Here is a 53,592-nt window from a genome sequence, read left to right as displayed (position 1 = left end):
CCGATGTCGCCGGCATCGACGAAGCGCGCGAGGAACTGGAAGAGATCGTCGAATTCCTGCGCGACCCGGGCCGGTTCTCCAAGCTCGGCGGGCAGATCCCCAAGGGCGCGCTGCTGGTCGGCTCGCCCGGCACCGGCAAGACCCTGCTCGCCCGCGCGATCGCGGGTGAGGCGGGCGTGCCCTTCTTCACCATCTCCGGCTCCGATTTCGTCGAGATGTTCGTCGGCGTCGGCGCCAGCCGCGTGCGCGACATGTTCGAGCAGGCGAAGAAGAACGCGCCGTGCATCGTATTCATCGATGAGATCGACGCCGTCGGCCGTCATCGCGGACACGGCCTCGGCAACTCGAACGATGAGCGCGAACAGACTCTGAACCAGCTCCTGGTCGAGATGGACGGGTTCGAGGCTAACGAAGGCATCATCATCATCGCGGCGACCAACCGCCCGGACGTGCTCGACCCCGCGCTGCTGCGCCCGGGCCGGTTCGACCGCCAGGTGGTGGTGCCCGTGCCCGATATCGAAGGCCGCGAGAAGATTCTCGCCGTCCACATGAAGAAGGTGCCGCTGGCGCCCGACGTCAACCCGCGCACCATCGCGCGCGGCACGCCCGGGTTTTCGGGCGCCGATCTCGCCAACCTGGTGAACGAGGCGGCGCTGCTCGCCGCCCGGCGCAACAAGCGCCTGGTCGCGATGCAGGAATTCGAGGACGCCAAGGACAAGGTCATGATGGGCTCCGAGCGCCGGAGCATGGTGATGACCGAAGACGAGAAGAAGATGACCGCGTATCACGAGGCCGGCCACGCGCTCGTCTCGATGCACGAGCCCGCATCCGATCCGATCCACAAGGCGACTATCATCCCGCGTGGCCGGGCGCTGGGCATGGTGATGCGCCTGCCCGAACGCGACAATTATTCGTACCACCGCGACAAGATGCATGCCGACTTGGCGGTCAGCATGGGCGGCCGCGTCGCCGAAGAGATCATCTTCGGGCACGATAAGGTGTCGTCGGGGGCCAGCTCTGACATCCAGTACGCAACCTCGCTGGCGCGCAACATGGTCACCAAGTGGGGCATGAGCGATAAGCTGGGCCCGCTGCAGTACGAGCAGACGCAGGAAGGCTACCTTGGCATGGGCGGCAGCCAGCGGACGATGGGCTCCGACGAGACCAACAAGCTGATCGACGCGGAGATCAAGGCGCTGGTCGAGGGCGCGCACGTGCGGGCGACCGAGATCCTCAAGGGCGAGGAGGACAAGCTCCATCTGCTGGCCCAGGCGATGCTGGAATACGAAACGCTGACCGGCGACGAGATCCGCGACCTGCTGGACAAGGGAACGATCGACCGGCCCGACAAGCCTGCGGCTCCGACGACCAGGCCGGTTCGCGGCTCGGCGATCCCCAAGTCAGGGCGGCGGTTCGGCGGCGAGGCTCCGCAGGGCGCGTAACCTAGCGCCGGAATTTGGGGGGGCGGCTGCCAGCTTGTCTTCCCGGCTCGCGGCCAGTCCTTCATCCTTCCGCCCGGAGGAATGCCGCCAGCGTCGTCAGGCTATTCGGGCGCAGGTCCCGGAATGGCGCCGGATGCCGGTTGCGCAGCGCGGGCGGTTGGACGCCTGGCTAGGGCGTCAGCGATGCGCGGAGTCACCGCGATGCCGTTGATCTTGCCGACCTGCTCGATCGTCCGCCTGAGATCGGCCTCCCACGGCGCGCCCGGCGGCGTTTCCGCCAGCAGCACCAGCCAGTCGTCGATCGCGCCCTGGTGGTCGCCGCGGACATCGCGGTTCACCGCCAGGAAGTACCGCGCCCGCGCGTCCTTTGGATCGAGCTCCGCCGCCTTGCGGAACGCGGACAGCGCGCGCGGCGGCATGGGGCTGTTGGCGCTCGCCATCACCAGAGCTTCGCCCAGGCTCGACCACAGCGCTGCGTTGCGCGGGGCCGCCCCTGTCGCGCTGGCATAGGCTCTGGCCGCATCGGGGAAGCGGCCGGCGTCGAAATAGGCCAACCCCAGCCGTTGCCAGCCCGCCGCATCGCCGGGATTGGCGCGGGCGGCCGCCTCCAGCGCGGCCAGCGGGTCGTTCGCACCGGGTGTGGCAGATTGGCTCGCGCTGCGATCGGACACGAGCCGCCAGCCGATCGTCCCTGTCGCCAGTACCACCGCGGCGAGCGCCACCCATGCCCCTTTGCCGACCGGTCTGCGCACGCTGTTCCCCTTTGTTCAATGCAGCTGCGAGTAGCAGCGCCGCACATTCCCGGCAAACGCGCCCGCCGGGGTGATATGCGGCGATACCTGAGCGGGTAGGGCAGTGGCCGGCGCGGTTCCGACCAGGCCGGGAGGCGGCGGGGCCTAGCTCCCCATCGCCATCCAGGTGATGATGCCGGCGAACAGCCCGATCGCCACCCACGCGAACAGGCTCAGCGCCAGCATCCGCCAGATGCCGCCCGCCCGGCTGACCCCATAGGTGCCGCGCAGCTGGCGGTACATGTGATACGGCGCATAGAACAGCAGCAGGCCTCCGGCCGCGCCGGCGTTGACGTAGAACAGCAGGCTGGCGACGGCCACCAGCGCGATCATGAAGCTGATCGAATAGGTCACGAACACCGTGTGGTCGTACCCCCTGAAGCGACGGTTGAAGGGAAACAGCAGCCACACGAACGGCACGCTCAGCGGGATCAGCATCCAGCTGTATTTGTAGGCGCTGGTCTGCGCCTTGTAGATGGCGAGCTGCGGGTTTTCGCGGACGTGATCGATCGTCCGCGCCAGCTTGCTGTCCTTGGGGATGGGCGATTCGGTAAAGCCGTCTTCGAAGTCGCTCTGTACCGTCCCGACGACCGCCGTCATGGCCTGCTGATCCTCCTTGACCGACCGCAGACGTTCCTCAAGTGCCGCGCGCTCGGCACCCGTGGCCGAGGAGAGCTGCGCCTCGATCTCGTCGATCTGCCGGGCGTTTTCGGCCTGCACGGCCTTGGCCTCTCCCAGGTTCGACACAGCGGGATCGAACCCGCCCAGCATCGAAAACAGCGCGAAGCTGAGGAACACGACGAACAGGAACAGCGCAATCGGGCTGACGTAGCGGGCGCGCCGGCCGTCGATGTACTCGCGCGTCAGCTTGCCGGGCTGCCAGGCGAGCATGGGGATGGTGCGCCAGGTCTTGCCTTCGAAATGCAGGACTCCGTGGAGCAGGTCGTGGAAGAACGCGCCCAGCGTGCGGTGAACGTGTGCCCGCTGGCCGCAGGCGTGGCAATGCGATCCCACGAGCGGCGTTGCGCAGTTGAGGCAGGCACCTTCGTGCGTATGGCCGTCGGGCGCATCCCCCCGTTCGCGCTCGACCGCGCCGGCGACCGCCGCGCCGGTACCGATGTCGGCGAGGCCGCCGGCGATCCCTTCGATGTCCCCCGTCATGCGCGCATCTTGCCCCACGCAAACCGCCGCGGCTAGCGGGAACAAACATAGAACTTCGAAGGTTTTGTGCCGGTATCAGGAGACAAACCGATGACTGCCCAACACCCCAGCGAACACCCGAAGAGCGAACCCGTTTCGAACGCGGAAAAGGACCCGGCGGACTGGGTCACCGGCGGCGAACCGATGACCGGAGCGCAAGCGAGCTACCTCAAGACATTGACGGAGGAGGCGCACAATCCCGATGCCTACGACACCGACCTGACCAAGGCCGAGGCGTCGGAGCGGATCGATGCGCTGCAGGAAGAAACCGGGCGCGGCAGATAACGGATGCCCGCGTAGCGGATATGAAAAGGGCCGCCCTCGCGGGCGGCCCTGTTTCATCTGGCCTAAAGTCGGCGATCAGCCGTCGTAATCGCCGCCGACGCTGGTCGAACGCACCGGAGCCGCAGCGGTGATCCGCAGCGCTTCGGCCGACTGGCTGAGGCTGCCAATCTCGTCCGCTTCATCCTCGTCATCGGGCAGGATCTTCTGCAGGCCGACGACGACCGATTCGTGCAGTTCTTTCGGACGCACGGTCTGGTCGGCGATTTCGCGCAGGGCGACGACCGGGTTCTTGTCACGGTCGCGGTCGACGGTCAGTTCGGCGCCGCCGGAAATCTCGCGGGCGCGCTGAGCGGCCAGCAGGACGAGATCGAAGCGGTTGGGAATCTTGTCGACGCAATCTTCGACGGTAACGCGCGCCATCGGGCACTCCGAATAAACAGGTGTCTGCAGGAAAGCGCGCCAACTACCCGCCAGGCGTCGCCAAGTCAAGAAAATGCCTCTAGGCGCATCGCCGATGGAGTATGTCGACCCGCCCCCGTTCGAGATCGCAGCGCAGGGTCAGAAACTGGTGTTCTACCCGGGCGGCAAGGATCGCCTGGCCGCGCTGCTGGCGTTGATCGAAGGCGCGTGCACTACGATCCGGATGTGCTTCTACATCTTCGCCGAGGATGCGAGCGGGATCGCCGTGCGCGATGCCCTGGCGGCCGCCGCCAGGCGAGGGGTCAAGGTCAACCTGATACTCGACGGGTTCGGGGCAGATGCGCGGAAAGAGTTCCTCGCACCCATGTGCGACGCGGGGGGCAGCTTCTGCTGCTTCTCCCCCCGCATCTCGCAACGCTATCTGATCCGCAATCATCAGAAGATCGTCATCGTCGACGGCAGGACCGCGATGATCGGCGGCTTCAACGTGGAAGACAGCTATTTCGCGCCTCCGGACGCCAACGGCTGGAACGATCTCGGCATCGTGGTCGAAGGCTCCGCGGTCAGCGACCTGTCGCGCTGGTTCGATCAGCTCGACGCGTGGACGGCGAACCCGCGTGCCAGCTGGCGCGCGATCCGGCGCATGGTGCGCGCCTGGCAGCCGGGCCATGGCCCGGTGCAGGTGCTGATCGGGGGGCCGACGCGCGGGCTGTCGAGCTGGGCGAAATGCGTGCGCAGCGACCTGCACAACGCCGACCGGCTGGACATGCTGATGGCCTATTTTTCGCCTTCCAACCGCGCCCTTCGAGCGATCGGCCGGGTCGCGCGGCGCGGCCACGCCAGGCTGGTGATGGCCGCGAAAAGCGACAACGGCGCGACCATCGGCGCGACCCGCTCGCTGTACGATTTCCTGCTGAAGCGCCGGGCCGAAATCTGGGAGTTCGAAGCGACCAAGCTGCACACCAAGTTGATCGTGATCGACGACAAGAGCTTCATCGGCAGCGCCAATTTCGACATGCGCAGCCTCTACCTCAACCTGGAGGTCATGCTGCGGATCGAGGATCGCGCGATGGCGGATCGATTGTCGGAATTCATCGACCACCTGATCCCCGCGTCGACCGCGATCACCCCCAGCCTGCACAAATCACGGGCGGGATTGCTCAACCGCGTGCGGTGGAATGTCTCGTGGTTCCTGGTGGCGGTGGTCGATTACACCGTCAGCCGCCGGCTGAACCTGGGGCTGTGAGGCGCCCGCTCAGTCGTAGCCATAGCTGTTTGCGCCCTCGGCCAGGTCGCTGAAACGGGTGATCTTGGCTTCGAACTTCATCCGCACCTTGCCGGTCGAGCCGTGACGCTGCTTGGCGATGACGAGCTCGGCGAGGCCGAACACCGGGTCCATCTTGCGGGCCCATGCCTCGTGGGCGTCGTGCACTTCCTGCGGATCGTCCGCGGCGGGCCGCTTGGGTTCGGATGCGGCGATGTAATAGTCTTCGCGGAAGATGAACCACACCATGTCGGCGTCCTGCTCGATGGAGCCGGACTCGCGCAGGTCGGACAGGATGGGGCGCTTGTCCTCGCGGCTTTCCACCGCACGGCTGAGCTGGGACAGCGCGATCACCGGCACGTCGAGTTCCTTGGCGAGCGTCTTGAGACCCCGGCTGATCTCGGAAATCTCGTTGACCCGGTTGTCGTTCGCCCGCCCGGTCCCCTGCAGCAGTTGCAGGTAGTCGACGATGATCAGGCCAATGTCGTGCTTGCGCTTCAGCCGGCGCGCACGGGTACGCAGCGCCGCGATGGTCAGCGCGGGCGTGTCGTCGATATAAAGTGGCAACTCGGACAGGCGCTGGCTGGCGAACGACAGCTTCTGGAATTCGTCGCGGCTGAGCTTGCCCATGCGCAGCGCCTCGCTCGAGATTTCCGCCTGCTCGGCCAGGATACGCGTGGCGAGCTGGTCGGCGCTCATTTCCAGGCTGAACAGCGCGACCCCGGCGCCGACCGAATCCTTTTCGGCGATCCCGTCGCGCCGGTCGCGCAGCAGCCGCTCGGCACAATTGAACGCGATGTTGGTCGCCAGCGACGACTTGCCCATGCCGGGGCGCCCGGCAAGGATGATGAGGTCGGAATTGTGCAGTCCGCCAACCTTGTCGTTGATCGAGGTGAGGCCGGTGGTCTTGCCCGAGACATGGCCGCCGGAATTGATCGCCTTCTCGATCATCCCCAGCGCTTTGCGCGTGGCGGAACCGAAGCTGGCGGCCTCGGTCGCGGTGGCGGCGCCCTCGGCGACTTCGAACAGCGCCGCCTCGGCTGCTTCGATCTGCGCCATCGGGGCGACGCTGTCGCTGGTATCGAGCGCGCCTTCGACCAGGTTGCGTCCCACGCTGACCAGTTCGCGCAGCAGCGCCAGGTCATAGATCTGCTCGGCCAGTTCGCGCGGGGCGAGCAGTCCTTGCCCGTCCGCGGTCAGGCGGGCGAGGTAGGTGATGCCGCCCAGTTCCTTCAGCGCCTCGTCAGCCTCGAAATACGGTTTCAGGGTCACCGGGGTGACCACCGCATTGCGGTCGAGCAGCGTCAGGATCCGGTCGTAGACCCGCTGGTGGACCGGTTCGAAGAAGTGCTGCGGACGCAGCGGGGTGGGCAGTTCCTCCAGCACGCGGTTGTCGATCAGCACGGCGCCCAGGAACGCGGCCTCCGCCTCGATATTGGCGGGCAGCGCGCGAACGGAGGACGAATCATTTGCCGGCGCCGCGGGGCGCATCAGGAGGTCGGTCTGGGCCATGCGCCCCTCTTGATGCATCGCGGCGCCTGCGCAAAGCGCCTTTGCGATCACCACGGCGCACAGCCCTGTGGAAACGCTTGCCGCCAGGGGCGCGGTTCTGCGAAAGCGGGCCACAATGGCCGCGCACGAAGAGACCTGGCGGATCGCCAAGATCACGCTCGACGAGGATACAATCCTCTGGCGCAACGCGGACGTTGAACAGGAACGGCGGGTCGCGATCTATGACCTGATCGAGGAAAACACTTTCAAACCGCTGCGCGCGGTGGCGGCGGGGCACCATGGCCCCTACGCCTTGAAGCTGGCGGTTCAGGACGGGCGACTGGCGCTGACGATTGGCGACGAATCCGGCGAGCCGCTGGAAACGCTGATCCTGGGACTGGCGCGGTTTCGCCGTCCGATCCGCGATTATTTCGCGATCTGCGACAGCTATTACCAGGCGATCCGCAAGGCGACCGCGGCCGAGATCGAGACGATCGACATGGCCCGCCGCGCGATCCACAACGATGCCGCCGACCTGTTGCTCGACCGGCTCGCCGGGAAGGTGGAAACCGATCACCTCACCGCACGCCGCTTGTTCACCCTTATCTGCGTGCTCCATATCCGCGGCTGAGAAGTAGGGTTTCGGGGCAGGGGCGCGATTCGTGGCAGGCAGGAAGAAGAGCATCGGCTGGCGCGCGCGCGTGCTCGGTGCTTTGCTGCTGGGCCTGTTGGCGGCAGGAGCGTGGGCTTGGTGGAGCCTGCAGCACTGGACGCCCGACCCGCGTGAGTACCCCGATCAGGGCGCCCAGATCGGCGCCGCCGACGGCGATGTGCGATTCGGCACCTTGAAGGCGCTCGGCGGGGGGTTCGTCTATCTTGATGCCAGCAACGGCGCGCGGGGCAGCGATCCGCGCTTCGCCGCCAATCTGGCTGCCGCGCGCGAGGCGGGGCTGAAAATCGGCGCGGTGCACCGGTTCGATCCCTGCGCCATGGCCGATGGACAGTCGGCCAACTTCGTCGTGCTGGTGCCGCGCGGGCGTGACCTGCTGCCCCCGGCGATCGCGCTCGATGCACTGGGTGACGAGTGCGGGGTGCGCGAAGCGGCGGTCGAAAGCGAACTGATGACGCTGATCAACCAGATCGAGGCGCACGCCGGACGTCCCGCCATTCTGCAGGTGTCGAAGGCATTCGAGGACCGTTATGGCCTTGCCGGGCGGCTCGAGCGGAACCTGTGGGTGGTCGGCACGTGGGCACGCCCCAGCTACGCGGGGCGTCCGTGGCTGATGTGGACCGCGAACACCGCGCTATCCATCGAGGCGGCCGACGAGGCACTGCGCTGGGTGGTGGTGCGCCCGTGAGATTTGCCGGCTAAGGGCAGGGCATGACCGAATCCGAACTCATCGCCGCTGCCCGCACGGCCGCCGCGCAATCTTACTCACCCTATTCCAGTTTCCCCGTCGGGGCGGCGCTGCTGTTCGACGACGGCAGCGTGGTGACCGGCACCAATATCGAGAACGCGAGCTACGGCCTTGGCCTGTGTGCCGAGACCGTGGCGGTGGGCAGGGCGATGGCGGACGGCAAACGCGGCGGGTTGGTGCAGGTCGCGGTGACCGGCCCGGGCGCCGAGCCGATCACCCCCTGCGGGCGCTGCCGGCAGGTGCTCAACGAACTCGCGCAGCTGGGCGGGACCGATCCCGAAGTGCTGTGCGTGGGGCCTGACGCGGTGAACCGGGTCAAGCTCAGCGCCCTGCTGCCCCACGCGTTCGGGCCGGCCAGCCTGGTCTAGGCCGTCTCCAGCCACTCCAGCAGGCTGGCGAGGCAGTCGCGCGCCAGCAGTTTGGTGCGTTCCGGGCTCCACCCCTGCGCCGGATCGGGCAGGTCGTCATTGTCCTTGAACGGCATTTCCAGCGTCATCGCGCAGGCGCCGAAGCGCTCGGCAAGCTGGTTGGTGCTCATCGACAGGTTGGCCGTGCCGGGCTTGGACTTGGCGTAACCCTTGGCGCTCTGGAAATCGGGCGTCCGCCGTTCCAGGATGCTCTGGTAGCGGTAGTACTGGTTGCCCAGTTCGTCGGTCCACGACGGAATCCCCTCGAACCCCGCCAGGAACACCGCGGCGATCGCCTCGTCCCCGTGGACATCCATCGCGAAGTCGACCCCGGTTTCGTCCATTGCATTGCGGATCGCGAGCACCTCTGGCGACTTTTCCGGCGTCGGCTCGTGCCACTCGCGGTTGAGGTTGGTGCCCGCCGCGTTGGTCCGCAGGTGACCACGGCGGCTGCCGTCGGGATTGCAATTGGGCACCACGTGGAACGCGCACAACTGACGCAACCTGCGTGCCACCGGGTCGGCGGGATCGGTCAGGCACTCCAGAGCGCCTTCCATCCACCATTCGGCCATCGATTCGCCCGGATGCTGGCGCGCATAGAGCCACACCTGAGTGGAGCCATCGCCCATTTCGAGGCAATCGAGCGGCTGGCCATCAAGCGTGGTGCCGAGGTGGCGGTGGCTCACGCCTTCCGCCGCAGCGCATTCGGCGACGAGGTTGTGATGCCGTTCCATCGAATAGGGCGCGAAATAGGCGAACCAGGCGATGTCGCTTGCCGGGGTGTAGGTGATCGTCAGCGTGCCGCCGTCGGCGTCCTTGTCATAAGTGGTGTCGGCGCGGCCCCAGAAGTCGCGATCTTCTGACACGCAGGCGCGGTAGCCGGGCCAGCCTTCGGGGTAGGCGGAACTGGCGAGATCGACGATCCGCAAGGTCAGCTGGCGGCCCTTCGCGCCGGACACGCGGAAGTGGAACCACTGGCGGAATTCCGACTGGTGATCGGCCGGAATCGACAGGCGCGCAGTGGCGCCCTCGATGCCGAGAACTTCGATGTTGCCGCTGTCGAACCGGGCGTCGATGCGGATGGGGGAGTCTGTCTGGGGAGCGTTCATCGCGCCCCGATAGTCGCTCCCGATTCGCCTGGGAAGCCGGAGAACAGCTTCGCCGCCATTTCAGCCGACAGCCGGCGCGGTTCGGCGTCCTTCGACCGCTCGCCCGGACGGGCCTGGGCGCGGCCTTCCCACAAGTGGGTGCCCGCCGTATCCACAATCGTCACGGCCAGCGTGCTGTCCAGCGTGTCGCGCGACTTGTTGCCGCCGAGCAGGAAGCCGAGCCCCAGCCCCAGGTTGACCCCGCTGCGCCGGCCATACCAGCCGCCGCCCGAACCGACCCCCACGCCCACGCTGACGCCCGAGCCGGACTGCGCGCGCTGGTTTTCCAGCACGACCTGATCGAGGGTCACTTCGGCCACCCGGGGCGCATCGGCCACGACGGTGAACCCCTGACGGGACAGCGCGGCAGCGACCGCATCGAGCCAGATCTGCGTTTCGAACGTGCCGGGGGTAAGCCCCGCGCCGGCACGCACCGCGATCGGACCCGGCATCGCCGCGCCAACGGTTTGCGCGGTGTGAAAGCGGGTGACCTCGACCGGCGTGGCCGCCGCCGCGGGAGCGGCGAGCGACAGCAACGCGAGCGCAGGCAGGATAGCCTTCTTCATGATGCGAAACCCCTTGGGATGGAGCAAGACGTGGATGTATGCCCCGAATATTGCAGCGTATTTACGCGATCGGGCATGGCCGCGCGATGAACGCCTTGCCGTTTGCGCGCGTTCGCTTACCGCACGCCGCATGACTCACGCGCACGACCCGCAGACCACTCCCGTCCTCGTCACCGGCGGGGCCGGCTACATCGGCAGCCACGCCGTGCTCGCGCTGCGCGACGCCGGTTATCCGGTGGCGGTGATCGACAACCTGACCACGGGTTTCCGCTTCGCCATTCCCGATGACGTGGCGTTCTACGAAGGGGATATCGAGGATGCCGATCTGCTCGCCCGCATCTTCGCCGAACGGAACACGCGCGCCATCATGCACTTTGCCGGATCGATCGTGGTGCCGGAATCGGTCGAGAACCCGCTGAAGTATTATCACAACAACACGGTCAAGAGCCGGGCACTGATCGAAGCGGCCGTGACCGCGGGGGTACCGCACTTCATCTTTTCCAGCACCGCGGCGACGTATGGCATCCCGGACACCGACCGGGTGTCCGAAAGCAGTCCGCAGGTGCCGATCAACCCGTATGGCTGGTCGAAGCTGATGACCGAGCGGATGCTGGCGGACACCGCCTTTGCTCATCCGCTGAATTACTGCGCCCTGCGTTATTTCAACGTGGCCGGCGCCGACCCTCAGGGGCGCAGCGGGCAATCGACCGCGGGCGCCACGCACCTGATCAAGGTCGCGGTCGAAGCGGTGCTGGGCAAGCGCGGCCACGTCAGCGTGTTCGGGACCGACTATGACACCCCCGATGGAACCGGGGTGCGCGATTACATCCACGTGTCCGATCTGGCGGCGGCGCACGTTCATGCGCTGGAGGCGCTGATCACGCAGCCCGGTCGGTCGCTGCAGATGAACTGCGGCTATGGCCGGGGGTTTTCGGTCACGCAGGTGCTCGACGCGGTGGACCGGCTGACCAACCGCCCGATCGAACGGCGGATCGAGCCGCGCCGCGCGGGCGATCCCGCCAGCCTGGTGTCGGACAACGCGCGCATCCTGGAAACCCTGCCGTGGCGGCCGCAGTACGACGACCTGCCGACCATCATCGGCCATGCGCTGGCGTGGGAAGAACGGCTGGGCGCACTGCGCGGAAGCTAGGCTTTACCCGGCCGAGCGGCCCGCGAGCCACTCGTCCCGGCGCACGAACGACCCGTCAGGCTTGCGAAAGAACGCGGCCTGCTTGCCGGCCGTTTCAGACAGTTCGGGCCAATGCTCCATCCGGTCGGTACCGAACGTCAGCGACAGGAACACCGATCGTTCGGGCAGGGTGCCGACTGCGGTCGAATGCAGGAAACGCGTGCCGAACACGATGCCGCGGCCCATCCGGTAGTCGTAGGTCCGCTGCCGCCCGCGGGCATCTTCGTAGGTCAGGCCCATTGCCTCTGCATTCGGCGTGAGCGGCGCCATCAGCGTAAAGGCGTGATTGCCCGCGGTCGCCCAGTCATAGTGCATCCCCAGCGCGTCACACCGGCTGCGGGTGACGAAGAACCCCGCATAGAGCCGGATTGCCGCGTCATGCGGAATGAACGGGGCAACCAGGCTGGCAAGGCCGAGGCGGTGATACAAAGCCTCGAACCAGCGGTACGAGGGCTCGTCGGCATGGCTCAGCCAGCGGATGTCGCTGCCCCAGGTGGCGGACGGGCTTTCGGTGTACAGCCGCACGCCGCTGGTCAGCGCATAGGTCTCGCCGACGCATGTCATCGCCGGCGTCTCGGTCGCCGGTTCCGCTAGCTCGGCCAGGATGGCGGCGTCGATATCGATCTCGAGCGCATTGGCCGCCATCAGCCGGGTGTTAAGGAACACCTCTTGCCCCGGCTGGCGCAGCACGTCGCGGTAACGCGGGTCAGGCAAGGTCGTGGGCGCGGCCATCGCCGGGTGCCGTGCAGCGGGCGGAACGCGAACGCAAGCGGCGCCTCCTTCGCAGGGTTGACTCGGCGCGGGACCGCCCCTAACCGCCGCGCTTCATTTTTCGAGTGATCCCGGCGTGCCGGGGCAATGGAACCAGCCATGAAAATCCGCAACAGCCTCAAGTCCCTCAAGGACCGTCACCGCGATTGCCGCGTGATCCGCCGCCGCGGCCGCACGTACGTGATCAACAAGACCAATCGCCGCTTCAAGGCCCGCCAGGGCTGATACGCGGCCAAGCGCGCCGTTCGCGGCCGCTGGCGATCTTGAAAGCCCCCGCCGCCGCGGGGGCTTTTTGCGTGTCTTGCCGGCAGACAAAAAAAGGGGTCCCCAGCCAAGGCTGGAGACCCGTCAAAGTGCACCCGAAAGTCGGAGAGGGGACCGGGTGATCGAAAGGATTACCTGGCGTTGCAGCGCGCGAGGTCTTCGGCATCGAGCGCCTTGCCGCCGGCGGTGAAGGTGTTCACCGGGCCGACCGCCTTCACCAGGCGGGCGCAGACGATGGCGGGGCGGCTGGTGCCCTTGCCGGCGGCGCATTCGGTCTCGGCACACTTCCACGCCACCCCGCCTGAGATGGCGCTGGCCTTGGCGGCGGGTGCGGCCAGTTCGGCGCGGTAATACGCGCTTTCGGCAGCATAGGCGGGAGCCGGCGTCACAGCGGCACCAATGGAAAGAGCCGTCCAGGCGAACGCGGCAATCGCGGCGAGGGGCTTGGCGGAACGGGGAAGAACAAAGGTCATGGGTCGCATCCTGAGCTGAGCTTCAATTGCTAAACGAGTTTCAATTTGATACCCGTTGCGAATCGCTACCTAGTCCAAGGCAAATTAAGTTGCAACCGAAAACTTACTTTTCCCTACAAGCTGCGGGTAATGGCGCTACAACAGGGGCAACGAGAGGATCATCATGGACAAGATACGCGAACCCTTGCGCGACCTGAATGCCTGCGGCCTGCCCGAGGCGCTCGAGGTGATGGGGGAGCGCTGGTCGTTCATGATCCTGCGGGCGAGCTTCAATGGGCTGCACCATTTCGAGGAATTCCTGACCGAGCTGGGAATTGCCCGCAACATCCTGTCGAACCGGCTCGCCAAGCTGGTCGAGCACGGCATCCTCGATCGCCAGCCATGCGCCGACGATCGCCGCCGGATCGAATACCGTTTGACCGAGAAGGGCTTTCACCTCCTGCCCGCGATGGTCGCGCTGCGTGAGTGGGGCCAGCGCTATGGCGGCGGATTGGCCGAAGACCCGGTGCTGGTTGACGAGCAGGACCGCCTGCCGATCGGGCCGGTGTCGATCCTCGCGCACGACGGGCGGGTGCTTTCGGGCAAGGATCTGCGGTTCGTTCAGCGGGCCGATCTCGGCAAGCGGGCCGATGGAACCCAGGCTCGGCCGGCGGCCGGGTTCGACCGGGCGCAGTCCGACGACGCCGCCGCGCGTCAACCCCGCGTCGCCGCCGCCCGCTGACCGCTCCGCGCACACCTGACGGGCGCTACATCGTGGTGCGCGGCCGCTTGTGGCGCGCGAGCAACCCCGGCCTTCCGGAAGATGAGCGCGAGCAACTGGTACAGGCGCTGATGGCCGCGCGCCGCGCGGTTCGGGACGCCGCCGGTGACGAGACCGCGCGCAAGGCCGCCCGCGCGCAGGTTCACGAGGCCAAGGTCGCGCTGGGTGAGCGAGGCCCGGTCTGGTGGAGCGACGGCGCCCCCGATTTCAACCGCAAGCTGGCGAAGAACACGACCTATGCCGAGTGGGCCGAGCGGGTCGCCTCCGACAGCTGAGTGCCGCCCCTGTCGCGTCCTTCCTTTTCCCCCGCGCGCGACCGCGGCTAGGTTGTGCCCGCGTGATTGGGCGAGGGGGTGCTCCGATGAAGAAAGTGCGCTGGGCGGTTGCCGCCGCGGCGATGATGCTGGGCGGGGCGTGGGCTTCCGCCGGGCAGGCGGACCAGACGCCTGGCGCTCGCACCACGATCGCGGCGCTCGACCTGCCGGGCGTCGTCGCAGCGCTCAACGAAGACCGGGCGGCGCTGACCTATTACCTGGCGGAGCTGCATCGGCGCTATCCGGACAAGGTGGAAGCGCCGGACATGGCCGGGCTGCCAGCGCTTGGAGCAGCGTCGGTTGCTGCGCTCCGCGCGATGAGCGACGATCAGGTCGCGAGCGAGATCGAGCGCGTGTCGGCAGAGGTGGACCGGCTGGTGGCCCGGGGGGAAGCGCTCAGCACCCCGGCCGCCGCGCCGCCTCCGGCCCCGGTCTCCCGCCCCGCGGTGGCTGCCGCCAGCGAAGCCGGCAGCGACAATCCGTATTGTTACAAGATGTACGGCAAGGCCTATTCGCTGTGCGCATCCGACGATCGCGGCTGCAAGATGATCGCGGCGAACGACTGGGGCATCTGCAAGAAAACCGGCCGCTGGCCCTGACCGGCAGCCGCCGGGCAGGTTCACCCGCGCCGCTGTTCGTAGCTAATGCGGATCCGCACCCACTCGCCCACCAGCACCCGGCCGCCGACCTGCGGAGGGCGGACCTTGAACTGCCATGCCGCGGCCAGCACCGCCCGGCCGATCTGCGACCCCGAGGGATATTCGTCTTCCAGCTCGCAATCCTCGACGCGGTAACCGGGCGCGGTCTTGCAGGTGATGAGCGCCCAGCCGGGGCCGCTCGCGGTGGAGAGATACCCACGCAGCTCGCTGTCGGTCGGTTCGCGGTACCAGCGTGCGCCATAGACCGGCTCCCCGCCCGGCCGGCTGCCGACCCGCTGCGAATCTCCGCTCGACGGGCGATTAGGTGGGCCGATCGGGCCTTGCATGTCGTCGCGCACCACCGCGCGGGCCTTTGCCGTCGAGGGCGCGGGCGCCGCCTCCTGGCGGGGTGATACCGGGATGATCGCGGCGGGCGGCGGCAATGGGATCGGCTCGCTGGTCGGCCGCGGCTGAACCTCCACTGGCACGACCTCGGGCTGGGGCGCGGGCACGGCCCTGGGCAAAGCGGTGGGCGGTGCCTCCTGCTCGGGCTGCGGGGGCTGGTCCGGAGCCACTGGTTCGGGCGCGAAATCGATCGTCGTCAGCGCCGCGGGAGCCTCTCGCTTGCCCGCCCCCGGGCCCAGCGTGAGCAACGCCAGGAACAGGCCCAGCTCGATCCCCAGCGACAGCGCCAGTCCGCCCGCGCGTCGGCGCAGCCCGGGCCAGCGCGCGTCCACCCGCGCCAGCCACGCGGAGCCGTTCGCCGGGGTTTCAGCGGGATCGGCTGATGTATGCTCGGCGACAATCATGCGAACTCAGGCCATGCGACCGATTGACGGCGCGGTCTAGGCGCGCGGAGCGACCCGGCGGTAACTCAGCGCCTCGGCCACGTGGATGCGGCCGATCTGCTCAGCCCCGGCAAGGTCCGCGATCGTGCGTGCGACGCGCAGCATCCGGGTATAGCCACGCGCCGACAGCCGCATCGCCTGCGCCGCCTGCATCAGCAGCCCGGCGCCCGCCTCGTCGGGAGTGGCGAAGCGGTCGAGCGATTCACCATTCAGCTCGGCATTGGTGCGCGCGCCTGTCTCGCCCGCGCGGGCGGTCTGGATCGCGCGTGCCGCCGCGACGCGCGCGGCCACTTCCGCGCTGCCTTCGGCGGGCGGCGGCAGCGCGAGGTCGGCGGCGCTGACCGGGTCCACCTCGACATGCAGGTCGATCCGGTCGAGCATCGGGCCCGACACCTTGCTCTGGTAATCCGCCGCGCACCGCGGCGCTCTGGAGCAGGCGAGTGCCGGATCGCCGAGGTGCCCGCAGCGGCACGGGTTCATCGCCGCGATCAGTTGCACCCGCGCCGGAAAGCTGACGTGCGCGTTGGCGCGCGCGACATCCACCTTGCCGGTCTCGATCGGCTGGCGCAGCGAATCGAGCACCGCGCGCTGGAATTCAGGCAGTTCGTCGAGGAACAGAATGCCGAGGTGCGCCAGGCTCACCTCGCCCGGCTTGACCCGCAGGCCGCCGCCGGTGAGCGCAGCCATGCTGGCTGAATGATGCGGCGCGCGAAACGGGCGCTGGCGGCTGATCTTGCCGCCTTCCAGGATGCCCGCGACCGAGGCGACCATGCTGGTTTCCAGCGCCTCGCCCGGGGTCAGCGGCGGCAGGATGCCGGGCAGGCAGCTCGCCATCAGCGACTTGCCCGCGCCGGGAGGGCCGATCATCAACAGGTTGTGCCCGCCCGCCGCGGCGATCTCCAGCGCGCGCTTGGCGGTTTCCTGGCCTTTCACCTGTTTGAGGTCGGGGCCGTAGCCCGGCTCCGCGACCTCTCCCGCCGGCGGATCGGGCAGCCGCTGAGTGCCCTTCAGATGGTTCAACAGGCTGACGAGATCGGGCGCGGCGAGGACCGGGACGCCGCTCGCCCAGCGCGCCTCGCTCCCTTGCGCGGCGGGACAGATCAGGCCGGCTTCCTGTTCGCTGGCGTGGATCGCCGCCAGCAGCACGCCGGGCGAGGGGGCGATACGGCCATCCAGCGCCAGTTCGCCAACCGCGATCCAGTCACCCAGCTGCTCGGCGTCGGTCACGCCCATCGCTGCCAGCACCGCGAGCGCGATCGGCAGGTCGTAATGGCTGCCTTCCTTGGGCAGGTCGGCTGGCGACAGGTTGATGGTGATCCGCTTGGGCGGCAGCGACAGGCCCATGGCGGCGAGCGCCGCATGGACCCGCTCCTTGCTTTCGCCCACCGCCTTGTCCGGCAGGCCGACGAGGTTGAAGCGCGGCAGGCCGGGCGCGACCTGGCACTGCACCTCAACGGCGCGCGCCTCCAGCCCGAGATAGGCTACCGTCCTGACGAGTGCGACCACGAAACCCCCTGCGGCGCGGGTGATGGCGGCTTTCGTTCGCCAAGTCGAGTGGCCGAGCGGCGCGCCGACGAATTCGCAGGATGGTCAACGAATTCGCAAGCATGGCTCTTGGCAATTCGGCAAGCAGGCGGGGCGCACCTGAGTCCGATGCGCCGGTCCGCGATTCTTGCCGCCAGCCTGTTCGCGATGTTCGCGGCCCCCGCCCATGCGCAAAGCTTCGTCGTCCGTCACTCGGTCACGGTAGAGGAATGGGTGGACGAGGGTGCCGAGCGGCTGGTCGCCGCCCGCGCCGCCGCGCTCGCCCAGGGGCCGGCATATGGGCCGTTCCGCGTGATCGACGGGCGCCGCGCTGCGCTGGTCGAAGCGACCGATGGCGCCTCGCCCGGCCATTTCGCCGCCTTGCTGCGCGACCACCCGGACATCGCCGTGCTTGAAATGGTCGAGTGCCCCGGCACCGACGATGACGGCGCCAACCTGCGGCTGGGCCGGATGATCCGCGCCGCGGGTATCGCCACGCACGTGCCAGCAGGCGGTTCGGTTCGCTCAGGCGCGGTCGAACTGTTCCTGGCCGGACGGACCCGCGCGATCGACGATGGGGCGGAGTTCGCGGTCCATGCGTGGCGGGACAGCGACGGGCTGGGTCCGGGCGACTACGGTGCGGATTCGCCGGTCAACCGCGCCTACCTCGATTACTACCGTGAGATGGGCCTGGCGCGGCCGCAGGCGTTCTACGACATGACCAACGCCGTACCGAATGACACCGCCCGCTGGCTCACCGCACAGGACATGCGCGAATGGGTGGGCGAGGGGCAGCCGGGCGGCACGGCGACAACCGCGCCGACTGCGGGCTCCGCGCCGGCGATCGCCTATCTTGACTTGGACCGCCGCTTCCCATAGTGGCGCCCACCTGACGGGCCTCCCGCGTGGGGGCCCTTTGCATTTAGACATCCGAGGATCCGATGAAGCGGACATTCCAGCCCAGCAATCTCGTGCGCGCCCGTCGCCACGGTTTCTTCGCCCGCAAGGCGACCCCCGGTGGGCGCAATATCCTGCGCGCCCGTCGCGCGCGCGGCCGCAAGAAGCTCTGCGCCTGACATCTATTCGGGCGCGCCTCCGCGCGCTCGTCCTCGCTGCTGTTCCTTCGGGGCTGTTGCGGGCGGCCGTTCGGCCTTGCGGGCTCCCTGGCCGGGAGCCCGTTTTAGTGCGCCCCGTTGCGCCGGTGTATTAGCCACCTATATCGCTTGATATGACCGTCGAGATCATCCGCAAGCGGGCCGATTTCCTCAGCGCGAATCGCGGCATCCGCGTGGCGCGGCCGGGGTTTGTGCTGCTGGCGCATCCCAATGGCGGGCGCGGAACGCGGTTCGGGGTCACCGTCACCAAGAAGATCGGCAACGCGGTGGTCCGCAATCGGATGAAGCGGCGCTTCCGCGAATTGCTGCGCGCGGCGTTGCCCTCCGCCGGTCTCGCCGATCACGACCATGTGCTGATCGGCCGCGATGGGGGGGTGGAGCGCGACTTTGCCCTGCTCCGCGAGGAACTCGCCCTCGCGCTGTCCCGCGCGGCGGCGGGCAAGGGCGATCCCCCGCGCCGGCGCAAACCCCCAAGCTCCAAGGCCCAAAGCGCCAGGCGTTGAAGCAGGCGCTGATCCTGATCGCGCGGGCGTGGCAGTGGGGCCCCAGCCGCATTCTGCCGCCAAGCTGCCGCTATGCGCCCTCGTGCTCACAGTACGCGATCGAGGCGCTGCAGAAGCACGGCGGATTGAGGGGTGGATGGATGGCCATGAAGCGTATAATGCGCTGCCACCCCTGGGGAGGGCACGGCTACGACCCGGTGCCCTGATGGCCAGACACTACCGCCAGATACGACTAAGCTAAACCGGGATCGATCTCTTTGGACAACCAGCGCAACCTTCTTCTCGCCGTGGTCCTGTGCGGACTGCTGCTGTTCGGCTGGGATGCCGGGACGAAGTGGTTTTACCCGCAGCCCGCCGAGAGCGTGAAGACGCAGGAGCGGATCGACGCTGCCGCCGACAATCCCGGCGCCGTCGTCCGTACCCGCGAGGGCGGCCTGACCAACCCGGCGGCCGAGGCGCTGGAGCGACGCGATCTCGCCACCGCGCTGAAGAGCCCGCAGCGGGTGCGCATCGCCGGACCCGAGATTGCCGGCTCGATCGACCTGGTCGGGGCGCGGATCGACGACCTGACCCTGACCGCTCACCGCCAGACCGCCGACCGGGATTCCGGCCCGGTGCGCCTGTTCAGCCCCGCTGGCACGCCGGCGCAGCACTTCGCCCAGTTCGGCTGGGTCGGCAACGGCGTGAAAGTGCCCGATGCCAACACGGTCTGGCAGGCGAGCGAGGGCCCGCTGTCGCCCGGTCGTCCGGTCACGCTGACCTGGGACAACGGGCAGGGCCAGCGGTTCGGGATCGAATTCGCGATCGACGAGAATTACCTCATCACCGCCAAGCAGACCGTCGCCAACGCCGGCGCCGGGCCGGTCGTGGTGCAGCCGTTCGCGCTGATCAACCGCACCAGCCAGACCGCCAGCATCGACCAGTGGACCATCCACTCGGGCCCGGTCGGGTATTTCGGCAGCGGGGTGAATTTCGGCAACAATTACGAGGACGTGGCGGAGGCCGGAAAGGTCACGCCCGAAGGCGACGCCGGCTGGATCGGGTTCACGGACATCTACTGGCTGTCGGCGCTGGTCCCGCAGTCGAACGCGACGGTCGATGCCGACTTCCGATCGCTCGGCAACGACAAGTTCCGGGCCGACGTGATCTACGATCCGCTGACCGTGCCCGCCGGGCGCCAGATCGCCCGGACCACCCGCCTGTTCGCCGGCGCCAAGGACAGCCAGGTCCTCGGCGATTACGAACGCGCGGGTATCGCCGGGTTCGACAACGTGATCGACTGGGGCTGGTTCGGGATCATCGAGAAGCCGATCCTGTGGCTGTTGCGCACGCTCTATGGGCTGGTCGGCAACTTCGGCCTCGCGATCATCCTGCTGACCGTGATCGTACGCGGCGTGATGTTCCCGATCGCGCAGAAGCAGTTTGCCAGCATGGCGGCAATGCGCGCGGTCCAGCCCAAGATGAAGGCGATCCAGGAACGCTACAAGGACGACAAGGCCAAGCAGCAGCAGGAGATCATGGGGCTCTACAAGAGCGAAGGGATCAACCCGCTGGCCGGATGCCTGCCGATCCTGCTGCAGATTCCCATCTTCTATGGCCTGTACAAGGTGCTGATGGTCGGCATCGAAATGCGCCACAAGCCGTTCGCGTTGTGGATCCAGGATCTCTCCGCTCCGGACCCCGCGCATATCCTCAACCTGTTCGGCCTGCTGCCGTTCACGCCGCCCAGCTTCCTGGCGATCGGCGTGCTGGCGGTGCTGCTCGGCATCACGATGTGGGCGACGTTCCGCCTCAATCCGACGGCGATGGACCCGATCCAGCAGAAGATGTTCTCGATCATGCCGTGGGTTCTGATGTTCGTCATGGCACCGTTCGCGGCAGGATTGCTGATCTACTGGATCACCTCCAACATCCTGACGCTGGCCCAGCAGAGCTATCTGTACTCGAAGCATCCGCAGCTGAAGGCGCAGGCCGACAAGGACAAGGTCGACCGCGACCGGGCCGTGGCGCGTGACGGAAAGGCCAAGGGGTGACCCCCGAAGACGCGCAGGCGGAGCTGGAGGAGCGGGCGCGGCGGCTGCTGACCGGCAAGGTGGAATTCCAACTGTCCGCCCCCAAGCTGGAATTCCTGCCCGAACCGGTGGTGCCAGAGATCGCGTTCGGCGGCCGCTCGAACGTGGGCAAGAGCTCGCTGCTCAATGCGCTGACGAACCGCAAGAGCCTGGCCCGCGCGTCGGTGACGCCGGGCCGGACGCAGGAGCTGAACTTCTTCGAAGTGGGCGAGCCGCTCGCGCTGCGGCTGGTGGACATGCCTGGCTACGGCTTTGCCAAGGCCCCGCTCAACGTCGTCGAACGCTGGAAAATGCTGGTGCGCGATTATCTGCGCGGGCGGCTGGTGCTGAAGCGCGCGCTGGTGCTGATCGACAGTCGCCACGGCGTGAAAGACGTCGACCGCGAGATGATGAAGATGCTCGACGAGGCGGCCGTGGGCTATCGCATAGTCCTGACCAAGGCGGACAAGATCAAGGCGAGCGATCTTGCCGCGGTTCACGCCAGCACGCTGGCGGAAGCGCGCAAGCGCACCGCGGCGTTCCCGCACGTCCACCTCACCAGCTCCGAAAAAGGCATGGGCATCGCCGAATTGCGCGCAGCGGTCCTGGCTGACGCGGAAAGCTGAGCGGGCGGAACGATTGCCGGGCGGTGACCGTATTCTTCGGCAACCGGGACCCGCTGGTGGGTCGCCGCGCAGGAGACGAGCGCTGCCCCCGCCCACCAGAGAGCACCTGCTGGACCGCTCCCCGTTCGCCGAGCGGTTGAACGGCTTGCTCGCCCACGCGTGGGCGCGCGGCTGGTGCGAGGATCCCCCGCTGACGGCCGAGGCGTTGTGGGCCAAGGCCTCTCGTGGGTTTCAGCCCGCCGACGAGGCCGGTGGCCGCAGTGCCGATGAGGTCGAAGACTTCCGCACCCGGCTGGAGCGATTGACCGACAGCATCCGCGGCGACGCCGATCTCAATCCGCTCGGCCGGACGATCGCGCATGGCCAGTTGGTGCGGGTGATTCGCCAGCGCCTCGCGCTCGGGCGGTTATGGCGCGCCCGGCCCCACGTTTTGGACACTCCGCTGGCGCCGCCGATCATCGTGGTGGGCCAGATGCGGTCGGGCACCACCCGCCTGCACCGGCTGTTGTCCGCTGACCCACGCTTCAGCTCCACCCGCTTCTGCGACAGCTGGCTGCCGGTGCCGAGCCGGATCGACCTGCGCCGGTGGCAAGGCGCGGGCGCGCTATGGTTCGCGCGGCTGCTCAATCCCTGGCTCGACACGCTGCACCCGTTCGGCTCGGCCCGGGTGGACGAGGAACTCGGCTGGTTGGCGGCGGCGCTCGACCATTGTGCGTACGAGGCGCAGTGGCGAATTCCCGCATACACCGCGTGGAGCGAGGCGCGCGGCGCGCTGCCGGTTTACCGCGAATTCGCCCGCATTCTCGCCACCGATGCCGCGCACCGGGGCAACGCTGCCCTGCCGCGAGTACTGAAAGTGCCGCAATTCAGCGAGGATCTGGCCGAGCTGTTGCAGGTCTTCCCCACCGCCCGCGTGATCCGCTGCCAGCGCGATGCCGAAGCGGTGGTGACCAGCACGGTCTCGCTGTGCGCCAACCAGATGGCGATGCAGAGTGACAGCATCTCGATCCCCGAGCTCGAGCGCGAGGCTCGGCGCAAGCTCGCCTTGCGTGAAGCGCGCACTGACGCGGCGCTGGCGCGCTTCGCCGGGCGCGTCGCAACGGCCGAATTCGACGCCCTCCAACGCGACTGGCGCGGCAGCATCGCGGCGATCTATCGCACGCTGGGGCTGGAGGTCACCCCGGCGGCGTGGGCGGCGATGGAGCGCGAATGCGCGGCTGCGGCCAGCGACCCGCACCACCACCATCGCCAGGATCTTCAGCGGCTGGCGCCCCGCCGGCTGGACCCGTCGCTGTCCTGACGTCCGCTCAATCCATCAAAGGAGTCTCTCCAATGTCCGATCGCCGCACCGCACAGCTTTACCGCATGATCCTGCCCGACCACACGTGCCCGTTCGGGGTGCGCGCGAAGGAACTGCTGGAAAGCGCCGGTTACGAGGTCGACGACCAGATCCTGTCCTTCCGCGAGGAAGTCGACGCCTTCAAGGAAAAGCACGGCGTCGACACGACCCCGCAGGTGTTCGTCGAGGGTGAACGGATCGGCGGCAGCGAAGAGCTGGAGCAATACCTCTCGCGCTAGCGGCTACCAGTCGCCGGGCCCATGGGTCCAGGCGGTCGCCAGCCGCAGGAACTTGTCACCGCCGTCTCCCGTCATCAGTTCGCCGAATTCGATCGTCTGCGCCAGGCATTCCGCGCTCAGCGGCTCTTCAAACCGCAGCCCGCAGCGGATATCTCCCTTCCAGACGACCCGGGCGAACACTGCGAAATTGAGCCAGCATAGTCGGCCGTCCTCCAGCGGACGCGCCTGCTTAAGGCGAATGCACGCCCCGCTGGTGGAGATGTCTTCCAGCTGCACTCGCGTGTCGGCACCCGGTGTGACGAACCTGGCTGACAGATCTAGCCGATGACGCAAATCTTCCCGCCGGCCGACCAGGAGGTCGTCAGCGGCCGCCAAGGACTGGGGGACTGCCAGGTGAGCGATTGGAAGTGGCGCGACCCGTTCCATCGTCAGCGCTGCCTTAAGTCAGCGAAATCTTCGCGGCCGCTCCAGCCGGGCGGCCTGTCAGCCATGGCGCATCGCGCCACGGCGGTAATCCTTGATTCGGTCCTGCGCACGAAAACCCTCCAGAGTCCCTGCGAACTCTACGTGGATTTGCCTATGTCGTTCCGCGATGTGTCAGATATTACTGGTTTATTTCAGGTAAACGGCGCGGTGCGGCGGCGCAGGCAGGGCAAGCGTCGCGGGCCGGGCAGCTTACGTCGCGAACAGGCTGGCGAGGCTGGCGAACGCTTTCATCTCGATCGCGTTGCCGCTGGGATCGCGGAAGAACATGGTGGCCTGTTCGCCCGGCTGTCCCTTGAAGCGGGTATAGGGCGCGATCTCGAACACCACGCCAGCCGCCTGCAGCCGCTTGGCGAGGCTATTGAAATCCGCCAGCGTCAGCACGACGCCGAAATGGGGCACCGGAACGCCGTGACCGTCGACGTGGTTGACCGCCGCATCGCGGGCCGATGCCGGGGCAAGATGCGCCACGATCTGGTGCCCGAAGAAATCGAAATCGATCCACTCGGCGCTGGAGCGTCCCTCCGCGCAGCCGAGCAGTCCCCCATAGAACGCCCGCGCCTCCGCCAGATCGCGAACCGGGAAGGCGAGATGGAACGGGCGTAAGGACATGGCGGCTGCCTACCCGACCGGATCGGATTTTCCTACAGCCCCGCTGCCGTGCGAGTGGAGCCAACCGAAAGGATCGCGGGGAAGCGAAAAGATCAGCTGAACAGTGTGACACGTGTGACACCGTTCAGCCTCGACACCTTGGCGATGAACGCCTAGGCCGCGCGCTGGTGGGACTACAGGTGGCGCAAGTGAAGCTGATTATCGGCAACCGCAACTATTCAAGCTGGAGCCTGCGTGGCTGGCTGGCCTGCAAGCAGTCCGGCCTCGCGTTCGAGGAGCTGACCGTTAGCCTCTATGGCGACGAGTGGGAGCAGGTGAAGCGCGACATGGGCGACCTGCAGCCGTCGAGCGGCAAGGTCCCGGTCCTGTGGGATGGCGACGCGGTGATCTGGGATAGCCTGGCGATCCTCGAATACCTCGCCGACAAAGTGGGACGCGACCGCTTCTGGCCCAAGGACGATGGCGCACGCGGCATGGCGCGCGCGCTCGTGGCCGAAATGCACTCCAGCTATCTCGCCCTGCGGCGGGAATGCCCGATGAACGTGCGGATGCGCCATCAGGGGCTGCGCATTTCCGATGACGCCAAGGCCGATATCGTGCGGATCCTGCAACTGTGGGCCGAAGCGCGGGCGCGGTTCGGCCGGGGCGGGCCGTTTCTGTTCGGCACGTTCGGCGCGGCCGACGTGTTCTACGCGCCCGTGGTCAGCCGCTTCATGACTTACGGCATCGGCGTGCCCGGCTTCGCGCAGGCTTACATGGAGGCGATGTGGGAACACGAGTGGATGCAGGCGTGGATCAAGGCATCCGAGGACGAGCAATGGGTAATCGAACAGTACGACAGTATCTCCGCCGCCTGACCGGCGCGCTGGCTGCGCTGCTGGCGCTGGCGCAGCCCGGCGCGGCGCAGGCCTGGGGCTACTACGGCCACCAGACCACCGGGCGGATCGCACTCGCCAACGTGGAGCCTTCGACGCGGGCGGCCATCGCGCGGCTGATTGCGCACAACCGCGAACTGGGAACTCCCGATTGCCAGATTCGCGACCTCGCGAGCGCCGCGACCTGGCCCGACTGCCTGCGGTCGGAAAGCTGGCGCTGGGGCTATACCTTCGCTTGGCACTACCAGACCGAGCCGGTCGGAGAGCCCTACGACGCTCGCAAGAACTGCAGCGGCGGCGCCTGCGTGTCTGCCCAGATTGAGCGCAACCAGCGCATCCTGGCCGACGAAAGCCTGCCCGCCAACGTGCGGCTTGAGGCGCTGGCGTTCATGGTTCACTTCGCCGGCGACATTCACATGCCACTCCATTCGGGCGACAATGATGACCGGGGCGGCAACTCGATCGACACGACGTACGGTATCGCGCCGGGCTTCAACCTCCATTCGGTGTGGGACAGCGCGCTGGCGGAACGGGCGATCTCGGGCGCCACACCGCCGCTGGTGCGGCGCTACTCTGCGGCCGAAAGCGCCGCTCTGGCGGGCGGCGGCCCCGCCGACTGGGGGCGCGAAAGCTGGGAGCTGGCGGGCCGCTTCGTTTACCCCAACGCGCTGGGTCGTCCGCTGGCCGCGGGCGAAGCCTCGCCCGAAGAAGCGACCTTGACGCAGGAGGCGATCGTCGCGGCGGTGCCGGTGGCCGAGCGGCGCATCACTCAGGCGGGTCTGAGGATCGCGGAACTGCTGGACGCGGCGTTCGCGCCCGGACCCCTGCCGCAGCCCACGGCGGCGCTGGCGCGATGACGGACGTCGCGGTCCTGGCCGAACGTCTGATCGCCTGGCCCAGCGTCACGCCGGCATCGGGGCCGGTGTTCGACGAACTGGAGGCGATGCTGACGCCGCTCGGGTTCGAAGTCGAGCGCTTCGTGGCGGGCGAGGAGAAGGTCGAGAACCTGTTCGCCGTCCGCCGCGGGCCGCCGGGTAGCCGCCATTTCGCTTTTGCCGGACACCTTGACGTGGTGCCGCCCGGTGAGGGGTGGTCGGCGACACCGTTCTCGCCCGAACGCCGGGGTGAGCTGCTCTATGGCCGAGGCGCGGTGGACATGAAGGGGGCGATCGCCGCGATGGTCGCCGCGGTGGCCGAAGTGCCGATCGACGCCGGCACGATCAGTTTCATCATCACCGGCGACGAAGAGGGCCCGGCGATCCACGGCACCCGCGCGCTGATCGACCGCATTCGCGCGCGCGGCGACCTTCCCGACCTGTGCCTGGTGGGAGAGCCTACCTCGACCGTCCGGCTGGGTGACATGATCAAGATCGGCCGGCGCGGATCGGTCAACATCTGGCTGGAAGTTGACGGCACCCAGGGGCACGTCGCCTATCCCCACCTGGCCGACAATCCGATTCCCAAGCTGGTGAAGATGCTGGAGGAACTCGGCTCCATCGAACTGGACCGCGGGACCGAATGGTTCCAGGCGTCCAATCTCGAACTGACCGATCTGGCGGTCGGCAACCCTGCCACCAACGTGATCCCGGCCAAGGCCACCGCGCGTCTGTCGATCCGCTTCAACGCGCTGCACACCGGCGCGGACCTGGTGCAGCGGGTGGCGGAAGTGGCCGAGCGGCACGGCGGCAGGGCGCTGGCGATGATCAGCGGTGAGGCGTTCCTGACCCCTCCCGGCGCGTTCTCGGCGCTGGTGGCGGACGCGATCCACGCCGAAACCGGTCTCACCCCGGAGCTGTCGACCACCGGGGGCACCTCGGACGCCCGGTTCCTGAAGGACCTTTGTCCGGTGATCGAGTTTGGATTGCTGAACGCCACGATGCACAAGACCGATGAAGCGGTGGCGCTGGCCGACCTTGAGGTGCTAGCGCGCATCTACACCCGGGTCGCCCGCACGGCGCTTAGCCACGGTTCCGGGGCCACGGTTTAGGGGAGGAAGCGAGTGACGGGCGAAGCGGTAGCGGAGATCGAAGCCGAAGAAGGGGGGCCGGACTATGGCCGCCTGCAGTGGCGCATCGCCGCCGGGTTCGTGCTGGGCTTGGTCGCCGGCATCCTAGCCTATACCTTCGCGCGCGATGCGGCGTGGGTGGAAACGGTAATTACCTACGTCACCAATCCGCTCGGTCAGATCTTCCTGCGCCTGCTGTTCATGCTGGTGATCCCGCTGCTGGTCAGCGCGCTGGTGGTCGGCATCGCCGACATGGGAGAGGTGCGCGCGCTCAAGAAAGTGGGCCTGCGGACGCTGCTCTACACCGTCATCGTGTCCTCGCTCGCGGTCGCGATCAGCATCGCGATCACAAACCTCATCCAGCCTGGCGCCGGGGTCGATCCGGCGGAGGCGCGGGCGCTGCTGGCGCAAGGCGGAGAAGGCGCGCGCAGCATCATCGAGCGCTCGGGCGAGGCGAAGACCGGCGTGGACGCGGTGATCGGGATCATCCCGTCGAACTTCATCACCGCCATGGGCGACAACGACATCCTGGCGGTGATGTTCTTCGCGCTGTTCTTCGGCATCGGCCTGCTGCTGATGAGCTCGCCCCGGACCGAGGTGCTCAAGCAGGCATTCGAGGGCGTGTTCGAGGTATCGATGAAGCTGATCGGGCTGGTGATCCAGCTCGCCCCGATCGCGGTGTTCTGCTTCATGTTCAACCTCGCGGCGCAGTTCGGGTGGGACCTGCTCGCTAAACTGGCCGCGTTCGTTGCGGTGGTGCTGCTAGCCTTGGGCCTGCAGATGTTCGGGGTGTTCCCGATCCTGCTGGCGTTCTTCGCGCGCATGAACCCGATCACGTTCTTCAAGGAGACGCGCGAAGCCAGCCTGATGGCGTTCTCCACCGCGAGCTCCAACGCCACCTTGCCGACCGCGCTGCGGGTCGCGGAAACCCGCCTGAAGCTGCCGCCCCGGGTGTCGCGCTTCGTCCTGACGATCGGCGCGACGGCGAACCAGAACGGCACCGCGATGTTCGAAGGGGTGACCGTGCTCTTCCTCGCCCAGTTCTTCGGCGTGGACCTGTCGCTGACCGATCAGATATTCGTCATGGTGATCTGCATCCTGGCCGGGATCGGCACGGCCGGCGTGCCGGGCGGTTCGCTACCGGTCATCGCGCTGATCCTGGGCGGGGTAGGGGTGCCGCCCGAAGGCATCGGGCTGATCCTGGGGGTGGACCGCTTCCTCGACATGTGCCGGACGGTGCTCAACGTGATCGGCGACCTCGTTTGTGCCACCGTTATCAGTGCGTATTCGAAGGACGTGCTGGGAGACGCCGGGGCGGTTCCAGCACCTTCGCCTTGAAGCGGCACAGGTCCACCACGGGGCAGCGCCAGCATTCGGGGGTGCGCGCCTTGCAGGTATAGCGGCCGTGCAGGATCAGCCAGTGATGCGCATGGCGGCGGAACGGTTGCGGAACCCTGCGGTCCAGCTTCGCTTCGACCTCGTCCACCGTCTTGCCGGGCGCGAGGCCGGTGCGGTTGCCGACCCGGAACACATGGGTGTCGACCGCGAAGGTGTCCTGCCCGAACGCGCAGTTGAGCACGACGTTGGCGGTCTTGCGGCCCACGCCGGGCAGCCGGACCAGTTTGTCGCGGGTTGTGGGCACCTCGCCGCCAAACTCGTCAATCAACATCTGGGACAGGGCGATCACGTTCTTCGCCTTGGTGTTGAACAGGCCGATCGTCTTGATCTGCTCGCGCAGGGCCTCTTCTCCCAGGTCCAGCATCTGCTGCGGGGTGGTCACCTGAGTGAACAGCTGCCGGGTAGCCTTGTTGACGCTGACGTCGGTCGCCTGCGCGCTCAGCGCGACCGCAACCACCAGCTGGAAGGGATTGCCGTAGTCTAGTTCGGTCTCAGGATCGGGGTTGTCTTCGGCGAGTCGGCGGAAGAACTCGAACACGTCCGCCTTGGTCAAAGGCCGAGCACCTGCGGCATCGTGTAGCGCCCCGGCTCCCGCCCGATCAGCCAGGCCGCGCCCGCCACCGCGCCGCGGGCAAAGATCATCCGGTCCTCCGCGCTGTGCGACAGCACCAGCCGCTCCTGCTCTCCGGCAAGGATCACGCTATGCTCGCCGGCCACGGTGCCCCCGCGGAGCGAGGCAAACCCGATCGCGCCCTCGCTGCGTTCGCCGGTATGTCCATCGCGCCCGCGCTCGCTGCGGCTCGCCAGATCGATCCCCCGCCCGTCAGCCGCGGCTTGCCCAAGCAGCAGGGCGGTGCCGCTGGGCGCGTCCACCTTCATCCGGTGATGCATCTCCAGCACCTCGATGTCCCATTGCGGCCCCAGCCGCGCCGCGGCTTCGCGCACCAGATGCGCCAGCAGCGTCACGCCAAGCGAGGTGTTGCCGGTCTGGAGAACCGGGATGGCGCCGGCGGCGGAATCTATCGCGGCAAAGTGCCGTTCTTCCAGTCCCGTGGTCCCCACCAGGATCGGAATGCCGGCTCCCACGGCGGCGTGAAGGTTCGTCTCCAGCGCGGCTGGCGACGTGAAGTCGAGCAGCGCATCGCTGGCTTCGGCCAGGTTCGCGGTGTTGCCCCCCTGATCCACCCCGCCGGCGCATGTGTGGCCTGCTTCGGCAAGCGCGCGCGCGAGTGCCTGGCCCATGCGTCCGTCACTGCCGATGATGCCGATCCGCGCCATTGCCACTCCCGATTGCCCATGCTTCATGCGCGACATGCGCTCTATCCGCAATATCGTCATCCTGACTGGCGCCGGGATCAGCGCCGAGAGCGGGATCGATACGTTTCGCAGCGGCGCCGATGGCGGTCCCAGCTTGTGGGAGCAGCACCGGGTGGAGGATGTCGCCACGCCGGAGGCCTTCCGCCGCGACCCGGAGCTCGTGCAGCGGTTCTACGACATGCGCCGCGCGGCAATCCAGACGAAGCAGCCGAATGCGGCTCACAACGCGCTCGCTAGGCTCGATGCCGAATGGGGCGGCGAATTGCTGATCGTCACGCAAAATGTAGATGACCTGCACGAACGGGCCGGCGCCCGCCGGGTGCTGCACATGCACGGCGAGCATCTCAACGCCTGGTGCACCGCGTGCGACACGCGTTCCCGCTGGACCCAGCCATTGGTCGACCGGCCGCCGTGTCCCCGTTGCGGCGAGCGGTCGCTGCGCCCCGACGTCGTCTGGTTCGGCGAAATGCCCTATCGGATGGACGAGATCTATTCGGCGCTTCGCGCGGCCGACCTGTTCGTCTCGATCGGCGCGAGCGGCGCGGTTTACCCGGCGGCGGGATTGGTCCGCGAGGCGCGCGAACTTGGTATCGCGACGCTGGAACTGAACCTCGAACGTAGTCAGGGCTCGGCGTGGTTCGACGAGACGCAGCTGGGCCCGGCGAGCGAACTTGTGCCCGCGTGGGTGGAGCAGATGCTGGCGCGATCGGTTAGCTGACGTCCTCGCCGGCCGCCCCGCAGGTCCGGCATCCGGGGTCCTTGGCGACCCGGAAACTGCGCATCGACGGGGCCAGACCATCGAGCAGATGGAGCGTGCTCCACTGTGGTTCGCCCATGGCCGGGGCTACCAGCAACCGGACTGCCTGGAGCGCGGCCAGGGTGCCCGCCCAGCCGGCCATGGCGCCCAACATGCCGTCCTCGGCGCAGGTATCGCAGTCGTCGGCATCGAACGCGTCGCCGACATAGCAGCGGTAGCACGCCTGGTCGGGCAAGTGGCCGGCGAAGGCGCCGACCTGCCCCTGGAAGCGTCCGACTGCGGCAGATAGCAGCGGGACACCCTCTGCGACGCATGCGTCGGCCACGGCAAGGCGCGTCGCAAAAGTGTCGGTCCCGTCGAGCACCAGGTCAGCGCCCGCGATCATGCCCGGCGCGCTCTCCGCATCGATCCGCCGGTCATGCAGCGTGAGGGTGAGCTTGTGATCGAAGTTGGCCAGCCAGCGGCTCGCAGCGACCACTTTGCCATGGCCGATGTCGCGCTCGGAATAGATTGTCTGGCGATGGAGGTTGCCAAGTTCGACCTTGCCGTCATCGATCAGCGTCAGCCGGCCGATTCCCGCTCCCGTGAGATACTGCAGCGCCGGCGACCCGATCCCGCCGAGGCCGACGAGAGCGACATGCGCTTGCGCGAGCGTGAACTGGCCGGCGCCGCCCACTTCGGGGATGACGATCTGGCGCGCGAACCGGTCCAGACGCTCGGGGGAAAACTCCATGGACAGGCTGTTGGCAGGCTGCGCACAGGCTGTCGACAGGGCTGTGGGCAGCCCTGTGCATGCATTGTCAGCGGATTGTGGAGGGTCAGCTCTCCAGCTGGCGCAGCAGGCTCCGCACGTCGCCGTCCATGTCGGCATCGCGCAGGCGCAAATCCTCGATCAGGCGAACCGCGTGGATGACCGTGGAATGGTCCCGCCCGCCGAACTTGCGCCCGATCTCGGGATAGCTGCGCGGGGTGAGGACCTTGGCGAGGTACATCGCCACCTGCCGCGGGCGGACCACCGCGCGCGCCCGGCGTTTGGAGCCCATCTCCGAGCGATCGATGCGGTAGAACTGGCACACCGTCCGCTGGATTTCGTCGATCGTTATCCGGCGCCGATTGGCCGAGAGGATGTCGGTCAGCTGCTCTTCGGCAAGCTGGAGCGAGACTTCCTGCCCGGTCAGCTGGGCATAGGCGATCAGCTTGTTGAGGCCGCCGACCAGCTCGCGGATATTGCGCGTGATCGTGCGCGCGAGGAAATCGATCACGTCCTCGGGCACCTCGAGCGGCGCGAAGCGGACCAGCTTCGACTGCAGGATCGAACGGCGCAGCTCGATATCGGCGGCCTGGATGTCGGCCACCAGGCCCATGCTGAGGCGGCTGAGCAGGCGCGGCTCGACCCCGTCCAGGGCCTGCGGCGCGCGATCGGCGGCAAACACCAGCCGCTTGCCTTCAGCTAGCAGCGCATCGATCGTGTAGAGCAGTTCTTCCTGCGCGGATGCCTTGCCGATGATGAACTGGATGTCATCCACCAGCAGCAGGTCGAAACTGCGCAGCCGCGCCTTGAATTCGATCGTCTGGTTGGATTTCAGCGCCTGGACGAATTCGACCATGAACCGCTCGGCGCTGCAGTAGAAGATCCGCGCGCGTGGATGGGCCGTGAGATACGAATGACCAATGGCGTGGAGCAGGTGGGTCTTGCCCTGGCCGGTCGCCGCCTTGAGGTAGAGCGGCGAGAACTGCGGTGCCTCGTTAGCGGCCATGCGCTGCGCTGCGTTGCACGCGAGTACGTTCGCCTCTCCCGTGACGAACGCCCCGAAGGTCAGCGTCGGATCGAGCCCGACCGATGAGGTGAACCCGCGATCGCCGATCGTGCCCGCGGCCACCGCGATCATGCTGGTGTCACCGTCGTTCGCCGGACGGCGGCCATCGGCCAGGCTGAGTTCGGGCAGCTTGCGGCGGCCGGGGTGCACGGTGATGCGCAACTGGCGCACTTCGCCACGCGCGATCTTCCACGCCAGGCTCAGCCGGTCATGGAAGCGGTCGTTCACCCAGTTGGCGGAAAACTCGGTCGGCAGGTACAGTTCAAGCGTGCCGGTATCTTCGCACAGCGAGCCAACCTGAATTGGCTTGATCCATTGGCTGTGGATCTGGTGGCCAAGGTCTTTACGCAGGCCCTGGCTGATGTCGGCCCAATCGGCCGCCAGGTTCACCGCTTCGAGATCTTCCATGCCATTCCCACTGTTGCGCCGCGCGGCGTTGCCGCCGCCGATGATGCTGTCCATCGGATGCCTGTCCCCAATTGCCCGACCGAGATCGGACCGTTTCCCCCCTGGACAAAGCTTCGCCACCACCCGGAATCACAAGGATTGCCGGGTTTGCCGTGAGTCCAGACCTAAAAGAGCTCGCGCCGTCCAAGCCGCGAACGAGGGCTCTTTTTGAACACCACCGGGCGACTGGCAAGGCCGGCGGTGCAAAAAAAATGAAATATTGGCTGTTGACTCGGTCTAACCGGCAGAGCTGCGTCCAAGTCGTTGAAAATGTTGGGCAAAGACAAGGCGTGGCGCGCGAATCGCGGGAATTCCGTCATTTGCATCAGATGCACGCGCCGCAAACGACAACGCCGGCGGAATCACCGCCGGCGTCGTTCGCTTTTGTTCCGGTTATCCGCCCCGGTGTCTGCCGGGGTTAGGCCGAATCAGAGGCCGGCGACTCGCTTGGAGAGGCGGCTCATCTTACGGCTGGCGGTGTTCTTGTGAAGCACGCCGCGGGCAACGCCGCGCGCCAGTTCGGGCTGGGCAGCCTTGAGCGCATCGGCGGCGGCAGTCTTGTCGCCTCCGGCGATCGCGGTCTCGACCTTCTTGATGAAGCTGCGGATGCGGCTCACGCGGTTGGTGTTGATCTCCGCGCGGGCATTATTGCGGCGGATGCGCTTCTTGGCTTGCGGCGTATTGGCCATAAGGGTCCTCGGGTCTGTCCTCGATGGGCCGACGGAGCGCGGCCTGAAGTCTTGTGTTTGCGTGATTGCTCGCGACGGGCGGACCCGCCGGGAAAGGCGCGCCCCTAGCGTCGCTACCCGATTCCGTCAAGCTAGCGCTGGCATTTGGGACAGAACCAGGTGCTGCGGCCGCCCTGTACCAAGCGGGATACCGTGCCGCGATCCTCGCGCAGGCATGCCTCACCCTCGCGCCCGTAGACGGCAAAGCGGGTCGCGAAGTAGCCGAGGCTGCCATCGGGTTGAGCATAATCGCGCAAGGTCGAGCCGCCGTCGTCGATCGATCGCTCCAGCACGTCGCGAATGGCCGGCACCAGACGCTCGAGCGCAGCTTTGGAGACTTTGCCGGCCGCCTTGCGCGGGTTGATGCGCGCGTGCCACAGCGCTTCGCACACGTAGATGTTGCCCAGGCCCGCCACGATGCGCTGGTCGAGCAGCAGCAGCTTGATCGCCTGCTTGCGCCCGTCGAACGCCGCCTTCAGATGCGCAGCGCTCAGCGTTTCGCCGAGCGGTTCGGGTCCGAGCGCGGCGAAGGCCGGCCAATCGTCGAGGGCCGGGGTATCGACCAGATCGACGAACCCGAACCGGCGTGCGTCATTCAGCGCATAGCGGTGATCGGCGGTTTCCAGCACCAGATGATCGTGCTTGTCGGCTTGCGACGGATCGATCCGCCAGCGCCCGCTCATACCCAGGTGAAACACCAGCGTGGTGTCGCGATCGGTGTGGATCAGACCGTATTTGGCCCGCCGGCCGAGCCCCGTGACCCGCGCCCCCGTCAGTGCCTGGACCAGCCCTTCGGGGAAGGCCCGGCGCATGTCGGGGCGGTTTAGCGAAACGCGTGTGATCCGGGCGCCGTCAAGCGTTGCAGCCAGCCCGCGCACGGTGGTCTCGACCTCTGGAAGCTCGGGCATCGCCGCTCCTCTAACAGCCTTTGCGCACCCTGCAATTGCCCGGCCCAGTCGATCGCATCGGCTGAATGGCGAAAACCGGTTCCCACTTGTCGGTGCGATGCTAAGGCGCGTGCCATGAGCGAACCTGCGCGCGACACCGTGTCCTTCGGCTACGAAGAAGTGGACCCCGAAGAGAAAACCCGCCGCGTCGGTGCGGTGTTCTCCGGCGTGGCGGCCAAGTACGATGTCATGAACGACGCCATGAGCGGCGGGATGCACCGGTTGTGGAAGGACACCTTCGTGCGCCGGGTCAAGCCGCAGCCGGGTGAGGCGATTCTCGACATGGCGGGCGGCACCGGCGACATCGCCTTCCGGCTGGCCGACCGCGGCGCGAGCGTGACGGTGGCGGACATCAACCAGGAGATGCTGGACGTCGGAGTCGAACGAGCGCTGGAACGCGGCATCGACGGGCTCGTGTGGAGCCGGCAGAACGCCGAGGATCTGCGATATCCCGCGCGCAGTTTCGATGCCTACACGATCGCATTCGGCATCCGCAACGTGACCCGTATCGATCGCGCGTTGGCGGAGGCGCACCGGGTGCTGAAATTCGGCGGACGGTTCTTCTGCCTGGAGTTCTCGAGCACCGAGTGGCCGGGGTTCAAGGACGCTTACGACTTCTATTCGCACCGGCTGGTCCCCCGGATCGGCGAGGCGATTGCCGGAGACGCGGACAGCTATCGCTACCTGATCGAATCGATCCGCCGTTTTCCCACCATGCCCGCGTTCGAAGCGATGATCCGCGACGCCGGATTCGCGCGGACCAAGGTCGAGCCGATCCTGGGCGGACTGGTGGCGATTCATTCGGGGTGGAAAGTCTAGCGTGACCCGTCCGGCAACGCACATCTGGCGGCTGTTTCTGTGGGGCATGACAGCGGCGCGTCATCGGGCGCTCGTGGGGATCGAAACCGATCCCAACACTCCGGCACCGGTGTCGCGGATGGCGCGCCTGGCGCGCTGGGCCGCGCTGACCAGCAAGGCGGGGCAGCCCGACTATGCAGCCGCGTTCCAGAAGATCGGACCGGCGGCCATCAAGCTTGGTCAGTCGCTCGCTACCCGGCCCGATCTTGTCGGCGAAGAGGCGGCGCACAATCTGTTGGCCTTGCAAGACAGCCTGCCCCCGGTCCCATTCGCGGCGATCGAGGCCGAGATCGCGCGCAGCTTCGATGCGCCGGTGGCGTCGCTGTTCGCCTCGATCGACCCGGTCCCGGTCGGGTCCGCTTCAATCGCGCAGGTGCACCGCGCGGTGACGACCGAAGGGCGAACGGTCGCGATCAAGGTGCAGCGGCCCGGGATCCGCGACAAGCTGGCGCGGGACATCGCGACCTATGAATGGGCGGCCGCGCATCTGGAGGCGATGGGCGGGGAGGCATCGCGCCTGCGCCCTCGGCTCACTATCGCCAATTTCAAGCGCTGGACCAACCGCGAGCTTGACCTGCGCCGGGAAGCCGCCAGCGCTTCGGAACTGGCTGACGCGATGCGGGGCTTTGACGGGTACTGCATCCCGACGATCGACTGGGATCGCACCAACGGCCGGGTGATGACGATCGAGTGGATCGACGGCGTCAAGATTTCCGATCGTGCCGCGCTCATCGCGGCGGGTCACGACCTCCCCGCGCTTGCCCGCCGGCTGGTGCTCGCGTTCCTGCAGCAGGCGATCAGCGCCGGGTTCTTCCACGCCGACATGCACCAGGGTAACCTGTTCGTGCGCGCCGACGGAACGATCGTGGCGATCGACTTTGGCATCATGGGCAGGATCGACCGGCGCGCGCGCCAGTGGCTGGCGGAGATCCTGTATGGCTTGACCACCGGCAACTACAAGCGCGTGGCCGAAATTCATTTCGAAGCGCAGTACGTCCCGGCCTACCACTCGGTCGACGAATTCGCGACCGCACTGCGCGCGGTGGGTGAGCCGATGCGCGGGAAGCCGGTCAGCGAGCTCAGCGTCGGGCAGATGCTCGACGGGTTGTTTGCCATCACTCGCGACTTCGACATGCAGACCCAGCCGCACCTGCTGTTGCTGCAAAAGACGATGGTGATGGTCGAGGGTCTCGCCACCAGTCTCGATCCGTCGATCAACATGTGGGAGGTCTCGGCACCGTTCGTGCGCGAATGGATCCGCGACGAACTGGGCCCGGAAGCCGCGCTGGCCGATCGGCTGCGCACCGATGTCGAGACGCTGTTCCGGCTGCCCGAACTCGTCCGCCGGATCGAGGAGCGCTATCCCGCGCGCGGCGGGGCGCCCGAGCCGCCGCTGCTGCCGGTCATCCCGCTGATGTGGGAGCGGAGCCTGGGACGACCGCGCTGGCCCGGCTATCTCTTGGCCGCAGTGGCCGGTGGCGCGGCGGTGGCGGCCGCTTCGCTGGGCGGGCTGCTGGGCTGATCGCTCACGTCAGCCGGTGAGGCAGCACGCGGCTGCCGACAAGCGAGAGGATGACCGCGATCGCCTCGACAATCATCGGTGACCAGAACTGCGGGTAAGGCCCGTCGGCCAGCAGGCTGACGAACCGGCCGAGCAGCGCGATGCCGAAGATCGCCGCGGGCACCAGCAGCAAGTCCCCGTTGCGCTTCCACGCGCCCCAGATCATTGCCCCGCCACCGACGAAGAACAACGCCGGGAAATCGGCCCGCAGCACGGCCAGTCCGCCTGCCCCGTCGGGCGCGAGGTGGAAGCTGGTCACGGTGCTGGCGGGCATCACCAGGAAGCCGAGCCCCATGACAAGGAAGAACAGCCCTTCGATGAAGATCAGGGCGGTCAGGATCAGGCGCATGGTGTTTCCCCCTCGGATTGCAGGTCTTGTGAAGGACGCGCCAAACTTGCGCTAGCGCAATCTTAACCACCGCCCCCCTAGGGCTGGCGCGGATTGTGCGCCTTGGCTATCCTGGCGCAATGGTGGTGATGCGAGGGGTTTCATGCACGAGCTGGTCGGTCAGCGACCGCACCGCGAGCCGTCTCGTTTGAGCGGGCCTAAGGTCCTGCTCGTGATCGGCGGCGGGATCGCTGCGTACAAATCGTGCGAGCTGGTGCGCTTGATCCGTCGCGGCGGGAGCGAAGTCACCTGCGTGCTGACGGAAGGCGGGAGCCAGTTCGTCACCCCGCTGGCGCTGGCGGCGCTGAGCGAGAACAAGGTCTATACCAACCTGTTCGACCTGAAGGACGAGGTCGAGATGGGCCACATCCAGCTCAGCCGCGCGGCCGATCTGGTCGTGGTCTGTCCCGCGACGGCGGACCTGCTCGCCAAGATGGCGGCCGGCATCGCGGACGATCTAGCCACCACGCTGATCCTGGCGACCGACAAGCCGGTGCTTGCGGTTCCCGCGATGAACGTGAAGATGTGGCTGCACGAGGCCACCCGCCGCAACGTGGCCTGGCTGCGCGAAGCGGGCGTTGACGTGATGGAGCCCGACGAGGGCCCGATGGCGTGCGGCGAGTTTGGCCCCGGCCGCCTGCCCGATCCCGAAGTAGTATGGGCGGAGATCGCCGCGCGGTTCGGCCTGGTTGCGGATTGCGAAGGCGGGCTGGTCGAGGCGCTGGAGCCCGAGGCCGAGGTGGACGGCGGCGGGCGTCTGAGCTCGCTGCTTTCGTCCCTCGTGCCGCGCACGACCGCGCTGCGGCAGCCAACCGACGGTGACGATGACCTGGCCGCGCCGCTGCCCCCCGTGGAGGAGGACGAGCATGCTCGAACGCCGGATTTGTCGTCCCCGTTGATGGCCAAGAAAGGCAAGGCGCGGGCCGCTCCGCCGACGGACGCCGCGGCCCTCAACCACACGGTGCTTACCGGTGCCGGCGAGCAACTGCCCGAGGCGCTGCCCGATCCGCTATCCGGACAGCCCGACTTCGACATCGATCCGGTGCACCGCCCGCTTTACGGCCGCCACGTGCTAATTACGGCCGGTCCGACGCACGAACCGATCGATCCGGTGCGCTACATCGCCAACCGGTCGAGCGGGAAGCAGGGTTTCGCCATCGCTGCCGCCGCTGCCGCCCTGGGTGCCAGGGTCACGCTGATCGCTGGACCGGTGTCGCTGCCGACCCCATCAGGGGTCGATCGCATCGACGTCGAGTCCGCGCGCGAGATGGCCGAAGCGGTCAAGCAGACGCTGCCGGTCGATGCGGCGGTAATGGTGGCCGCGGTCGCCGATTGGCGAAGCAAGGATTATGCGCCCGAGAAGATGAAGAAGCGCGGGTCCGCCCCGCCGGCGCTGCTGCTGACTGAGAATCCCGACATCCTGGCGCAGGTCGCCAGTGGCAAGCAGCGGCCCAAGCTGCTGGTCGGTTTCGCCGCGGAAACCGAGGACGTGGTGCAAAACGCGATCGTGAAGCGCAAGCGCAAGGCGGCGGACTGGATCGTCGCCAACGACGTGTCAGGAGACGTCATGGGGGGCGACGCCAACACGGTGCATATCGTCACGAGCGAGGGGATCGAGGACTTGCCGCCGATGGCCAAGAACGACGTCGCGCTGGCACTTGCCGAGCGGCTGGCGAAGGCGCTCGACAGGATCGATCCCCGCGATGAATGAGGCGATTGGCGTCGAGGTAAAGCGACTGCCGCACGGCGTAGGGCTGGCATTGCCCGCTTATGCGACCGGCGGCGCGGCGGGGATGGACGTCCTTGCCGCGGAACATGTGACTATCTCGCCTGGCGCCCGCCACGCCGTTGCCACCGGATTGGCGCTCGCCATCCCGACCGGGTTCGAAATCCAGGTGCGCCCGCGTTCGGGCCTGGCGCTCAAGCACGGTATCAGCGTGCCCAACGCGCCCGGCACGATCGACAGCGATTATCGCGGCGAGCTGAAGATCATCCTGATCAATCACGGTGCAGAATCCTTCGCCATCGAACGCGGCGACCGGATCGCACAGCTCGTGCTGGCGCCCGTCGTGCGGGCGGACTGGCACGAGGTTTCGCAGCTATCCGACACCGAGCGCGGATCGAGCGGCTTCGGCTCGACCGGCGGGCACGCGTTCCTCTCACGCGAGTGAGCGGATGGCGCTGATCTTCTATGCCGAAGACGATTCGCTGATGGGCGAGCTGGTCCAGGCCACGCTGCTGGATGCAGGTCACGCGGTCGGGGTGCTGGGCGACGGCGAGGATGCCCTGCGCGCGCTGCGTCGCCGCAAGCCGGATCTCGCGATCGTGGACATGGCGATGCCGCAGATAAGCGGGTCCGAGTTGATCAAGATCGTCCGCCGCGATCCCGAGCTCTACGACATTCCGATCCTGGTGCTGACCGCCCGGCGATCCGCTGAGGATGAGGCGATCGCTCGCCAGGCAGGCGCCAACGGTTATCTGCGCAAGCCGTTCGAGCCCGAGCGGCTGGTCAGCATGGTCAATCAGCTGCTCGAATGGTCCCGCACCCGCAAGGCGCCCAAGCCACCCGAAGAGCGGGCCCTCTAGGCGCGCAGGCTTTCGAGCCGCTGAAGATAGCGCGCGACGGTGTCGATCTCGAGGTTGACCTCGGACCCTTGGGCCAATTCCCCCAGCGTGGTGACCTCAGCGGTGTGCGGGATGATGTTGAGCCCGAAATGGACCGAGCCGTTGCTCCGATCTTCCACCGAATTGACCGTCAGCGATACGCCGTCGACCGTGATGGAGCCCTTGGCGGCGATGAACGGCGCGAGTTCGCGCGGGGCGAGCACCGTCACCCGCATGGAATCGCCCTCCGGTTCCCAGTTGGCCACCTCGCCTACCGCGTCCACGTGCCCTGAGACGATGTGCCCGCCCAGTTCGTCACCGACCTTGAGCGACGGTTCGAGATTGATGCGCGCGCCCTGGTGCCACATGCCGCGGGCGGTGCGGCTGACAGTCTCGGCCGAGACGTCGACTGCGAACCACGCGTCGCCCGCCTCCCCGCCGCGCTCGACCACCGTCAGGCACACGCCGGCGCAGGCGATCGAGGCACCGATGGTGATCCGATCGGGATCCCACGGACAGGCAATCCGCACCCGCATGTCGCCGCGCTGCTCGACGCCCTCGATAGTGCCGACGGCAGTGACAATACCGGTGAACATCAGGCCTCTCCTTCTCGGACGCGGCGATAAGCGGTGAACCGGTCGCTGCCAACCCGGGCCTGCTCGGTGACAGCCCAGCGTCCGTGAGTCGCTGCCAAGTCGGACACGCCAAGCGACCCCAAAGCTCGCAAGCCATCGCCGATGACGATCGGAGCATGATAAATCTCCAGCCGATCGATGAGATCGGCCGACAGAAATGCCGCCGCCGTCTGCGCGCCGCCCTCGATATAAAGGTAGTGCACGCCGTCCATTGACCGGATGTCATCGGGCGCGGCGATGGTCTGCGCTCCATCGGCAGCCCGGCGGCTCAGCACCCACCGCTCCGGCGAGCGATGCTCCAGCCCGGGGAGCCGGACGTCGAGGCGCGGCGCATCCGCGCGCAACGTTCCGCCCCCGACCAGAATGGCATCGACCCGCGCGCGGCGAGCATGGACATGCGCCCGCGCCTCGGGGCCCGTGATCCACCGGCTGGTACCATCGCCAAGCGCGATGCATCCATCGAGGGACATGGCCAATTTCAAAGTAACATGCGGCCGGCCCAGCCGGGCGCGGGTCAGGTACCCTTCCAGGCTATCCGCTGCAGCGGCGGACCGGACCAGCTCGGCAGCGATCCCGGCGTCGCGCAACCGGGCAAGTCCGCTGCCGGCGGTGCGCGGGTCTGGATCCTCGACCCCCACGACCACGCGCGCGGGGCGCGCCGCGACCAGCAGGTCCGCGCACGCTGGCCCCCGTGCCGACAAATGCGCGCAAGGCTCCAGCGTGACGTAAACGGTCGCCCCTTGTGCGCGGTCGCCGCCGGCTCGCAACGCCATGGCTTCGGCATGCGGACGCCCGCCCGGCCCGGTCCAGCCGCGCGCCAGCACCTGGTCATCGCGGACGATAATGCAGCCGACTGCCGGGTTCGGCCGGGTCAGCCCGCGCCCGCGTGCCGCCAGCCGTGCCGCAGCCGCAAGCCACTGTGGATCATCGGGCAGGGCGAGCGGCTCCGCTGGCACTAGCACTGGGTTGCGCTTGCGCTTCCTGGCGGGCGATCTCGCGTTCCATCGCGTCCACATCGAGCCCCGTCGCCCGGCCGAGCGCGCGGTAAGCATCCTTCGCCTCTTCCTCGCGCCGGGCCAGCTCGGCCTGCCAGCGGTCCTGTACCGCCTGATTGGCGATGTTCGACGCCTGGATTTCCGCATCGCTGCGGCCATCGGCAAAGGTGGAGATGAAGGTCACCTCCGGCGGCCGGGGCGGGACGATCACCCGCTCCTTCGTGAACTGATACATCAGGGTGAAGGTCATCAGCCCCGCGAGGGCGAGCACCCCGACGCGGATTCGCACGTGCTCGGCGATGGCCGCGGCGATGGCAACACCCGCGATCAGCGCCAGCGCGGCGCCGACCAGCCAGTCGAAGTCCGCGGCGCGATCGCTCAGCAGAAGCATGAGGGACGCGGTCAGCAGCGCAGAGCCGCCGAGGATCGGCCACCGGTATGGATTGGGCCGTTTGAACTCGGTCCAGAAATCGGCGATGCCCGGACCGGGGTTGAGGCGCTGGATGATCCGCATGCCACCCAATCTAGGGCCTGGTTCCGCCTTCGCCTAGCCGAAGCTGGCGTAAAGTGAGCGGCCGTGCGCCTTGATCCATGCGTCTGCGGCCGCGAGGTCGCCTTCGAACAGTTCGCCGAGCGCCGCGTGAAACGCTGGGCTATGGTCGAAGTGCAGGCAATGCGCGACTTCGTGCGCGACCACGGATCGGCGCACCGCATCCGGCGCCTGCACCAGCCGCCAGTTGATTCGCACCGTGCCGTTGGTCGAGCAACTGCCCCAGCGGCGTTGCGCCCGGCTCAGCCGCAGTTGCGGTGTCGGTATCCGCGCCCGAGCGGCGTAGAAGGCGAGGTCTTCGACCAGCAGCGCCTGTGCCGATCGCTCGAGCCAGCGCTGAAGACGCGGCGCGATCTGATCGGCCGGACCGCCGAGGACGATGCGGTGGTCCTCCAGCTGCGGGGTGCGTCGATGGCCCGCCCGGTGGTCGATCGCCAATTCTCCGCCGCGATAGAGGATCGTTCCACCGGCGCGCGGCGCGCGTTGTTGCGGCACCCGGGCAAGCTGGTCGGCCAGCCATTGCGTACGCGCCCGGACGAATCCCAGCGCTTCGCGTTCGGGGCACCAGCGCGGCAGGGTCAGGCGCACTTCGCTGCCGTCCGGCGCAAGGCGCAAGGTCAGGCGCCGGGCACGCGCGTCGCGGCGCAGCGCCACGGGGAGGACCCGGCCCGCTATTTCCACTGTCGGACCGGCAGCATCGCGCGCCAGCCAGGCGCTCATGCGTCCGCGTCCTCGTCCAACCGGATCCAGTCCACGACGTGATTTTCGAGCGGCCCAGCCACGGTTTCGCTGATGACCCGGCCCGCGACGCCGGGGCCATCGGCGTGGACCGACTCCCGGTTGCCACTCACGAGATAGTGCCATTCCGCCAGCGGCTGGTTGTCCGCCCGCAAACGATAGGCGCATGTCTCGGGCAGCCAGCTGACCTGTTTGACCAGGCGGGGCGTCAGGCGCATGCAATCGGGCACGAAAGCCTTGCGGTGCCGGTAGTCCCCGCACAGCGCGGTGCCGGTGTCGAGCAGCTTGCAGGCGACGTTGGTGTGGGCGATCTCGCCCGTATCCTCGTCCTCCAGCTTATGCAGGCAGCATAGACCGCAGCCGTCGCACAACGCCTCCCACTCGTCGCGGGAGAGGTCTGCGAGGGGCAGGTTCCAGAAGTCGTCCCTCAGCGCACCCATTTCGCCAGTTCCTTGGCCACGGCGGATGCGCCCTGATCGGTCGGCAGGGTCGCGAGCGGGAGCCCGGCGGGGTCGAACAAGTACGTGATGCCGGAATGGTTCACGAGATAGGCCCCGCCGTCTTCCTGCTCGCCCTTGGAATGATAAACCTTGAAGGCATCCGCAGCGGCCTGAACCTGTTCAGGCGTGCCGGTGAGCGCGACCATCTTGGGATCGAACGCGGCGGCGAACTGGCCGACGACCTGGGGGGTGTCCCGCTCGGGATCGATGGTGATGAAGATTTGCTGGACCTTGGCCCGCAAATCCGGGTGCTCGCGCGCAAATTTCTTCAAACCCTGCGTGGTCCGCTGGACATCGGTCGGGCAAATGTCGGGGCAGTAGGTATAGCCGAAATACACCACCGCATACTTGCCGCGGAAATCGGCCCAGCGTTTCGTTTGCCCATGCTGATCGGTCAGCGTGAAATCGCCGCCGATCGTTGCGCCCGCCAGCGGAGGCTCGTCCGCTGGCGCGGGGGACTGCTGACATCCCGCGAGAGTCAGAAAGAGGAGGGCTGCTGTAAGGAGGCGAGGCATGGCGCGGCGGTTCATGGTCTGCTAACGGGTGGGCGGCAAGGGCGCCGTTGCCGACTGGCGCGTTTACGTAAGGTTTGAAGAGAGGGGCTGAAAGATGCCGGGGGTCGTTTTCCGCAATCTGGCCGCGTTTCTGGCGTTCGGCGCCATGTTCGCTTCCGCGCCTGCGGCGGCACAGATGCGCGATGGCTATAGCTTCCTGAAGGCGGTCAAGGATCGCGACGGGACGAAGGCGACCGAGTTCTTGAGCGAACCGGGTAGCACCCTGATCAAGACGACCGATCAGACCACTGGCGAGACCGCGCTGCACATCGTGGTGCAGCGGCGGGACGAGACATGGACCCGGTTCCTGCTCGACCGCGGGGCGGATCCCAACAAGAGCGACAAGCGCGGCGTCACCCCGCTGGCCCTGGCGGCGGGCCTTGGGTTTACCGAAGGGGTGGAGCTTCTCTTGAAAAAGGGCGCGCGGGTCGACGTCGTCAACGCGTCGGGCGAAACGCCGCTGATCGCGGCGGTGCATCGGCGCGACGTCCCGATGATCCGGCTGCTGCTGCAGCACGGCGCAAGCGCTGATCGGGCCGACACTTCAGGCCGCTCGGCGCGCGAATACGCGAAACTGATGGGCGGTTCGGCCGGGGTCACCGCGGAGATCGACCGCGCGGAAGCGGCGCGCAAGGCTGCCCCGCAATCGGAAACTTACGGTCCCGGTCTGTGACGGCGGCGAGCGCTGACCTGACCTTGGACGAACTGCGAGTGGCGCTGGCCCCGGCGATCGCCGATGCGGCCGTGTTCGACGGGTGGACTGACGCCGCGCTGGTATCCGCCGCGCAGATGGACGGGGTCGACGCCGATGTGGCGCGGCTCGCCTTTCCCGGCGGAGCGATGGACATGATTGCGGCATGGGTAGGCAGCGTCGACCTGACAATGGCGCATGCCCTGCCGCCCGAGACCCTCGGCGCGCTCAAGATTCGTGAGCGCATACGTGCGCTGGTGCAGGCGCGTCTCGCGGCGATTGCCGGACGGGAAGAGGCGCTGCGGCGCGCGCTTGCAATCATGTCGCTGCCGCAGAACGTGGTGCGCGCCGGGAAGCTGGGCTGGGCCAGCGCGGACGCGATGTGGCGGCTCGCAGGCGACACGGCGACAGACTACAATCACTACACCAAGCGGGCGCTGCTTGCCGGCATCTACGCCGCCACCCTGGCGGTCTTCGTCGACGATGAGAGCGAGGGAAAGACCTCCACCGGCGCCTTCCTCGACCGCCGGATCGAGGGGGTGATGCAGTTCGAGAAAGTTAAGGCGCAGCTTCTGCGGCCCAGTGGCGAGCGGTTCAGCGTCGCGCGCTTCTTCGGGAGGCTGCGCTACCCGGCGTCCTGATCCACTATTGCAAATCAGTTGCAACTAGCGGCGCGTTTGCCTACCTGCGACCAATGACTCTGGACGGACTTGAACGCGGTCACCGCGCGCGCATCGTGGCAGTGGATTGGGATCGCCTCGCCCCTCAGGATGGAATGCGACTACGCGCCTTGGGTCTCGACGCGGGCGCGCGGGTGGCGATTGCACATCGCGGCGTATTTGGCGGACGCGATCCAATTGCGGTGATGATCGGCCGGATGACCGTGGCGGTACGCCGGGGCCATGCCTCGGCCATGGAGATCGAGCCGCTGTGAGCCGACTGCGCACCGCCGCGCTGGTCGGCAACCCCAATGCAGGCAAGAGCGCGCTGTTCAACGCGCTGACCGGCGCGCGCCAGAAGATCGCCAACTATCCGGGGGTCACCGTCGAACGCAAGGCGGGCCGCCTTACGCTGCCGAGCGGAGAACCGGTCGAACTGATCGACCTGCCGGGCGCCTATTCCTTCGACCCGTCGAGCCCTGACGAAGAAGTCACGCGAAAGGTCGTGCACGGCGAATTCCCCGGCGAAGCGACCCCTGAAGTGCTCATCGTGGTGCTCGATGCGGCTAACCTGGAACAGCATCTGGTGTTCGCGCAGGAGGTGATCGCGCTGGGCCGGCCCACCGTGGTCGCGCTCAACATGGTCGACCTTGCCGAACGGGACGGGCTGACGCTTGATCCCGCGGCACTGTCACAAGGCTTGGGCGTGCCGGTGATCCCGACCGTTGCCGTGCGCCGGAGGGGCCTGACCGAGTTGAGCGAGGCGATTGCCAGTGCGGAGCGGCACGCCGAGGCACACGAGGCGCACCCCCGCGCGCACCTGACGCTTCCCGAACGGCGTCTGGCGGCAGCCAATATCGCGCGCGGCGCGGTGCTGTCGGAAACCGCCCAGCACCGGCTGCACGCAGGTCTGGACCGGGTGCTGCTTCACCCGTGGCTCGGACCGCTGATCCTGTTTGGCCTGCTGTTTGTCGTCTTTCAGGCAGTTTTCGCTTGGGCCACTCCGTTCGCGGACGGACTAGAGATGTTCGCGGGCATGATCTCCGATTCGATCCGCAACAACGTCGGCGCCAGTCTGGTACGCGATCTGGTGACGGAGGGGATCATCGGGGGTGTTGGCTCGGTCGTCGTCTTCCTGCCGCAGATCGTGATCCTGTTCGCCTTCATCCTTGCGATGGAAGCGTCCGGTTACATGGCGCGTGCTGCGTTCCTGATGGACCGGATGATGCAGGGCGTGGGGCTGTCTGGGCGCAGTTTCATTCCGCTGCTCTCCAGCTTCGCCTGCGCCATTCCCGGCATCATGGCGACCCGCTCGATCGCCGACCCCAAGGATCGCCTGACCACTATCCTGATCGCCCCGCTGATGACCTGTTCGGCACGGCTGCCGGTCTATGCGGTGATCATTGCGGCGTTCATCCCCCGGACGGCGATCGGTCCGGAAGGGTTCGAAGTCATCGGCCTGCAGGGGCTGGTGCTGTTCGGCCTGTACGTGGCGGGCATCGTCGGCGCGATGGCGGCAGCGCTCGTGCTGCGGCGAACGGTCGCCAAGGGCGCAGCCTCGGGCTTCATCATGGAATTACCGCGCTATCAGATGCCGCTGCTGAAGGACCTGGCGATCGGGCTATGGCAGCGTGCATGGGTGTTCCTGCGGCGCGCCGGCACGATTATCTTCACCGTCACGGTCGTGCTGTGGGTCCTTCTCAGTTTTCCGCGCGCGGCGCCGGGCGAAAGCCAGGTGGAGGCGTCGATCGCTGGTCAGGTCAGCAAGGGGCTGGCAGTGGTGGTGGAGCCGATCGGCTTCAACCGCGAGATCGCGCTGGCACTCATTCCCGCGATGGCAGCACGCGAGGTGGCCGTGTCGAGCTTGGCCACGACCTACGCAGTCGACGCCCCTGACGAGGAAGCGGCGGCGCAGGGGCTCGCCAGCCAGTTGTCTGCGAAGTGGAGCTTGCCGACCGCGCTCGCCTTCCTGGCGTGGTTCGTGTTCGCGCCGCAGTGTCTTTCAACGATCGCCGTCACCCGGCGCGAAACGAACGGGTGGAAATGGCCGGCGTTCATGCTCGCGTACCTGTTTGGACTCGCCTATATTTTCGCTGGCCTGACGTTTTGGACAGCGACCGCGCTCGGCCTCTAGCCGAGCTCGGGCATAAGCGGCGGTTCGCTGGTTGAGGGACGGCGACCCCGGCCCTACATCGAAGCGAGAATCACTTAACAGGCGCGCCTGCGGATGCAGTCGTGCTTGAGCTGTAGAAGGGAAGCGAGAGAGATGGCGGGCAGCCTCAACAAGGTCATGCTGATCGGAAACCTGGGCGCGGATCCCGAGGTCAAGAGCTTCCAGAACGGCGGGCGCATCGCCAACCTGCGCATCGCGACGTCCGAGAGCTGGAAAGACAAGAACTCTGGCGAGCGCAAGGAACGCACCGAGTGGCACACGGTGGTGCTGCAGTCGGACGGCCTGATCGGGGTGGCCGAACGCTATCTGCGCAAGGGCAGCAAGGTTTATATCGAAGGCAGCCTGCGCACCCGCAAGTGGCAGGATCAATCGGGTAACGATCGCTACTCGACGGAGATTTCCGTCGGCGGGCCGGGCGCGGTCATGACGATGCTCGACGGCGCGCAAGGCGGTGGCGGTGGCGGTGGCCAGCGCGGCGGCGGTGGCGGCGGCAATGACTGGAGCGGCGGCAGCTCTTCGAGCGGCGGCTCTTCGGGGGGCGGCTGGAACCAGGGCGGTGCAGCGGGCGGCGCGTCGTTGGGCGGCGGATCGAACTACGACGATCTCGACGACGATATTCCCTTCTGATCGTCGAATGATCACCGGCCGCGCGAGGGACGAGGGGCCGCTAGGTCGGCTTGAGACCTCTTAGCAGCTCGGCAAGCGGACCTTCGGCTTCGCCTTCAGGGGCAATGCCCGCCTCGCGCCGGATAGCGTCGGCATTTGGCCCTTCGGCGTAAGGGTCGATCGCCAGGCCAAGGCTTTGGGCGACCGCTTCGCCGATGTCGAAACTATCGCCGGTGAATTCGATTTCATCCGGCTCGTCGGCAGGCAGCTCGGCCTCTTCCTCGGGATCGACCGCGCGCACTTCGCGCACGAACCGCAGGCTAAGCGGCTCCTCCACATCGACAGGAAAGTCGTCGCCGGAGACCGCGCACGCCTGAATCAACTGCGCTTTCAAGCATCCCCGCGCGTCGACAGCATCGCCGTCTGGCTCAAACGTCAGTTCGGCGCTGAAGCTGGTAATGCCCACTACGCCGAACCGCGCTGCAAGGGCGGCCCGTTCCCCTTCGTCCGCTTCGATCGTCACGCGCTCGGGCACGGCCGGCCGCACGCGGACCATTCGGAAAAACTCCACGCCGGGATCCTCGGTAGCCATCACCCTGCGATCTTTCCGGAGAGTAACTCGTCATCGGACGTTCGCGCGAGCCGACCGGCGAAGTCCCGCAAGCAAGCCGCGACCGCGGCGACATCGCCGCCGTCACGGACGGTCAGGTTGCGCTGCACCGCGTCATGCAGGGCGGCTTCATCACCCGCGAGCCCCGCGCGGTATGCCGACAAACGCCCGCCCATCGATCCCACCAGCTTGCCCACGTGCTTGCCGACAACCGGATCGCCCACGCCCAGTTCGCGCAGTTGGCCGTCCATGTCGTGCACGAACAGCTCAGTCAGGTAGACCGAGGATCGCAAGAGCGGAGGTGCCGCCTCCATTCGCACCAGCACCGCTGCAAGCACCGCAGTCACCATGTCGAACCGCCCAGGGACCGAATCTTCCACTCCGAATTCGGCGTACCAGACGGGACGACGCGCCTCGTCCACGATCGCTTGCCACAGGGGCCGCAGGTCTTCGCGTTCGTCAGGCTTGCGCGCGAACAGTCGGTGCAAAAGGGTCATGCGCCGTCATGTCGCGTGCATTCACCGCCAATTCAAGCAGCAGGGCACAGGCGGACGCGGTCGCGCGATTGCCAGCGTGGTTCCGCCACCCTAAGGCGAGCGGCGACGGGCGAGACTCCCGGTTAGGACAAAGAGGTTTTCGATGACGGCTGTTCGGTTCCTGGGCGCGGGCGCGCTGGCAGCAGTGGCGCTGGCGATGGGCGGTTGCGCCTCGATCAAGGAGAGCCGCGGCTACATCGTCGACCAGACGCTGACCAGCTCGATCCAGCCGGGTATCGACAATCGGCAGTCGGTACAGGGTACCCTCGGCCACCCCAGCTTCGAAAGCCAGTTCGGCCAGCCGACCTGGTATTATGTATCGAGCCGTACGGCGCGGCGGCCGTTTTCGGATCCCAAGATTGCCGAACACCAGGTGCTGGCCGTCCAGTTCGACGCCGCGGGCAATGTCGCCAATGTGCAGCGCACCGGCCTCGACCAGGTCGTGTTTCTGAATCCCGATGGTGACGAGACCGCGACCGTCGGCCGCAACCGCGGGTTCTTCGAAGACCTGTTCGGAAACATCGGCGCGGTCGGCGCGCCTGGCGCCGGCGGCGCGGGCCCTGCCGGCCCCTAGCCTCGCTTGAAGCGCACCAGCCGCCCCCCATATGCGGCGGCATGGACGAGAGACATTCGGCGCACGGCCTGACCCCGTGGCATGGAACCACCATCATCGGCGTCAAGCGCGGGGACCGGACGGTCGTCGCCGGCGACGGTCAGGTGTCGATGGGCAATACCGTCATGAAGCCGAACGCGCGCAAGGTGCGTCGGATCGGCCCCAGGGACACGAACGGGGAAGGCGCCGTAATCGCAGGCTTCGCGGGAGCGACCGCTGACGCCTTCACCCTGTTCGAGCGGCTGGAGAAGAAGCTGGAGCAATACAGCGGCCAGCTGATGCGCGCAGCGGTCGAACTCGCCAAGGACTGGCGCACCGATAAATACCTGCGCAACCTTGAAGCCCTGATGATCGTAGCGGACAAGGACGTGTTGCTGGTGCTGACCGGCAATGGCGATGTGCTGGAGCCGGAAGGCGGGATCGCCGCCATCGGCAGTGGGGGCAATTACGCGCTCGCCGCGGCCAAGGCGTTATCCGATTACGAGGACGATCCCGAAAAGATCGCCCGCCGCGCGATGCAGGTTGCAGCCGAAGTGTGCGTATTTACCAATGACCGCGTGACGGTCGAAACGGTCTGAAACTCATGGACAACCTGACCCCAAAGGCGATTGTCGCCGCGCTCGACGAGCACATCATCGGCCAGGCCGACGCCAAGCGCGCGGTCGCGGTGGCCTTGCGCAATCGCTGGCGCCGCCAGCGCCTTTCGCCCGAACTGCGCGACGAGGTCAGCCCCAAGAACATACTGATGATCGGGCCCACCGGGTGCGGCAAGACCGAGATCAGCCGGCGCCTGGCGAAGCTTGCCGAAGCGCCGTTCGTGAAAGTGGAGGCGACCAAGTTCACCGAAGTCGGCTATGTTGGCCGGGATGTTGAACAGATCGCGCGCGACCTGGTCGAAGAAGCGATCCGGCTGGAGAAAGACCGCCGGCGCGAGGCAGTGCGCGAGGCTGCGAGCAGGGCCGCAATGGACCGCCTGCTGAAGGCGCTCGTCGGCGAGAACGCCAGCGAAGCGACGCGCGAAAGCTTCCGCGAGCGGATCACGCAGAACGCCATGAACGACGTGGAGGTCGAGATTGAGGTCGAGGAAGCGGCGGCCATGCCGTTCGACCTGGGCGGGATGGGCGGCAACGTCGGCATGATCAATCTTGGCGATATGATGTCCAAGGCCATGGGCAAGTCGCCTTTGAAGCGTCGCAAGCTCAAGGTGCCGGACGCGTGGGACAAGCTTGTCGAAGAAGAAGCTGAAAAGCGGATGGACCAGGACGACGTGGCCCGCGTCGCCCTGGCCAACGCCGAGAGCAATGGCATCGTTTTCCTCGACGAGATTGACAAGATCGCGGTGAGCGACGTGCGCGGCGGCTCAGTCAGCCGCGAGGGCGTCCAGCGTGACCTGTTGCCGCTTATCGAAGGCACCACCGTTTCGACCAAGTACGGGCCGATGAAGACCGACCATGTCCTGTTCATCGCGAGCGGGGCGTTTCATGTGGCGAAGCCGTCCGACATGTTGCCTGAATTGCAGGGGCGTCTGCCCATCCGCGTCGAATTGCAGTCGCTGACCGAGGAAGATTTCGTGCGCATCCTCAGCGAGACCCGCGCTAACTTGGTCGCGCAGTACAAGGCGCTGCTCGGCACCGAGGAGGTCACGCTCGAACTGGGCGAAGATGCCGTGCGCGAGATCGCACGCATCGCGGCGCAGGTGAACCAGAGCGTCGAGAACATCGGTGCGCGCCGCTTGCAGACGGTGATGGAAAAGCTGCTCGAGGAGCTCAGCTTCGAGGCGGAGGATCGCAAGGGTGAGACCGTGACGATCGACGCGCCTTACGTGCGCGACCGGCTCGGCGCACTGGCTGGGGACAGCGATCTGTCGAAATTCATTCTCTAGCTGGCGGCGTCATTCGCGCGGGCGGTGGCGGCGCTTGCTTCGCGGCCTGTGCTGCCACTACACTCGGCCCGCCAGACGAGGGAGATGGTTATGGCGAGCGGAGGCTGCCACTGCGGCGCGGTGCGCTATACGGTGGACGGAGAGATGCATCACAATGCGGTGTGTCACTGTAGCGATTGCCGGCGCAGCAGCGGGGCGATCATGGTGCCTTGGGCAGCCTTCGCGAAGGACGCCCTTACGGTGGAGAGCGGTACGCCGAGCGTCTATCGATCGTCCGAATACGGTGAGCGGCACTTTTGCGGCCAGTGCGGCACGGGGTTGTTCTACTACAACGAACAGATCCTGCCCGGGATCGTCGATATTCAGGCCGTCTCGTTCGACGACGCGGCGGAGCGCGCGCCTCAGGCCCATATCCAGGTTGCCGACAGTCTTCCGTGGGAAGATTCCCTCGGCACTCTGCCGCGGTTCGACCGCTATCCCGGGGCCTGACGGCGGTTATTCCGCGGCTTCGCCCAGGATCTCGCTTTCGGACTGCTGGCGGTTCCACATTTCCGCGTAGAGTCCGCCTTTCCGTAGCAGGGCAGGGTGACTGCCCTGCTCTGCCAGCCGGCCTTGATCGAGCACCAGGATCTGGTCCGCGTCGGCGACCGTCGACAGACGGTGAGCGATGCTGAGCGAGGTGCGATGCGCGCTCACCCGGTGCAGCGTCCCCAGGATGTCCTGCTCCGTGCGCGAGTCCAAGGCGCTGGTCGCCTCGTCGAGCACCAGGATCGGCGGATCCTTGACCAGGGTCCGTGCGATGGCAACGCGCTGCTTCTCGCCGCCCGACAGCTTCAACCCGCGTTCGCCCACCTCGGTGGCGAAACCTTGCGGCAAGCGCTCGATAAGGGGCAGGATCGCGGCGCCTCGCGCTGCTCGAACAATATCCTCGTCGCTCGCACTGCCGAGCGCGGACGGGCGGCCGTAGGCGATGTTGTAACCGATCGTATCGTTGAACAGGACGCTGTCCTGCGGCACGATGCCGATAGCGGAGCGGACGGACGCTTGAGTTACTTGGGAGATATCCTGCCCGTCGATCAGGACCCGGCCGGACCAGGGATCGTAAAACCGAAACAGCAACCTGGCGATGGTGCTCTTGCCCGCGCCTGATGGACCGACGATCGCCACCTGCGCGCCTGCCGGCACCTCGAAGCTGAGGCCGTGCAGGATAGTCCGATCGGGCTCGTAACCGAAAACCACATCTTCGAACGCGACGGTGGGGCGCCGCACGATGAGCGCAGGTGCGCCTGGGACGTCAGCCACTTCGATGTCGGCGTCGATCAGCTTGAACATCGCCGCCATGTCGATCAGTCCCTGCCGGATGGTGCGATACACCATGCCGAGCATATCGAGCGGGCGGAACAACTGGGTGAGGTACGTCTGCACCGCCACCAGATCGCCGACCGACAGGCGCCCCTGGCTCCATTGCCAGACCGTGAAACCCAGCGCGAACAGCATCAGGCCGTTCATGATCAGCGCCTGGGTGATGTTGAGCAGGCCCAGCGAGTTCTCGGACTTGATCGCCGCTTCGGCATAGGCGCCGGCAGCCCGGCCGTACCGTTCCCGTTCCCGCTCCTCAGCCCCGAAGTACTTCACCGTCTCGTAGTTGAGGAGCGAATCCACTGCCCGCGCGAGCGCGGTCCCGTCGAGGTCGTTCATCTGCTTGCGCAGCGCCGTGCGCCATTCGGTGATCACGCGGGTGGCGACGATGTAGATCGCGACGGTGATAGCGGTTGCGATCACCAGGGGCAGGCCGAACAGCGTATAGAAGATTACCGCCACCGCGATCAGTTCAAGGATGGTCGGCGCGATGTTGAACAGCAGGAAATAGAGCATCGAATCGATGCTCTTGGTGCCGCGCTCGATCGTCTTGGTGACTTCGCCGGTCCGCCGGGAGAGGTGGAACCGCAGACTCAACTGGTGGAGCC

At 67.1% G+C, this 53,592-nt stretch carries 66 protein-coding genes (2 of these 66 only partly in view); 38 read left to right on the top strand and 28 right to left on the bottom strand.

The genetic code is table 11. The features are described 5' to 3' along the window. A protein-coding gene (gene ftsH, locus E0504_RS07395) for an ATP-dependent zinc metalloprotease FtsH (protein WP_131622618.1) crosses the window boundary here: on the top strand, positions 1–1,442 show its 3' portion. It extends 520 nt beyond the left edge of the window; only the last 1,442 of its 1,962 coding nucleotides appear in the window; its start codon lies off the left edge, out of view; it ends in the stop codon at positions 1,440–1,442. A 101-nt stretch (positions 1,443–1,543) separates the two neighbouring features. On the opposite strand, the gene E0504_RS07390 is transcribed toward ftsH, so the two are convergent. Together E0504_RS07390 and E0504_RS07385 are read right to left on the bottom strand one after the other, a co-directional pair. After that, positions 1,544–2,164: a tetratricopeptide repeat protein gene (locus E0504_RS07390; protein ID WP_165938438.1), complete on the bottom strand. Its 621-nt coding sequence runs from the start codon at positions 2,162–2,164 to the stop codon at positions 1,544–1,546. Positions 2,165–2,338: 174 nt separating this feature from the next. Then, on the bottom strand, positions 2,339–3,394 hold the full coding sequence (locus E0504_RS07385) for a DUF3667 domain-containing protein (RefSeq protein WP_207912263.1): 1,056 nt from the start codon (positions 3,392–3,394) through the stop codon (positions 2,339–2,341). 90 nt (positions 3,395–3,484) lie between these two features. Here E0504_RS07385 and E0504_RS07380 point away from each other — a divergent pair, with 90 nt between their 5' ends. Further along, positions 3,485–3,718 (top strand): DUF3072 domain-containing protein, encoded by a 234-nt coding sequence (locus E0504_RS07380; RefSeq protein WP_131622614.1) that lies wholly within the window; start codon positions 3,485–3,487, stop codon positions 3,716–3,718. A gap of 75 nt (positions 3,719–3,793) precedes the next feature. Here the strand turns inward: E0504_RS07380 and rpoZ are convergent, their stop codons facing one another. Further along, positions 3,794–4,138, bottom strand: a complete 345-nt coding sequence (rpoZ, locus tag E0504_RS07375; protein WP_131622612.1) for a DNA-directed RNA polymerase subunit omega — start codon at positions 4,136–4,138, stop codon at positions 3,794–3,796. 94 nt (positions 4,139–4,232) lie between these two features. Between rpoZ and E0504_RS07370 the strand changes: the two genes are divergently transcribed. Further along, positions 4,233–5,384 carry a phosphatidylserine/phosphatidylglycerophosphate/cardiolipin synthase family protein gene (locus E0504_RS07370; protein WP_165938437.1) on the top strand — a complete coding sequence of 384 codons (1,152 nt, stop codon included), beginning with the start codon at positions 4,233–4,235 and terminating at the stop codon, positions 5,382–5,384. Positions 5,385–5,393: 9 nt separating this feature from the next. Here the strand turns inward: E0504_RS07370 and E0504_RS07365 are convergent, their stop codons facing one another. Next, the gene (locus tag E0504_RS07365; protein ID WP_131622608.1) at positions 5,394–6,914 is read right to left on the bottom strand and encodes a replicative DNA helicase; all 1,521 of its coding nucleotides are present in this window, start codon (positions 6,912–6,914) and stop codon (positions 5,394–5,396) included. 115 nt (positions 6,915–7,029) lie between these two features. Between E0504_RS07365 and E0504_RS07360 the strand changes: the two genes are divergently transcribed. The 3 genes from E0504_RS07360 to E0504_RS07350 are packed head-to-tail and all read left to right on the top strand — an operon-like array spanning position 7,030 to position 8,679. Next, a complete protein-coding gene (locus E0504_RS07360) occupies positions 7,030–7,524 on the top strand; it encodes a UPF0262 family protein (RefSeq protein ID WP_131622606.1) in 495 nt (164 codons plus the stop codon). 31 nt (positions 7,525–7,555) lie between these two features. Then, a complete protein-coding gene (locus E0504_RS07355; protein ID WP_131622604.1) occupies positions 7,556–8,251 on the top strand; it encodes a glycoside hydrolase family 25 protein in 696 nt (231 codons plus the stop codon). A gap of 23 nt (positions 8,252–8,274) precedes the next feature. Further along, positions 8,275–8,679, top strand: coding sequence for a cytidine deaminase (locus E0504_RS07350; RefSeq protein ID WP_131622602.1), 405 nt, complete (start codon positions 8,275–8,277; stop codon positions 8,677–8,679). Here E0504_RS07350 and E0504_RS07345 read toward each other — a convergent pair. Continuing rightward, positions 8,676–9,827, bottom strand: coding sequence for a M14-type cytosolic carboxypeptidase (locus E0504_RS07345; RefSeq protein ID WP_131622600.1), 1,152 nt, complete (start codon positions 9,825–9,827; stop codon positions 8,676–8,678). The genes E0504_RS07350 and E0504_RS07345 overlap by 4 nt on opposite strands. Next, positions 9,824–10,432, bottom strand: coding sequence for a DUF4136 domain-containing protein (locus E0504_RS07340; protein ID WP_165938436.1), 609 nt, complete (start codon positions 10,430–10,432; stop codon positions 9,824–9,826). The genes E0504_RS07345 and E0504_RS07340 overlap by 4 nt, the downstream gene beginning before the upstream one ends. A gap of 130 nt (positions 10,433–10,562) precedes the next feature. Between E0504_RS07340 and galE the strand changes: the two genes are divergently transcribed. Continuing rightward, complete coding sequence (gene galE, locus E0504_RS07335; RefSeq protein WP_131623028.1) at positions 10,563–11,582, top strand: UDP-glucose 4-epimerase GalE; 1,020 nt, start codon at positions 10,563–10,565, stop codon at positions 11,580–11,582. 3 nt (positions 11,583–11,585) lie between these two features. On the opposite strand, the gene E0504_RS07330 is transcribed toward galE, so the two are convergent. Next, complete coding sequence (locus tag E0504_RS07330) at positions 11,586–12,353, bottom strand: hypothetical protein (RefSeq protein WP_131622596.1); 768 nt, start codon at positions 12,351–12,353, stop codon at positions 11,586–11,588. A gap of 138 nt (positions 12,354–12,491) precedes the next feature. On the opposite strand from E0504_RS07330, the gene ykgO reads away from it, so the two are divergent. Then, positions 12,492–12,617, top strand: coding sequence for a type B 50S ribosomal protein L36 (gene ykgO, locus E0504_RS07325; protein WP_029941846.1), 126 nt, complete (start codon positions 12,492–12,494; stop codon positions 12,615–12,617). 170 nt (positions 12,618–12,787) lie between these two features. Here the strand turns inward: ykgO and E0504_RS07320 are convergent, their stop codons facing one another. After that, a complete protein-coding gene (locus tag E0504_RS07320; RefSeq protein WP_131622594.1) occupies positions 12,788–13,129 on the bottom strand; it encodes a hypothetical protein in 342 nt (113 codons plus the stop codon). A 163-nt stretch (positions 13,130–13,292) separates the two neighbouring features. On the opposite strand from E0504_RS07320, the gene E0504_RS07315 reads away from it, so the two are divergent. From E0504_RS07315 to E0504_RS07305, 3 genes are all read left to right on the top strand, one after another. Beyond that, a complete protein-coding gene (locus E0504_RS07315; protein WP_131622593.1) occupies positions 13,293–13,850 on the top strand; it encodes a helix-turn-helix domain-containing protein in 558 nt (185 codons plus the stop codon). 32 nt (positions 13,851–13,882) lie between these two features. Then, positions 13,883–14,164, top strand: coding sequence for a hypothetical protein (locus tag E0504_RS07310; protein ID WP_207912260.1), 282 nt, complete (start codon positions 13,883–13,885; stop codon positions 14,162–14,164). A gap of 86 nt (positions 14,165–14,250) precedes the next feature. After that, positions 14,251–14,802 (top strand): hypothetical protein, encoded by a 552-nt coding sequence (locus tag E0504_RS07305; RefSeq protein ID WP_131622589.1) that lies wholly within the window; start codon positions 14,251–14,253, stop codon positions 14,800–14,802. Between the two features lie 20 nt (positions 14,803–14,822). On the opposite strand, the gene E0504_RS07300 is transcribed toward E0504_RS07305, so the two are convergent. Both E0504_RS07300 and E0504_RS07295 read right to left on the bottom strand, forming a co-directional pair. Further along, the gene (locus tag E0504_RS07300) at positions 14,823–15,650 is read right to left on the bottom strand and encodes a hypothetical protein (RefSeq protein ID WP_131622587.1); all 828 of its coding nucleotides are present in this window, start codon (positions 15,648–15,650) and stop codon (positions 14,823–14,825) included. 36 nt (positions 15,651–15,686) lie between these two features. Continuing rightward, positions 15,687–17,195, bottom strand: a complete 1,509-nt coding sequence (locus tag E0504_RS07295) for a YifB family Mg chelatase-like AAA ATPase (protein ID WP_131622585.1) — start codon at positions 17,193–17,195, stop codon at positions 15,687–15,689. Between the two features lie 108 nt (positions 17,196–17,303). Here E0504_RS07295 and E0504_RS07290 point away from each other — a divergent pair, with 108 nt between their 5' ends. From E0504_RS07290 to E0504_RS07255, 8 genes are all read left to right on the top strand, one after another. Further along, positions 17,304–18,092: a hypothetical protein gene (locus tag E0504_RS07290; RefSeq protein ID WP_207912258.1), complete on the top strand. Its 789-nt coding sequence runs from the start codon at positions 17,304–17,306 to the stop codon at positions 18,090–18,092. Positions 18,093–18,154: 62 nt separating this feature from the next. Continuing rightward, positions 18,155–18,289, top strand: a complete 135-nt coding sequence (rpmH, locus tag E0504_RS07285) for a 50S ribosomal protein L34 (protein WP_131622583.1) — start codon at positions 18,155–18,157, stop codon at positions 18,287–18,289. 152 nt (positions 18,290–18,441) lie between these two features. After that, positions 18,442–18,831: a ribonuclease P protein component gene (gene rnpA / locus E0504_RS07280; RefSeq protein WP_131622581.1), complete on the top strand. Its 390-nt coding sequence runs from the start codon at positions 18,442–18,444 to the stop codon at positions 18,829–18,831. After that, complete coding sequence (yidD, locus tag E0504_RS07275) at positions 18,828–19,037, top strand: membrane protein insertion efficiency factor YidD (RefSeq protein WP_131622579.1); 210 nt, start codon at positions 18,828–18,830, stop codon at positions 19,035–19,037. Before rnpA ends, yidD begins: the two co-directional genes overlap by 4 nt. Positions 19,038–19,088: 51 nt before the next feature. Beyond that, positions 19,089–20,864 carry a membrane protein insertase YidC gene (yidC, locus tag E0504_RS07270; protein ID WP_131622577.1) on the top strand — a complete coding sequence of 592 codons (1,776 nt, stop codon included), beginning with the start codon at positions 19,089–19,091 and terminating at the stop codon, positions 20,862–20,864. Next, entirely contained in the window at positions 20,861–21,508 is a 648-nt protein-coding gene (gene yihA / locus E0504_RS07265; protein WP_131622575.1) for a ribosome biogenesis GTP-binding protein YihA/YsxC, read from the top strand. The genes yidC and yihA overlap by 4 nt, the downstream gene beginning before the upstream one ends. A gap of 145 nt (positions 21,509–21,653) precedes the next feature. Beyond that, positions 21,654–22,808 (top strand): sulfotransferase, encoded by a 1,155-nt coding sequence (locus E0504_RS07260; RefSeq protein ID WP_207912256.1) that lies wholly within the window; start codon positions 21,654–21,656, stop codon positions 22,806–22,808. A 32-nt stretch (positions 22,809–22,840) separates the two neighbouring features. Then, on the top strand, positions 22,841–23,086 hold the full coding sequence (locus E0504_RS07255) for a glutaredoxin domain-containing protein (protein WP_131622573.1): 246 nt from the start codon (positions 22,841–22,843) through the stop codon (positions 23,084–23,086). 3 nt (positions 23,087–23,089) lie between these two features. Here E0504_RS07255 and E0504_RS07250 read toward each other — a convergent pair whose 3' ends face one another. Next, complete coding sequence (locus E0504_RS07250) at positions 23,090–23,512, bottom strand: PilZ domain-containing protein (RefSeq protein ID WP_131622571.1); 423 nt, start codon at positions 23,510–23,512, stop codon at positions 23,090–23,092. A 249-nt stretch (positions 23,513–23,761) separates the two neighbouring features. Further along, entirely contained in the window at positions 23,762–24,181 is a 420-nt protein-coding gene (locus E0504_RS07245) for a VOC family protein (RefSeq protein ID WP_131622570.1), read from the bottom strand. 188 nt (positions 24,182–24,369) lie between these two features. Here E0504_RS07245 and E0504_RS07240 point away from each other — a divergent pair, with 188 nt between their 5' ends. The 4 genes from E0504_RS07240 to E0504_RS07225 are packed head-to-tail and all read left to right on the top strand — an operon-like array spanning position 24,370 to position 28,399. Beyond that, positions 24,370–25,038: a glutathione S-transferase family protein gene (locus E0504_RS07240; RefSeq protein ID WP_131622568.1), complete on the top strand. Its 669-nt coding sequence runs from the start codon at positions 24,370–24,372 to the stop codon at positions 25,036–25,038. Next, positions 24,999–25,913: a S1/P1 nuclease gene (locus E0504_RS07235; protein ID WP_131622566.1), complete on the top strand. Its 915-nt coding sequence runs from the start codon at positions 24,999–25,001 to the stop codon at positions 25,911–25,913. Before E0504_RS07240 ends, E0504_RS07235 begins: the two co-directional genes overlap by 40 nt. Continuing rightward, a complete protein-coding gene (gene dapE / locus E0504_RS07230) occupies positions 25,910–27,043 on the top strand; it encodes a succinyl-diaminopimelate desuccinylase (RefSeq protein WP_131622564.1) in 1,134 nt (377 codons plus the stop codon). Before E0504_RS07235 ends, dapE begins: the two co-directional genes overlap by 4 nt. 12 nt (positions 27,044–27,055) lie before the next feature. Continuing rightward, positions 27,056–28,399 carry a dicarboxylate/amino acid:cation symporter gene (locus E0504_RS07225; protein WP_165938435.1) on the top strand — a complete coding sequence of 448 codons (1,344 nt, stop codon included), beginning with the start codon at positions 27,056–27,058 and terminating at the stop codon, positions 28,397–28,399. On the opposite strand, the gene nth is transcribed toward E0504_RS07225, so the two are convergent. Together nth and dapB are read right to left on the bottom strand one after the other, a co-directional pair. Beyond that, positions 28,338–29,012, bottom strand: a complete 675-nt coding sequence (nth, locus tag E0504_RS07220; RefSeq protein WP_131622562.1) for an endonuclease III — start codon at positions 29,010–29,012, stop codon at positions 28,338–28,340. The genes E0504_RS07225 and nth overlap by 62 nt on opposite strands. Further along, positions 29,009–29,737 (bottom strand): 4-hydroxy-tetrahydrodipicolinate reductase, encoded by a 729-nt coding sequence (gene dapB / locus E0504_RS07215; protein ID WP_131623023.1) that lies wholly within the window; start codon positions 29,735–29,737, stop codon positions 29,009–29,011. Before dapB ends, nth begins: the two co-directional genes overlap by 4 nt. Positions 29,738–29,771: 34 nt before the next feature. On the opposite strand from dapB, the gene E0504_RS07210 reads away from it, so the two are divergent. Next, the gene (locus tag E0504_RS07210) at positions 29,772–30,494 is read left to right on the top strand and encodes an NAD-dependent deacylase (RefSeq protein WP_131623021.1); all 723 of its coding nucleotides are present in this window, start codon (positions 29,772–29,774) and stop codon (positions 30,492–30,494) included. On the opposite strand, the gene E0504_RS07205 is transcribed toward E0504_RS07210, so the two are convergent. The 4 genes from E0504_RS07205 to mutM form a co-directional block, all read right to left on the bottom strand. After that, positions 30,487–31,266, bottom strand: a complete 780-nt coding sequence (locus tag E0504_RS07205) for a HesA/MoeB/ThiF family protein (RefSeq protein ID WP_131622560.1) — start codon at positions 31,264–31,266, stop codon at positions 30,487–30,489. The genes E0504_RS07210 and E0504_RS07205 overlap by 8 nt on opposite strands. 85 nt (positions 31,267–31,351) lie before the next feature. Next, positions 31,352–32,812, bottom strand: coding sequence for a chromosomal replication initiator protein DnaA (dnaA, locus tag E0504_RS07200; protein ID WP_131622558.1), 1,461 nt, complete (start codon positions 32,810–32,812; stop codon positions 31,352–31,354). Positions 32,813–33,225: 413 nt separating this feature from the next. Further along, positions 33,226–33,486 carry a 30S ribosomal protein S20 gene (gene rpsT, locus E0504_RS07195; protein WP_131622556.1) on the bottom strand — a complete coding sequence of 87 codons (261 nt, stop codon included), beginning with the start codon at positions 33,484–33,486 and terminating at the stop codon, positions 33,226–33,228. A 131-nt stretch (positions 33,487–33,617) separates the two neighbouring features. After that, positions 33,618–34,433: a bifunctional DNA-formamidopyrimidine glycosylase/DNA-(apurinic or apyrimidinic site) lyase gene (gene mutM, locus E0504_RS07190; protein ID WP_131622554.1), complete on the bottom strand. Its 816-nt coding sequence runs from the start codon at positions 34,431–34,433 to the stop codon at positions 33,618–33,620. 114 nt (positions 34,434–34,547) lie between these two features. Here mutM and E0504_RS07185 point away from each other — a divergent pair, with 114 nt between their 5' ends. Together E0504_RS07185 and ubiB are read left to right on the top strand one after the other, a co-directional pair. Then, positions 34,548–35,291, top strand: a complete 744-nt coding sequence (locus E0504_RS07185) for a class I SAM-dependent methyltransferase (protein ID WP_131622552.1) — start codon at positions 34,548–34,550, stop codon at positions 35,289–35,291. A gap of 1 nt (position 35,292) precedes the next feature. Then, a complete protein-coding gene (ubiB, locus tag E0504_RS07180) occupies positions 35,293–36,852 on the top strand; it encodes a 2-polyprenylphenol 6-hydroxylase (protein WP_131622550.1) in 1,560 nt (519 codons plus the stop codon). Positions 36,853–36,856: 4 nt separating this feature from the next. On the opposite strand, the gene E0504_RS07175 is transcribed toward ubiB, so the two are convergent. After that, positions 36,857–37,240: a DUF4345 family protein gene (locus tag E0504_RS07175; RefSeq protein ID WP_131622548.1), complete on the bottom strand. Its 384-nt coding sequence runs from the start codon at positions 37,238–37,240 to the stop codon at positions 36,857–36,859. 142 nt (positions 37,241–37,382) lie between these two features. Between E0504_RS07175 and E0504_RS07170 the strand changes: the two genes are divergently transcribed. The 3 genes from E0504_RS07170 to E0504_RS07160 are packed head-to-tail and all read left to right on the top strand — an operon-like array spanning position 37,383 to position 39,865. After that, complete coding sequence (locus E0504_RS07170) at positions 37,383–38,990, top strand: phosphopantothenate--cysteine ligase family flavoprotein (RefSeq protein WP_165938434.1); 1,608 nt, start codon at positions 37,383–37,385, stop codon at positions 38,988–38,990. Further along, the gene (gene dut / locus E0504_RS07165) at positions 38,983–39,450 is read left to right on the top strand and encodes a dUTP diphosphatase (protein WP_131622547.1); all 468 of its coding nucleotides are present in this window, start codon (positions 38,983–38,985) and stop codon (positions 39,448–39,450) included. Before E0504_RS07170 ends, dut begins: the two co-directional genes overlap by 8 nt. 4 nt (positions 39,451–39,454) lie before the next feature. After that, positions 39,455–39,865 carry a response regulator gene (locus E0504_RS07160; protein WP_131622545.1) on the top strand — a complete coding sequence of 137 codons (411 nt, stop codon included), beginning with the start codon at positions 39,455–39,457 and terminating at the stop codon, positions 39,863–39,865. Here the strand turns inward: E0504_RS07160 and E0504_RS07155 are convergent. From E0504_RS07155 to E0504_RS07130, 6 genes are read right to left on the bottom strand one after another with little or no spacing between them, the layout of a single operon-like run. Further along, positions 39,862–40,479 (bottom strand): riboflavin synthase, encoded by a 618-nt coding sequence (locus E0504_RS07155; protein WP_131622543.1) that lies wholly within the window; start codon positions 40,477–40,479, stop codon positions 39,862–39,864. The two genes, E0504_RS07160 and E0504_RS07155, sit on opposite strands and share 4 nt — an antisense overlap. Further along, on the bottom strand, positions 40,479–41,453 hold the full coding sequence (gene ribD / locus E0504_RS07150) for a bifunctional diaminohydroxyphosphoribosylaminopyrimidine deaminase/5-amino-6-(5-phosphoribosylamino)uracil reductase RibD (protein ID WP_131623017.1): 975 nt from the start codon (positions 41,451–41,453) through the stop codon (positions 40,479–40,481). The genes E0504_RS07155 and ribD overlap by 1 nt, the downstream gene beginning before the upstream one ends. Then, entirely contained in the window at positions 41,443–42,027 is a 585-nt protein-coding gene (locus E0504_RS07145; protein WP_131622541.1) for a hypothetical protein, read from the bottom strand. The genes ribD and E0504_RS07145 overlap by 11 nt, the downstream gene beginning before the upstream one ends. Positions 42,028–42,060: 33 nt before the next feature. Continuing rightward, a complete protein-coding gene (locus E0504_RS07140) occupies positions 42,061–42,783 on the bottom strand; it encodes a M48 family metallopeptidase (RefSeq protein ID WP_131622539.1) in 723 nt (240 codons plus the stop codon). After that, on the bottom strand, positions 42,780–43,241 hold the full coding sequence (locus tag E0504_RS07135) for a YcgN family cysteine cluster protein (protein ID WP_131622537.1): 462 nt from the start codon (positions 43,239–43,241) through the stop codon (positions 42,780–42,782). Before E0504_RS07135 ends, E0504_RS07140 begins: the two co-directional genes overlap by 4 nt. Then, a complete protein-coding gene (locus tag E0504_RS07130) occupies positions 43,229–43,831 on the bottom strand; it encodes an SCO family protein (protein WP_131622535.1) in 603 nt (200 codons plus the stop codon). The genes E0504_RS07135 and E0504_RS07130 overlap by 13 nt, the downstream gene beginning before the upstream one ends. 79 nt (positions 43,832–43,910) lie before the next feature. Here E0504_RS07130 and E0504_RS07125 point away from each other — a divergent pair, with 79 nt between their 5' ends. The 5 genes from E0504_RS07125 (at position 43,911) to ssb (ending at position 48,005) form a co-directional block, all read left to right on the top strand. After that, positions 43,911–44,528: an ankyrin repeat domain-containing protein gene (locus E0504_RS07125; RefSeq protein ID WP_131622533.1), complete on the top strand. Its 618-nt coding sequence runs from the start codon at positions 43,911–43,913 to the stop codon at positions 44,526–44,528. Continuing rightward, positions 44,525–45,187, top strand: coding sequence for a COQ9 family protein (locus E0504_RS07120; RefSeq protein ID WP_131622531.1), 663 nt, complete (start codon positions 44,525–44,527; stop codon positions 45,185–45,187). The genes E0504_RS07125 and E0504_RS07120 overlap by 4 nt, the downstream gene beginning before the upstream one ends. A gap of 53 nt (positions 45,188–45,240) precedes the next feature. After that, positions 45,241–45,480 (top strand): FeoA family protein, encoded by a 240-nt coding sequence (locus tag E0504_RS07115; RefSeq protein WP_131622529.1) that lies wholly within the window; start codon positions 45,241–45,243, stop codon positions 45,478–45,480. After that, positions 45,477–47,339, top strand: a complete 1,863-nt coding sequence (locus E0504_RS07110; RefSeq protein WP_131622527.1) for a ferrous iron transporter B — start codon at positions 45,477–45,479, stop codon at positions 47,337–47,339. The genes E0504_RS07115 and E0504_RS07110 overlap by 4 nt, the downstream gene beginning before the upstream one ends. A gap of 132 nt (positions 47,340–47,471) precedes the next feature. Beyond that, positions 47,472–48,005 (top strand): single-stranded DNA-binding protein, encoded by a 534-nt coding sequence (gene ssb, locus E0504_RS07105; RefSeq protein ID WP_131622525.1) that lies wholly within the window; start codon positions 47,472–47,474, stop codon positions 48,003–48,005. 40 nt (positions 48,006–48,045) lie between these two features. Here ssb and E0504_RS07100 read toward each other — a convergent pair whose 3' ends face one another. Both E0504_RS07100 and E0504_RS07095 read right to left on the bottom strand, forming a co-directional pair. After that, positions 48,046–48,576, bottom strand: coding sequence for a DUF177 domain-containing protein (locus E0504_RS07100; RefSeq protein ID WP_131623015.1), 531 nt, complete (start codon positions 48,574–48,576; stop codon positions 48,046–48,048). Further along, the gene (locus tag E0504_RS07095) at positions 48,576–49,091 is read right to left on the bottom strand and encodes a ubiquinol-cytochrome C chaperone family protein (protein WP_131622523.1); all 516 of its coding nucleotides are present in this window, start codon (positions 49,089–49,091) and stop codon (positions 48,576–48,578) included. The genes E0504_RS07100 and E0504_RS07095 overlap by 1 nt, the downstream gene beginning before the upstream one ends. A 142-nt stretch (positions 49,092–49,233) precedes the next feature. Between E0504_RS07095 and E0504_RS07090 the strand changes: the two genes are divergently transcribed. The 4 genes from E0504_RS07090 to E0504_RS07075 all read left to right on the top strand — a co-directional run bounded on the left by E0504_RS07090 (position 49,234) and on the right by E0504_RS07075 (position 52,114). Continuing rightward, complete coding sequence (locus tag E0504_RS07090) at positions 49,234–49,704, top strand: outer membrane protein assembly factor BamE (protein WP_131622521.1); 471 nt, start codon at positions 49,234–49,236, stop codon at positions 49,702–49,704. A 41-nt stretch (positions 49,705–49,745) separates the two neighbouring features. Further along, on the top strand, positions 49,746–50,321 hold the full coding sequence (gene hslV, locus E0504_RS07085) for an ATP-dependent protease subunit HslV (protein WP_131622520.1): 576 nt from the start codon (positions 49,746–49,748) through the stop codon (positions 50,319–50,321). Between the two features lie 5 nt (positions 50,322–50,326). Further along, on the top strand, positions 50,327–51,625 hold the full coding sequence (gene hslU, locus E0504_RS07080; protein ID WP_131622518.1) for an ATP-dependent protease ATPase subunit HslU: 1,299 nt from the start codon (positions 50,327–50,329) through the stop codon (positions 51,623–51,625). Positions 51,626–51,715: 90 nt separating this feature from the next. Then, complete coding sequence (locus E0504_RS07075) at positions 51,716–52,114, top strand: GFA family protein (protein WP_131622516.1); 399 nt, start codon at positions 51,716–51,718, stop codon at positions 52,112–52,114. Between the two features lie 6 nt (positions 52,115–52,120). On the opposite strand, the gene E0504_RS07070 is transcribed toward E0504_RS07075, so the two are convergent. Beyond that, a protein-coding gene (locus tag E0504_RS07070; RefSeq protein WP_131622514.1) for an ABC transporter ATP-binding protein/permease crosses the window boundary here: on the bottom strand, positions 52,121–53,592 show its 3' portion. It continues 358 nt past the right edge of the window; 1,472 of the gene's 1,830 nt are visible here — the last part of the coding sequence; the start codon falls outside the window, past its right edge; it ends in the stop codon at positions 52,121–52,123.

The organism is Parafrankia sp. BMG5.11 (assembly GCF_004337455.1).
Note: the sequence above shows the minus strand (reverse complement) of the source record. Positions and strands in the feature narration are given on the sequence as shown.

Coding starts and splice junctions, on each gene's coding strand:
- E0504_RS07385 (WP_207912263.1), bottom strand. CDS start 3,394: ATGACGGGGGACATCGAAGGGATCGCCGGCGGCCTCGCCGACATCGGT.
- E0504_RS07380 (WP_131622614.1), top strand. CDS start 3,485: ATGACTGCCCAACACCCCAGCGAACACCCGAAGAGCGAACCCGTTTCG.
- rpoZ (WP_131622612.1), bottom strand. CDS start 4,138: ATGGCGCGCGTTACCGTCGAAGATTGCGTCGACAAGATTCCCAACCGC.
- E0504_RS07370 (WP_165938437.1), top strand. CDS start 4,233: ATGGAGTATGTCGACCCGCCCCCGTTCGAGATCGCAGCGCAGGGTCAG.
- E0504_RS07365 (WP_131622608.1), bottom strand. CDS start 6,914: ATGGCCCAGACCGACCTCCTGATGCGCCCCGCGGCGCCGGCAAATGAT.
- E0504_RS07360 (WP_131622606.1), top strand. CDS start 7,030: ATGGCCGCGCACGAAGAGACCTGGCGGATCGCCAAGATCACGCTCGAC.
- E0504_RS07350 (WP_131622602.1), top strand. CDS start 8,275: ATGACCGAATCCGAACTCATCGCCGCTGCCCGCACGGCCGCCGCGCAA.
- E0504_RS07345 (WP_131622600.1), bottom strand. CDS start 9,827: ATGAACGCTCCCCAGACAGACTCCCCCATCCGCATCGACGCCCGGTTC.
- E0504_RS07340 (WP_165938436.1), bottom strand. CDS start 10,432: ATGAAGAAGGCTATCCTGCCTGCGCTCGCGTTGCTGTCGCTCGCCGCT.
- galE (WP_131623028.1), top strand. CDS start 10,563: ATGACTCACGCGCACGACCCGCAGACCACTCCCGTCCTCGTCACCGGC.
- E0504_RS07330 (WP_131622596.1), bottom strand. CDS start 12,353: ATGGCCGCGCCCACGACCTTGCCTGACCCGCGTTACCGCGACGTGCTG.
- ykgO (WP_029941846.1), top strand. CDS start 12,492: ATGAAAATCCGCAACAGCCTCAAGTCCCTCAAGGACCGTCACCGCGAT.
- E0504_RS07320 (WP_131622594.1), bottom strand. CDS start 13,129: ATGACCTTTGTTCTTCCCCGTTCCGCCAAGCCCCTCGCCGCGATTGCC.
- E0504_RS07315 (WP_131622593.1), top strand. CDS start 13,293: ATGGACAAGATACGCGAACCCTTGCGCGACCTGAATGCCTGCGGCCTG.
- E0504_RS07305 (WP_131622589.1), top strand. CDS start 14,251: ATGAAGAAAGTGCGCTGGGCGGTTGCCGCCGCGGCGATGATGCTGGGC.
- E0504_RS07300 (WP_131622587.1), bottom strand. CDS start 15,650: ATGATTGTCGCCGAGCATACATCAGCCGATCCCGCTGAAACCCCGGCG.
- rpmH (WP_131622583.1), top strand. CDS start 18,155: ATGAAGCGGACATTCCAGCCCAGCAATCTCGTGCGCGCCCGTCGCCAC.
- rnpA (WP_131622581.1), top strand. CDS start 18,442: ATGACCGTCGAGATCATCCGCAAGCGGGCCGATTTCCTCAGCGCGAAT.
- E0504_RS07255 (WP_131622573.1), top strand. CDS start 22,841: ATGTCCGATCGCCGCACCGCACAGCTTTACCGCATGATCCTGCCCGAC.
- E0504_RS07250 (WP_131622571.1), bottom strand. CDS start 23,512: ATGGAACGGGTCGCGCCACTTCCAATCGCTCACCTGGCAGTCCCCCAG.
- E0504_RS07245 (WP_131622570.1), bottom strand. CDS start 24,181: ATGTCCTTACGCCCGTTCCATCTCGCCTTCCCGGTTCGCGATCTGGCG.
- E0504_RS07235 (WP_131622566.1), top strand. CDS start 24,999: ATGGGTAATCGAACAGTACGACAGTATCTCCGCCGCCTGACCGGCGCG.
- dapE (WP_131622564.1), top strand. CDS start 25,910: ATGACGGACGTCGCGGTCCTGGCCGAACGTCTGATCGCCTGGCCCAGC.
- dapB (WP_131623023.1), bottom strand. CDS start 29,737: ATGGCGCGGATCGGCATCATCGGCAGTGACGGACGCATGGGCCAGGCA.
- E0504_RS07210 (WP_131623021.1), top strand. CDS start 29,772: ATGCGCTCTATCCGCAATATCGTCATCCTGACTGGCGCCGGGATCAGC.
- E0504_RS07205 (WP_131622560.1), bottom strand. CDS start 31,266: ATGGAGTTTTCCCCCGAGCGTCTGGACCGGTTCGCGCGCCAGATCGTC.
- dnaA (WP_131622558.1), bottom strand. CDS start 32,812: ATGGACAGCATCATCGGCGGCGGCAACGCCGCGCGGCGCAACAGTGGG.
- rpsT (WP_131622556.1), bottom strand. CDS start 33,486: ATGGCCAATACGCCGCAAGCCAAGAAGCGCATCCGCCGCAATAATGCC.
- mutM (WP_131622554.1), bottom strand. CDS start 34,433: ATGCCCGAGCTTCCAGAGGTCGAGACCACCGTGCGCGGGCTGGCTGCA.
- E0504_RS07185 (WP_131622552.1), top strand. CDS start 34,548: ATGAGCGAACCTGCGCGCGACACCGTGTCCTTCGGCTACGAAGAAGTG.
- E0504_RS07175 (WP_131622548.1), bottom strand. CDS start 37,240: ATGCGCCTGATCCTGACCGCCCTGATCTTCATCGAAGGGCTGTTCTTC.
- E0504_RS07170 (WP_165938434.1), top strand. CDS start 37,383: ATGCACGAGCTGGTCGGTCAGCGACCGCACCGCGAGCCGTCTCGTTTG.
- dut (WP_131622547.1), top strand. CDS start 38,983: ATGAATGAGGCGATTGGCGTCGAGGTAAAGCGACTGCCGCACGGCGTA.
- E0504_RS07160 (WP_131622545.1), top strand. CDS start 39,455: ATGGCGCTGATCTTCTATGCCGAAGACGATTCGCTGATGGGCGAGCTG.
- E0504_RS07155 (WP_131622543.1), bottom strand. CDS start 40,479: ATGTTCACCGGTATTGTCACTGCCGTCGGCACTATCGAGGGCGTCGAG.
- E0504_RS07145 (WP_131622541.1), bottom strand. CDS start 42,027: ATGCGGATCATCCAGCGCCTCAACCCCGGTCCGGGCATCGCCGATTTC.
- E0504_RS07140 (WP_131622539.1), bottom strand. CDS start 42,783: ATGAGCGCCTGGCTGGCGCGCGATGCTGCCGGTCCGACAGTGGAAATA.
- E0504_RS07135 (WP_131622537.1), bottom strand. CDS start 43,241: ATGGGTGCGCTGAGGGACGACTTCTGGAACCTGCCCCTCGCAGACCTC.
- E0504_RS07130 (WP_131622535.1), bottom strand. CDS start 43,831: ATGAACCGCCGCGCCATGCCTCGCCTCCTTACAGCAGCCCTCCTCTTT.
- E0504_RS07125 (WP_131622533.1), top strand. CDS start 43,911: ATGCCGGGGGTCGTTTTCCGCAATCTGGCCGCGTTTCTGGCGTTCGGC.
- E0504_RS07115 (WP_131622529.1), top strand. CDS start 45,241: ATGACTCTGGACGGACTTGAACGCGGTCACCGCGCGCGCATCGTGGCA.
- ssb (WP_131622525.1), top strand. CDS start 47,472: ATGGCGGGCAGCCTCAACAAGGTCATGCTGATCGGAAACCTGGGCGCG.
- E0504_RS07100 (WP_131623015.1), bottom strand. CDS start 48,576: ATGGCTACCGAGGATCCCGGCGTGGAGTTTTTCCGAATGGTCCGCGTG.
- E0504_RS07095 (WP_131622523.1), bottom strand. CDS start 49,091: ATGACCCTTTTGCACCGACTGTTCGCGCGCAAGCCTGACGAACGCGAA.
- E0504_RS07090 (WP_131622521.1), top strand. CDS start 49,234: ATGACGGCTGTTCGGTTCCTGGGCGCGGGCGCGCTGGCAGCAGTGGCG.
- hslV (WP_131622520.1), top strand. CDS start 49,746: ATGGACGAGAGACATTCGGCGCACGGCCTGACCCCGTGGCATGGAACC.
- hslU (WP_131622518.1), top strand. CDS start 50,327: ATGGACAACCTGACCCCAAAGGCGATTGTCGCCGCGCTCGACGAGCAC.
- E0504_RS07075 (WP_131622516.1), top strand. CDS start 51,716: ATGGCGAGCGGAGGCTGCCACTGCGGCGCGGTGCGCTATACGGTGGAC.